The organism is Wolbachia endosymbiont (group B) of Gerris lacustris (genome assembly GCF_964028355.1).
Lineage (GTDB): Bacteria > Pseudomonadota > Alphaproteobacteria > Rickettsiales > Anaplasmataceae > Wolbachia.
This window is the reverse complement of sequence record NZ_OZ034761.1, coordinates 115,343-173,013: the sequence shown is the minus strand read 5'-3', so window position 1 is coordinate 173,013 and position 57,671 is coordinate 115,343. Positions and strand designations below refer to the sequence as shown.

35 protein-coding genes and 9 pseudogenes (2 of these 44 running past the window's edge) are annotated in these 57,671 nt (G+C 35.1%); 23 read left to right on the top strand and 21 right to left on the bottom strand.

Annotated elements, in window-relative coordinates; genetic code table 11:
* The 3 genes from ABWU62_RS00805 to ABWU62_RS00795 all read left to right on the top strand — a co-directional run.
* Window positions 1-305, top strand: partial view of a helix-turn-helix domain-containing protein gene (locus tag ABWU62_RS00805; protein WP_353287181.1) — the 3' portion only. The gene continues 28 nt to the left of window position 1, outside the view; 305 of the gene's 333 nt are visible here — the last part of the coding sequence; the start codon falls outside the window, past its left edge; it ends in the stop codon at window positions 303-305.
* Between the two features lie 34 nt (window positions 306-339).
* Complete coding sequence (locus tag ABWU62_RS00800) at window positions 340-750, top strand: helix-turn-helix domain-containing protein (RefSeq protein ID WP_353287180.1); 411 nt, start codon at window positions 340-342, stop codon at window positions 748-750.
* A 322-nt stretch (window positions 751-1,072) separates the two neighbouring features.
* Entirely contained in the window at window positions 1,073-10,657 is a 9,585-nt protein-coding gene (locus tag ABWU62_RS00795; protein ID WP_353287179.1) for an ankyrin repeat domain-containing protein, read from the top strand.
* 12 nt (window positions 10,658-10,669) lie between these two features.
* On the opposite strand, the gene ABWU62_RS00790 is transcribed toward ABWU62_RS00795, so the two are convergent.
* The 5 genes from ABWU62_RS00790 to ABWU62_RS00770 form a co-directional block, all read right to left on the bottom strand.
* The gene (locus ABWU62_RS00790) at window positions 10,670-19,564 is read right to left on the bottom strand and encodes a neuraminidase-like domain-containing protein (protein WP_353287178.1); all 8,895 of its coding nucleotides are present in this window, start codon (window positions 19,562-19,564) and stop codon (window positions 10,670-10,672) included.
* A 1-nt stretch (window position 19,565) separates the two neighbouring features.
* Entirely contained in the window at window positions 19,566-19,925 is a 360-nt protein-coding gene (locus ABWU62_RS00785; protein ID WP_353287177.1) for a hypothetical protein, read from the bottom strand.
* Window positions 19,926-19,973: 48 nt separating this feature from the next.
* Complete coding sequence (locus ABWU62_RS00780) at window positions 19,974-27,134, bottom strand: SpvB/TcaC N-terminal domain-containing protein (RefSeq protein WP_353287176.1); 7,161 nt, start codon at window positions 27,132-27,134, stop codon at window positions 19,974-19,976.
* Window positions 27,135-27,234: 100 nt separating this feature from the next.
* Window positions 27,235-28,152 (bottom strand): patatin-like phospholipase family protein, encoded by a 918-nt coding sequence (locus tag ABWU62_RS00775; RefSeq protein WP_353287175.1) that lies wholly within the window; start codon window positions 28,150-28,152, stop codon window positions 27,235-27,237.
* A gap of 4 nt (window positions 28,153-28,156) precedes the next feature.
* Window positions 28,157-28,375 carry a hypothetical protein gene (locus tag ABWU62_RS00770; protein WP_353287174.1) on the bottom strand — a complete coding sequence of 73 codons (219 nt, stop codon included), beginning with the start codon at window positions 28,373-28,375 and terminating at the stop codon, window positions 28,157-28,159.
* Between the two features lie 120 nt (window positions 28,376-28,495).
* Between ABWU62_RS00770 and ABWU62_RS00765 the strand changes: the two genes are divergently transcribed.
* A complete protein-coding gene (locus ABWU62_RS00765; RefSeq protein ID WP_353287173.1) occupies window positions 28,496-29,023 on the top strand; it encodes an ankyrin repeat domain-containing protein in 528 nt (175 codons plus the stop codon).
* Here the strand turns inward: ABWU62_RS00765 and ABWU62_RS00760 are convergent.
* The 6 genes from ABWU62_RS00760 to ABWU62_RS00735 all read right to left on the bottom strand — a co-directional run bounded on the left by ABWU62_RS00760 (window position 28,989) and on the right by ABWU62_RS00735 (window position 32,265).
* Window positions 28,989-29,231: a hypothetical protein gene (locus tag ABWU62_RS00760; RefSeq protein ID WP_353287172.1), complete on the bottom strand. Its 243-nt coding sequence runs from the start codon at window positions 29,229-29,231 to the stop codon at window positions 28,989-28,991. The two genes, ABWU62_RS00765 and ABWU62_RS00760, sit on opposite strands and share 35 nt — an antisense overlap.
* A complete protein-coding gene (locus tag ABWU62_RS00755) occupies window positions 29,201-29,977 on the bottom strand; it encodes a contractile injection system protein, VgrG/Pvc8 family (RefSeq protein ID WP_353287171.1) in 777 nt (258 codons plus the stop codon). The genes ABWU62_RS00760 and ABWU62_RS00755 overlap by 31 nt, the downstream gene beginning before the upstream one ends.
* Window position 29,978: 1 nt before the next feature.
* A complete protein-coding gene (locus ABWU62_RS00750; protein ID WP_353287170.1) occupies window positions 29,979-30,152 on the bottom strand; it encodes a tail protein X in 174 nt (57 codons plus the stop codon).
* Between the two features lie 10 nt (window positions 30,153-30,162).
* On the bottom strand, window positions 30,163-30,597 hold the full coding sequence (locus ABWU62_RS00745; protein ID WP_353287169.1) for a phage tail protein: 435 nt from the start codon (window positions 30,595-30,597) through the stop codon (window positions 30,163-30,165).
* Between the two features lie 3 nt (window positions 30,598-30,600).
* Window positions 30,601-31,245 (bottom strand): hypothetical protein, encoded by a 645-nt coding sequence (locus ABWU62_RS00740; RefSeq protein WP_353287168.1) that lies wholly within the window; start codon window positions 31,243-31,245, stop codon window positions 30,601-30,603.
* A gap of 14 nt (window positions 31,246-31,259) precedes the next feature.
* A protein-coding gene (locus tag ABWU62_RS00735; RefSeq protein WP_353287167.1) for an IS630 family transposase occupies window positions 31,260-32,265 on the bottom strand; the annotation gives its coding sequence in 2 pieces (ribosomal slippage) (window positions 31,260-31,802 and window positions 31,804-32,265; 1,005 coding nt in all).
* A gap of 81 nt (window positions 32,266-32,346) precedes the next feature.
* Between ABWU62_RS00735 and ABWU62_RS00730 the strand changes: the two are divergent.
* A pseudogene (locus ABWU62_RS00730) lies at window positions 32,347-33,326 on the top strand (IS256 family transposase); the annotation flags it as partial.
* Between the two features lie 23 nt (window positions 33,327-33,349).
* Here ABWU62_RS00730 and ABWU62_RS00725 read toward each other — a convergent pair.
* Window positions 33,350-33,601 (bottom strand): recombinase family protein, encoded by a 252-nt coding sequence (locus ABWU62_RS00725; RefSeq protein ID WP_353287166.1) that lies wholly within the window; start codon window positions 33,599-33,601, stop codon window positions 33,350-33,352.
* A gap of 312 nt (window positions 33,602-33,913) precedes the next feature.
* Between ABWU62_RS00725 and ABWU62_RS00720 the strand changes: the two genes are divergently transcribed.
* On the top strand, window positions 33,914-35,110 hold the full coding sequence (locus tag ABWU62_RS00720; protein ID WP_353287165.1) for a hypothetical protein: 1,197 nt from the start codon (window positions 33,914-33,916) through the stop codon (window positions 35,108-35,110).
* Window positions 35,076-36,185 carry a hypothetical protein gene (locus tag ABWU62_RS00715; protein ID WP_353287164.1) on the top strand — a complete coding sequence of 370 codons (1,110 nt, stop codon included), beginning with the start codon at window positions 35,076-35,078 and terminating at the stop codon, window positions 36,183-36,185. The genes ABWU62_RS00720 and ABWU62_RS00715 overlap by 35 nt, the downstream gene beginning before the upstream one ends.
* 12 nt (window positions 36,186-36,197) lie before the next feature.
* Here the strand turns inward: ABWU62_RS00715 and ABWU62_RS00710 are convergent, their stop codons facing one another.
* Genes ABWU62_RS00710 through ABWU62_RS00690 form a run of 5 tightly spaced genes read right to left on the bottom strand, consistent with a single transcriptional unit; the run spans window position 36,198 to window position 41,318 of the window.
* Complete coding sequence (locus ABWU62_RS00710; protein ID WP_353287163.1) at window positions 36,198-38,219, bottom strand: AAA family ATPase; 2,022 nt, start codon at window positions 38,217-38,219, stop codon at window positions 36,198-36,200.
* A gap of 23 nt (window positions 38,220-38,242) precedes the next feature.
* The gene (locus ABWU62_RS00705) at window positions 38,243-39,469 is read right to left on the bottom strand and encodes an AAA family ATPase (RefSeq protein ID WP_353287162.1); all 1,227 of its coding nucleotides are present in this window, start codon (window positions 39,467-39,469) and stop codon (window positions 38,243-38,245) included.
* Window positions 39,466-39,954, bottom strand: coding sequence for a hypothetical protein (locus tag ABWU62_RS00700; RefSeq protein ID WP_236514587.1), 489 nt, complete (start codon window positions 39,952-39,954; stop codon window positions 39,466-39,468). Before ABWU62_RS00700 ends, ABWU62_RS00705 begins: the two co-directional genes overlap by 4 nt.
* A gap of 23 nt (window positions 39,955-39,977) precedes the next feature.
* Window positions 39,978-40,775 carry an ATP-binding protein gene (locus ABWU62_RS00695; protein WP_353287161.1) on the bottom strand — a complete coding sequence of 266 codons (798 nt, stop codon included), beginning with the start codon at window positions 40,773-40,775 and terminating at the stop codon, window positions 39,978-39,980.
* 51 nt (window positions 40,776-40,826) lie between these two features.
* Window positions 40,827-41,318, bottom strand: a complete 492-nt coding sequence (locus tag ABWU62_RS00690) for a sigma-70 family RNA polymerase sigma factor (RefSeq protein ID WP_353287160.1) — start codon at window positions 41,316-41,318, stop codon at window positions 40,827-40,829.
* An 877-nt stretch (window positions 41,319-42,195) separates the two neighbouring features.
* Here ABWU62_RS00690 and ABWU62_RS00685 point away from each other — a divergent pair.
* From ABWU62_RS00685 to ABWU62_RS00655, 8 genes and pseudogenes are all read left to right on the top strand, one after another.
* Complete coding sequence (locus ABWU62_RS00685; RefSeq protein ID WP_353287159.1) at window positions 42,196-42,666, top strand: Holliday junction resolvase; 471 nt, start codon at window positions 42,196-42,198, stop codon at window positions 42,664-42,666.
* A gap of 133 nt (window positions 42,667-42,799) precedes the next feature.
* On the top strand, window positions 42,800-43,270 hold the full coding sequence (locus tag ABWU62_RS00680; RefSeq protein ID WP_353287158.1) for a hypothetical protein: 471 nt from the start codon (window positions 42,800-42,802) through the stop codon (window positions 43,268-43,270).
* 19 nt (window positions 43,271-43,289) lie between these two features.
* The gene (locus ABWU62_RS00675) at window positions 43,290-44,798 is read left to right on the top strand and encodes an ankyrin repeat domain-containing protein (RefSeq protein WP_353287157.1); all 1,509 of its coding nucleotides are present in this window, start codon (window positions 43,290-43,292) and stop codon (window positions 44,796-44,798) included.
* 155 nt (window positions 44,799-44,953) lie between these two features.
* Window positions 44,954-45,960, top strand: a protein-coding gene (locus tag ABWU62_RS00670; RefSeq protein ID WP_353287151.1) for an IS630 family transposase whose coding sequence is annotated in 2 segments (ribosomal slippage) — window positions 44,954-45,415 and window positions 45,418-45,960 — 1,005 coding nt in all. Because the reading frame shifts where the segments join, the coding sequence is not laid out codon by codon here.
* A gap of 9 nt (window positions 45,961-45,969) precedes the next feature.
* Window positions 45,970-46,152: pseudogene (locus ABWU62_RS08340) on the top strand (phage portal protein); the annotation flags it as partial.
* Window positions 46,152-46,385: pseudogene (locus tag ABWU62_RS00665) on the top strand (hypothetical protein); the annotation flags it as partial. The pseudogenes ABWU62_RS08340 and ABWU62_RS00665, both read left to right, overlap by 1 nt.
* Complete coding sequence (locus ABWU62_RS00660; protein ID WP_164224825.1) at window positions 46,378-46,749, top strand: head decoration protein; 372 nt, start codon at window positions 46,378-46,380, stop codon at window positions 46,747-46,749. The pseudogene ABWU62_RS00665 and the gene ABWU62_RS00660, both read left to right, overlap by 8 nt.
* Window positions 46,750-46,792: 43 nt before the next feature.
* Window positions 46,793-47,796 (top strand): annotated as a pseudogene (locus tag ABWU62_RS00655) (major capsid protein).
* A 67-nt stretch (window positions 47,797-47,863) separates the two neighbouring features.
* Here the strand turns inward: ABWU62_RS00655 and ABWU62_RS00650 are convergent.
* The 3 pseudogenes from ABWU62_RS00650 to ABWU62_RS00640 form a co-directional block, all read right to left on the bottom strand.
* Window positions 47,864-48,070, bottom strand: a pseudogene (locus tag ABWU62_RS00650) (transposase); the annotation flags it as partial.
* Between the two features lie 34 nt (window positions 48,071-48,104).
* A pseudogene (locus tag ABWU62_RS00645) lies at window positions 48,105-49,336 on the bottom strand (IS256 family transposase).
* A gap of 70 nt (window positions 49,337-49,406) precedes the next feature.
* Window positions 49,407-50,214, bottom strand: a pseudogene (locus ABWU62_RS00640) (IS630 family transposase); the annotation flags it as partial.
* Between the two features lie 76 nt (window positions 50,215-50,290).
* Here ABWU62_RS00640 and ABWU62_RS00635 point away from each other — a divergent pair.
* From ABWU62_RS00635 to ABWU62_RS00620, 4 genes and pseudogenes are all read left to right on the top strand, one after another.
* Entirely contained in the window at window positions 50,291-50,863 is a 573-nt protein-coding gene (locus ABWU62_RS00635; RefSeq protein WP_353287156.1) for a hypothetical protein, read from the top strand.
* A 20-nt stretch (window positions 50,864-50,883) separates the two neighbouring features.
* Complete coding sequence (locus tag ABWU62_RS00630) at window positions 50,884-51,570, top strand: hypothetical protein (RefSeq protein ID WP_007549309.1); 687 nt, start codon at window positions 50,884-50,886, stop codon at window positions 51,568-51,570.
* 6 nt (window positions 51,571-51,576) lie between these two features.
* Window positions 51,577-53,514: a DUF4815 domain-containing protein gene (locus tag ABWU62_RS00625; RefSeq protein WP_353287155.1), complete on the top strand. Its 1,938-nt coding sequence runs from the start codon at window positions 51,577-51,579 to the stop codon at window positions 53,512-53,514.
* Window positions 53,486-54,472: pseudogene (locus ABWU62_RS00620) on the top strand (hypothetical protein); the annotation flags it as partial. The gene ABWU62_RS00625 and the pseudogene ABWU62_RS00620, both read left to right, overlap by 29 nt.
* Window positions 54,473-54,479: 7 nt before the next feature.
* Here ABWU62_RS00620 and ABWU62_RS00615 read toward each other — a convergent pair.
* Window positions 54,480-55,272, bottom strand: a protein-coding gene (locus ABWU62_RS00615) for an IS5 family transposase (protein ID WP_353287093.1) whose coding sequence is annotated in 2 segments (ribosomal slippage) — window positions 54,480-55,007 and window positions 55,009-55,272 — 792 coding nt in all. Because the reading frame shifts where the segments join, the coding sequence is not laid out codon by codon here.
* A 60-nt stretch (window positions 55,273-55,332) separates the two neighbouring features.
* On the opposite strand from ABWU62_RS00615, the pseudogene ABWU62_RS00610 reads away from it, so the two are divergent.
* The 4 genes and pseudogenes from ABWU62_RS00610 to ABWU62_RS00595 form a co-directional block, all read left to right on the top strand.
* Window positions 55,333-55,578, top strand: a pseudogene (locus tag ABWU62_RS00610) (hypothetical protein); the annotation flags it as partial.
* 4 nt (window positions 55,579-55,582) lie between these two features.
* Window positions 55,583-55,777 (top strand): hypothetical protein, encoded by a 195-nt coding sequence (locus ABWU62_RS00605; RefSeq protein WP_264376309.1) that lies wholly within the window; start codon window positions 55,583-55,585, stop codon window positions 55,775-55,777.
* Window positions 55,774-57,273 carry a hypothetical protein gene (locus ABWU62_RS00600; protein WP_353287154.1) on the top strand — a complete coding sequence of 500 codons (1,500 nt, stop codon included), beginning with the start codon at window positions 55,774-55,776 and terminating at the stop codon, window positions 57,271-57,273. Before ABWU62_RS00605 ends, ABWU62_RS00600 begins: the two co-directional genes overlap by 4 nt.
* Window positions 57,274-57,295: 22 nt before the next feature.
* A protein-coding gene (locus tag ABWU62_RS00595; RefSeq protein ID WP_353288126.1) for a hypothetical protein crosses the window boundary here: on the top strand, window positions 57,296-57,671 show its 5' portion. 185 nt of this gene lie beyond the right edge of the window; 376 of the gene's 561 nt are visible here — the first part of the coding sequence; it begins with the start codon at window positions 57,296-57,298; the stop codon falls past the right edge of the window.

Here is a 57,671-nt window from a genome sequence, read left to right as displayed (position 1 = left end):
TTAGGTTATACTGTGGTTTAACGCAAACTGAGTTAGGAAAAAGAATAGGTGTTTCATATAGGCAGATACAAAGGTACGAAAATGGTTCAAATTGCATTTTAGCCAGTAGACTGTATGACTTAGCAAAAGCCCTATCGATCGATGTTGCTGATTTTTTTACTGATATGCACGCCGACTCACATGAAAGTTACGATGAAGAAATACTAAAATTAGTCAAAGGATATAACGAAATTAAGAGCAAAAGGTTGCGTAGTGTAGTTTATACGTTAGTAAAATCTTTTTCTCAAGGTTACAATGAGAGTTAGTATTGCTTTGATATATAAATTAAGATATTAACAAATGATTGTGCAAGCTGAACAACACCCTATTGATAAAGAAATAGGTGAAAGAATAAGGAAAAGAAGGCTAATGTGTGGTTTTAGCCAAAGGGACTTAGGAAAAAAGCTTGGAATTTCATTTCAGCATATACAAGGATATGAAACTGGAGAAGTTAGACTTATAGTTGATAGGTTATATAAATTGGCAGAAGCACTATCAGTTGATATGTCATATTTTTTTACCAAAGCCTCTGAAGATTTGCATGATAAGGCCTTTCATAGTGATGTAGGTAGCGAAGAAATATCGAGGCTAGTGAGGGAATACAGGAAAATTAAGGATGAAACTTTGCGTGACATTGTCCATTTAGTGATTAAAGCTCTTGCTAATACAGGCTTCAAAGGGGATGTTAAATGCACATCAATCTCAGAGTAGAGAAGTTAAGGTATTGTTTCAGCATTCTTTCCTAAAGCCACCTAATCAGTTATTTGTACTTTTACTATAGAAAGACAGCAATTCCATTTTTTTAATTCTTTAACATGGATAGCGCTGTTTCGCGCAGGAAATTACTTTATTCCAGTAGACTGTATTCTATTTTGTAATTATTGAGTTTACTCTACTTTCCGGTCTTTTCTGTTTTCCTTTAATCCAAAACTTGCATTTTTAAAATAAATATTGCACTGTAAAATGTTTATACATAACCTATTAATGCAAAGAGCTTTTTGGTGAGGATTTTGTCAATTTTAGAGAGGGTTAGATGCTATCAGAGCAGTTTGAAAATATAAAACAAGCTATAAGAAATAATAATAACAGAAAAGTTGTAGAACTTATAAACGCTAATGTGACTATTGCTGGGCATTCTGACGTAGATGGGTGGAATTTGCTACACTATGCTGCTCAGTATGGAAACTTAAACGCTACAGAATTTTTAGCAAACTTAACAGATATAAACCTTATCGATGGTAAAACCAATGCTCAGCAGAAGCCTATACATATTGCTGCAGATAATGGACATACAAAAATCGTAGAGTTTTTTATTAATGAGAAAAAAATGGATGTTAATGATCCAGGAAAAGATTACGTGACGCCACTTCACTATGCCGCTAAAAAAGGTGAACTTGAGATGGTAAAGTTTTTAGTAGGAAAAAACGCAACGATTGGTGCTCTAGCTAATGGTGCTTGGACACCATTGCATTACGCCTCTGAAGAAGGTAAGTACTCAGTTGTGGTATTTCTCGTAGAAAATGGAGCAGATATTAGCAAAAAAAATCCTGATGGTAAAACATCATTACAGCTTGCTGAGGGAGAAGGGTATCAAACTATTACGGACTTTTTAAAAAGTAAAGAATCAGAAAAGGAAAAGTTACGACAAAATAAAGCATTGCTTGATGCTGCAAAGGAAGGAAGTAGTAAAAAAGTTCAGGAATGTCTTGAAAAAGGAGAAATTGATTATAAAAATCAGAATGGTTGGACAGCCTTACATTACGCTTCTAATAGAACAGTAGATGATTTGGAATTTGTAAGGTTTTTAGTAGATAAAAATGCAGACATTAATTCTAGAAATTCTGATAATAATAAGCCTTTACACATTGCTGCAAGGAATGGACATGAAAATATCGTAAAGTTCTTTCTGGATGAAAAAAGATTAAGTGTTAATGACCCAGGAAAGGATAATTGGACACCCCTACATTATGCTGCTGAAAGTAATCGCGTTGATGTCGTTAGGTACTTGGTAGAGAAAAAGGAAGCAAATATCAATGCTAAAAATTATGGCAATGAAACTCCATTTGATCTCATTAAAGACAAGGACTATAAAAAAGTGAAAGAAATACTGCTAGGTAAGGCATTAATTGATGCCGTAAAGCAGAATGATATTACAGAAGTTGAAAATCTTATTCAGAGGAAAGCTAAAGTTAGCTATCTGTATGAAAGTAATAAGTGGACTCCATTACACTATGCTGCAAGTTTAGGTTATAAAGCTTCAGCAGAAGAGCTCATAAAAAAAGATTCAAATGTTATTAATACTAAAGACCATGAGAGAAATACGCCTTTACATATTGCTGCTGATCAAGGTCATAAAAATATTGTAGAGCTTCTTCTTGAAAAGGGAGCAAATATTGACGCTATAAATTCCGGTAACAAAACACCGTTACAATTAGCTAAAGAAAAAGACCATCAGGCAACAACACAGTTATTATTGAGTAAAGCATTGCTTAATTCAATAGAAGAAGGAAATATTAACAAGATCAAAAAATGCCTTGAGGAAGGAGCTGAAATTAATCGTGAAGATAATAACGGATGGACCCCGTTACATTATACTGCTAATAAAAAAACAGAAGCTCAAGAGCTGGTAAAGCTACTAGTGAAAAGAGGAGCAAACATTAATGCTACAACTAATGATGGAGATAAACCCTTACATATTGCGTCCAGCCATGCACATACAAAAGTTGTAAGATTCTTCATTGATGAGAAGGGATTAGATATTAATGATCAAGGAAAGGATAATTGGACACCGCTACATCATGCTGTTAACAAAGGTAGCAGCGATTTAGTAAAGTTTTTGATAAAAAAAGAAGCAGATATTTATGCTGAAAATTCTGATAGTGTAACTCCACTTGAGCTTGCTCAACAGCTTTCCCAAGGTGAAAGTAATTGGCAAGAAGTTAAAGCAATGTTGCAGGGCAAGGCGTTGATTGATGCTATAAGGAAAAATGATGTATCAAAGGTCAGAAAATATATTCAAAATCTTAATTATTCATACGAGAAAAATGGATGGCAGCCGTTACATTACGCTGCTAGCTTAGGGTATAAAACGCTAGCAACAGAACTTATCAATAAAGATCCAAATGTTGTTAACGCTAAAGATTCTGACGGAAATACACCTTTACATCTTGCTGCTACTTATGGCAAAGGTGACGTGGTAGAGCTTTTTCTGAGTAAGCAAGCAAATATTGATGAAGTAGGAAAAAATAACTGGATACCGCTTCACTATGCCGTTTATGAAAATCGATTACCGGTAGTAAAATTTCTTATAGAAAAAGGAGCAAATATTGATGCTACGGGTTTAAGTGGAGAAACACCGTTGCAACTTGCTGTTGAAAAAGGAGATAGTCACAAGGAGGTGGCAAAGTTATTGCGGAGTAGAGAGTTATTCAATGCTGTAAAAGGAGATAACCTGGGTGATGATATTAATAGGATTAAAGGTCTTTTTGCAAATGAGATTGATATTGACTATTCAGATCTAAATAATTGGACACCACTCCATTATGCTGCTCGCAACGGTTATACAAAAGTAGCAGAATTTCTGGTAGAAAAAAAAGCAAATATAAACGCAAGAACAGATAGTAGAGAAAAACCTTTGCACATTGCTGCAAAAAATGGGCATAAAGATATTGTAGAATTTTTTATCGATCAACAAGAATTAAGCGTTAATGAACAAGGGGAAAATAAGTGGACGCCCCTGCATTATGCTGCTGCAAGCAATAGCCTTAATGTTGTACAGTACTTGATTGAAGAAAAAGAAGCTACTATTGATAGCAAAGATAGAAATAATTGGACGGCTTTACATCATGCTTCTAAAGAAGGTCATATTGAGATTGTAAAGTTTCTTATAAAGAAAGGAGCGAATATTAATGCTCATAATTCTCAAGGAAAGTTACCAGTAGATCTGGCAAGCGAGCCTGAAGTAATTCAATTCTTACTAAATGAAGGGTTGTCTGGTGCTGTAAAACAAAATAAAGTATCGGAGGTGAGAAATTATCTCAACAAAGAAGTTAAAGGAATAAGGGTTAATATTGACTATAGGGATCAAAATGGCAGAATTTTCCTTCATCATGCTGCACGTCATGGTTACTCTGATGTGGTTGAGCTTTTAGTGCAAAGTTGGCCAGCTGTTAATGCAACTGATTTAAACAATTGGACTCCACTGCATTATGCATCTGAAGGCGGGCATCTAAAAATCGTAAGGTTTTTAACGAGAGAGCGGGCAGACATTAACATTAGAAATTCTGACGAGGACAAACCATTACACGTTGCAGCCAAAAGTGGGCATCAGCCAATAGTAAGGTTTTTCATTGATGAGCAGGGAATGGATATTAATGATTTAGGTAGAGATAATTGGACACCACTTCATTATGCTAGTGCAAACAACTATTCACAAACTGTAAATTTTCTTGTCAAAGAAGGTGCAGATATTACTATCCAGAATGCCCAAGGTAAAGCACCTTTAGAGCTTATAACTGGTAATCAGGAAATTGCCAGGTCATTACAAAATGAGGCATTATTTGATGCTGTAGAGCAAGGGGAATATACTCAAGTTCAAAGATATCTTGACAATGGAGCTGATCCTAACTCTCTGAGCGGTAATGATTGGACGTTGTTGCATCGTGCAGCTGAAAAAGGTCATTTGCTAATAGCTTCGCTTCTAGTAGAAAGAGGGGCAAGCATTGATGCTGAAAATTCTGATGGGGACAAACCTTTGCATATTGCTTCACAATATGGCCACATAAACATTGTGAAGCTTCTACTCAACGGTAAAGTTAATGATAAAGGTAAAGATAATAAAACACCACTACACTATGCTGCTGAGAGCAATCACTTTGAAGTTGTTCGATATTTAGTAGGAGAAAAAGGTGCAGATATTAATCTTAAAGATGCTGATGGGGATAAACCTCTGCATCTTGCTGCAAAGAATGGACATACGGATATAGTAAAGTTTTTTCTTGATAAAAAGCTCAGTGTTAACGATTTAGGTAAAGATAGCTGGACACCACTCCATTATGCTGCTGAGCAGGGCAGGTCGGAAGTTGTGGAGCTTTTGATAACAAGAGGTGCAAATATCAATGCAGAAAACTCTGGTGGCAAAACACCTCTACAACTTACCCAGGATGAAGGAGTCAAGGAATTATTGTTAAATAAAGCACTTTTTGATGCTGTGAAAGAAGGAAATTTAGTGAGAGTACAAGACTCTTTCAGAGATGGAGCTAATGTAAACTCTACTAACAGATGGGGATGGGGGCTTTTACACGCTGCTTCTGTGAGAAATAATTTGCCATTAATCAGGTCTTTAGTGGAAGAAAAGGGAGCGAATATTAATGCTAAAAGTAGAGATGGAGATAAACCTTTGCATGTTGCTGCCGAGAAAGGCTCTTTAGATGTTGTAAGATATTTTCTCAGTAGAAAAAACGGTGCGAATGAGGCAGGTGCCAGCATTAATGATAGGGGCAAAAATAATTGGACTCCACTCCATTATGCTGCCAAGTACAACTACCCTGAAGTTGCAGAGTTTCTCATAGAGAATGGTGCAGATATTAATGCAATTGACTATGATAATCTAACACCTCTGCAACTAGCTAATGAAGGGCCAATTAAAAGGTTATTACAAAATAAAACATTATTACATGCTGTAAAGCAGGGAAATTTAAATGATGTAGAAAGATACCTTGATAATGGAGCTAACGTTAATTATTCAGATAAGAATGGATGGACAGTATTACATGAAGCTGCAAGTAGAGGACATCTAAGAATTGCTCAGGCTCTAATATCAAGAGGGGCGAACATTAATACTAGAGATCAAAATGGCAACAAGCCTTTGCATATTGCTGCTGATTACGGTCGTAGAAACGTGGTAGAATTCTTTCTGAAAGAGGAAAGAGCTGGCCTTAGTGTTAATGATGCAAATAGAAATGGATGGACACCGCTTCACTATGCTGCAAGCAGAGGTGGTTTGGCAATTGTAGAACTTCTGATAACAAAGAGGGCAAATATTAATGCTCAAGATTCTAACGGAAATAAGCCTTTACATATTGCTGCAGATAACGGGCATAGAAGTATTATAGAATTTTTCCTTAGGTGGCACGGGGATGAGCTAAGCATTAACGATAAAGGTAATAATGATTGGACTATGCTACACTACGCTGCTGACAAAGGGTATCCAGAAGTTGTAAAATTTTTAATAGAAAAAGGAGCAGATATTGATGCTAAAAGTACTGATAACAAAACACCTTTGCAACTAGCAAGCGGTAAAAACCATCAGGAAGCAGCAAGATTATTGCATAATAAAGCATTATTTAATGCTGTGAAACAAGGAGAGTTAAGTAAAGTTGAACAGTATCTTGCTGAAGGAGCAGACCCTAACTACAAAGACGAAAATGACTGGACATTGCTGCATGATGCCGCTAGCAAAGGTTACATTGAAATCGTTAGGCTTCTAAAGGCGCAAGGAGCAAATGTTGATGCTAAGTCTTATAATGCAAAGCCTTTGCATTATGCTGCCAGGAATGGATACGAAGACATAGTAGCGTTTTTGATAGTAGGAAAAGAGAAAAGTGAGGGTGTTGACAGTCGTGGTAGGAATAATTGGACACCATTACATTATGCTGCTAGACATGGACGCTTGGCAGTAGTAGAATTTCTGGTAGGAGAAGACGCGGATATCAACCTTAAGGATACTAACAGAAATAAGCCATTGCATGTTGCTGCTCAATATGGTCATACAAATGTGATGGAGTTTTTCCTAAGGAAAAACAGAGAAGGGTTGAGTATCGATGACAAAGGTGCAAGTGGAAAAACAGCTTTACATCAAGCAGCTGAGAAAAGCCATTCAGCATCTGTAGAATTTTTGATAGAGAAAGGCGCAGATATCAATATTCAAGATTCTGAAGAAAATACGCCATTGCAACTTGCAACTGACCCTGAGATTATTAAATTGTTACAAGATAAGGTGTTATTTAATGCCGTTAAGCAGGGAGATCGTGATAAAATTAGTGAATATCTTACTAATGGAGCTGATGTTGATGTGACTAACAGGTGGGGATGGGGAATGTTGCATATTGCAGCAGAAAATGGCGACTTATCAATGATAAGGTTTTTACAAAGTAAAGGAGCGAACCTAAACATGAAAAGCATTAGTGGTGAAAGCCCGTTACATGTTGCTACCAAAAATGGATACAAAAATGTTGCTGAGTTCTTGCTTGAACATGGAGTAAGTGCTAGTGAACCAGGCAAAAATAATAAAACGCCATTACATTATGCTGCAGAGGAAGGTTATTTTGAGCTTGTAAAGTTACTAATAGAAAAGAGAGCAGACACCAACGCAAGGGATTCAAACGGTAAAACACCATTACAACTTGCTAAAGAAAAAGAGAATGGAGAAATTACTGAATTGCTGTTAAATGAGGCTATGTTTTATTCTGTAGGAAGGAATGACATACAAAGAGTTAAAGATTACCTTAAAGAAGGAGCTGATGTTAATTATTCTGGTCACAATAACTGGACACCACTGCATTATGCCGCTTATAGAAACCACATAAAACTCATAAAACTTTTAGTAGAAGAAGGGGCAAATGTTAATGCTGGGTCTCATTACATAAAACCTTTACATATTGCTGCTCAATATGGCCATAAAGGCGTAGTGGAATTTTTGCTTAACAGCGGATCAAATATTAATGCTTCTGGTTGGAATAGCTGGACACCACTCCATTATGCTGCTGATTCTGGTCACTCAGAGGTTGTGAAGTTGCTTATAGAAAGAGAGGCAGATATTAATGTTCAAGATTTTCATGGCAAGATACCGTTACAACTTGCTACAGAAAAGCGCCACCTAGAAGTCATAAAAGCTCTTTCAAACGCAGGATTATTTGATGCGATAAGTCAGAAAGATTTTAGAAAGGTTGAACACTATTTTAATATAGGTGCAGATGTTAACTCTAGAGATGATAACGACTTAACACCATTGCACAAAGCTGCTCAAGGTGGTGATTTAGAGATTGTCAGGTTTCTTCTTAGAAAAAAGGCTTATACTAATGCTAGAAATAATAAAGATTACCTTACTCCGCTCCATGAAGCTGCTAAGAGTGGTAACTTAGAAGTTGTGAAACTACTTATTAACTTTAGATCAAACATTCATGATCAAACGATAAGTGGAACAAAATCTTTGCATATTGCTGCTGAGTATGGACATAAAGATATCGTAGAGTTTTTCCTCAATAGGGGATTAAGTGTCAATGATTTAGATAAGAATCAGTGGACGCCATTACACTATGCTGCCAAGAGTGATAACTTAGAAGTTATAAAGTTCCTCATCAGTAGAGGAGCAGATATCAATGCCAAAGGTTCTAACAATTTAAAGCCTTTGCATATTGCTGCTGAGTACGGTCATAAAGATGTTGTGGAGTTCTTTACTGTAGAAAAACAATTAAGCATTGGTGACCAAGATAAAAGTAATAAAACATTAATGCACTATGCTGCTGAAAGTGGTAATTTGAGCGTTATTGAGTTTCTTGCAGGCAAAGGAGCAAATATTATTGCTTTTGATATTAACGGTGTGAGTCCTTTACATATTGCTGCTGAACATGGACACAAAAATGCTGTTGGGTTTTTCCTTAGCAGAGGATTGAATGTTAACTATCAAGATAAAGAGAGCCAAATACCACTACATTATGCTGCTAAAGGCGGTAATTTGGAAGTGATTAAACTTCTTGTAAGTAGAGGAGCAAATGTCAATGCTCAGGATTCTAGTAATGCAAAACCTTTGCATTATGCTGCTCAGTATGGTCATAAGGATATAGTAGAATTTTTTGTTGTGCAAAAGCAGCTAAGTGTTGATGACAAAGGCAAAGACAATTGGACACCTTTATATTATGCTGCTAAAGGCAGGAATAATAAACACATTGATGATAGTAAACTTTTAGAGGTTATTAGGTTTCTTGTTCGTCAAGATAGAAACATCATCAATAATAAAGATGCTTACGGTGCTGGGCCTTTACATATTGCAGCCAAGTATGGACATGAGCGTATCGTAGAGTTTTTTATGCAAAAAGAATTAAATGTTAATAATGCTGATTATCAGCAATTAACACCTTTGCATTATGCTGCCCAGCATGGGCGCTTGAAGGCTACTAAATCTTTGGTTGAAGAAGGTGCAGATACTAAAGCTGTAAGTAATGATGGAAAAAGACCGATACACTCCGCAGCTAATAACGTACATAAAAATATTGTACTGTTCTTCGTACAACAAGGGCTCAGTATTAATGATCCGGATACTAGTTTAATGTGGACGCCATTACATTATGCTGCCCATTCTGGTAATTTGGATTTTGTCCGATCGCTTTTAGCTGAGGGAGCAAATTTTAATGCTATAGATGCTAACAGCGCAAAACCTTTGCACATTGCTGCTGAACGTGGGCATCAAAAAGTTATAGAACTTTTAATAAACCAGGGAATGAATGTTAATGATTTAGGTCAGGACAATTGGACACCATTACACTATGCTGCAAGGCATGGTCATTTGGGAGCTGTAAGGTTTTTAGTAGAAGAGAAAGGAGCAAATATTAATGCTGTTGATCTGAGTAGTAAAATGCCTCTACATGTTGCTGCTGAGAATGGACATAAAGACATTGTAAAATTTTTCCTTGATAAAGGAATAAGTGTTAATGCTGTAGGTGCAGATAATTGGACGCCTCTCCACTTTGCTGCTAGTAATGGTCATTTAGAAACCGTCAAGTTTCTTGTAGAGGAAAAAGAAGCAGATATTAATCTTCTCAGTATTGATCATGAAAATCCACTTGATGTAGCTATTTCTACAAACCGTATAAGTGTAGCAGAATACTTAAGCCAAGCTCTGGAAGAAAAAGAGCATGTTGCTAATATCAGGCATAGTCGCCATCTTTTTGCTACTGCAGATCAGTTTCAAAGCAGTGGTGCAGGCAGGCACTCTTCGCTGATAGGTAGCTGGGTTTCTTGGGTAAAAGGTTGGATACCTAATACTGAACAGCCATTTTTACCAGGTAAGGTGGCCAGCTGTAAATCAGCTACACCTATTATTCAAGAAAGGCTTGGGAATATTAGTAATGCAGACATGATGCTTTATTATGTATTATATAGCTGGTTCAATGGAAATAAATGCAACATGAAATGTAGAGCTTATGAAAGCAGTACTTTATCAAAAGAGGAGACAATAGGCTGTACTTTACGTATAGTGGAAAAGCTAGAACAAGTAATGAAGCAAGCAGCTTGTAGCAGTGGTATAGCATGGAAATCAGTAAGGATTGATTTTTTAGAAGTACAAAAAACTATCACAGCAAAAATTACAAGTGGCAATTATGATACAATTGCTAGTCTTTTAGACTCATATGTAGAAAAGGCATTTTCACAAAATTTAAGTCAAAAGCAAATCGATGGATTTAAAAAAGCCTATAATAGTAAGAAAGACCGAATATTAAATAGTGCTGATTCGCAAACCCAAGCTAGCATCCAAGTACCTACCTCTATACAAAGTGTTCTTATAGAAAAAGGTATCACAAATGAAAAAAGCAAAGAGACCTGCTACTCATTATTAAAATAGCAGGTATAGAAGTTACCAGTTAATCGTTGCTTTATAAGGAACCATAATTATGATTTCCTCAAGTTTACTTATATCTGCATTGTTGACTTGAATATTCCAGTCAGTGCCAATTGTTAGTGAAGGATTAACAATCTTTTTAGAATTACGTTCCCAGTTGTAGTTATCCAATTTTATAGTTATTTTATCTGCATCTGGCGTTGTAGGTATGATACAGATATTGTTACCATCATTTAAATCAACTTCTGGATCCTTTACATGAATAGGAAAGATTTCAGGAAATAGCTTGAACTTTAACTCAGAGAATTGCCCCTTTGCCTGTTTAAACTTGCCCCATTCTTCCGGGTAGACCGCACTTAGATTGACAACTAATGTACCTTGATAGTACTTTATTTGATCAAGATTTTTTACTTGACGACTTAAAACCTCACCTCCATTTAGAGCTGTATAGTCTAAATGAATTATCACATCAGAAATAGTACTAATATCAAACCTATTGGTTGCTTGAGGAAGGCTTAATTCCCAGGTAGAAACTGCACCTGTGCCTTCAAATGGTAAGTAACGTTCATCACCAAAACTAAGTTCAAATAACCCACTATCTTGATCAGCTTTTGAGATAGCAATTTCTTGATTTGGCTTCCAGTTAACTCTTAAAAGATCAGTTTCAGGCTGTTCTTCTTCACTTGGGTTCACTAAGTATTTAATTGCGTTTATTGCACCATCGCTTTTTAACACTACTTGGTTACTTGTTTGTTGCAAACTTGCATGAACATTTTCATAAGGACCAACTACTGCTGGAACAGTAATCTTTATATCTTTAATCTTACGAGCATAGTGACCAGGGAAATCAAGGTCAAATAATTTTTCCGTGAAGGAGAATTTACAGCTTCCCTTAGTTTTAAGCTCATGAAGTGCTATAGGATCAAGAGATTTAAGTGAGATTACTTTAGTGATTTCTAACCTTCTTTCATTGGTATCATGGTACTCTTTGTCAAGTTGCTCAAGTTCAAACTTTAACTTTTGTCCTGAAAGTAGGCCTTCTTTTAAGCTATTCCAGTGCCCTGGTTGAATGAACGCTTTGCCGTTATCAATCTCATACTGATAAGTCCATTCAGCTTGCCTTGCAACTTCTAGTGCAAGTCTATAAGTTTTAATATATAAGCTTTTAAGTTCTCCCTTCATCCAGCTATATAACTCTTGGTTAGTAAATTTACTTCTAAAGAACTCTTCTTTTTCTCTGATTTGCTTGATTGATTCCTTGTGGGCTCTAAGGTCTTGTGTAGCATTAGCTTGATTTATTCTATTAGCTTCTATTTGATGGCTAATTTGCTCAACATCATGAGTTGCCATGATTTTTTGCAGATCCCAATCTTGTGCCCGTCTTTCGTAGCTTGCTGATGTGCTTACATTCTGTGATATATTAGATAGTGTGTTTGATGTTAATATCATTGATTCAGCAGTAGCTTTTGCAACCCCTTCAGGTTTACTACCACCACATGCTAATCCAAAAATATTTGGAATAAGACTTAAAGCTCCAGCAATTAGCGTGGCATAATTTGAAAGAGTTAAAAAAGTTGTAGAAGCAACAGCTGCAACTATTGCTGCAATTTCAGCAGCTGATAATCCGTCATTAATTAATTTCTCATAGTGAGATTTTCGATCCTTTGCACTGCTTAAGCTTACATTAAGGGCTTTAGCTTCTTCTTTTAATGCTTCTATGGCTTTTTCCTTAATAGCTGTCATTAAGTTAGCCATTGCAGCTTCTTGTTTGTTGTAAAGTAAACTAAGTGCTTCAGCATCTTTCTTTTCTAAAGCACTTAGCAGTTCTGAGCCAATTTGAGTAACGGTATCAGCAATTGATTTAGCATAAGTGATCATGTACTTGAAACGGTAATGAGGCACTTGGGCTATTTTTGGTAACCTTATAATACTTCCACCGACTGCAGTACTTATTAGTTGTCTTGGATCAATTGGTGGTTGGAATAGAGGAAGCTCTAAACGTTTACCTTTGATATCCAAGCAATGTCTTATTTTATAAAGACGATCCTCAATCCTATCCCACAAGGCAATAAAATCTTTATTTTCTGGAGTACAGAAATAGCTGCAATACATAGTTGTATCAAGCGCTCTTGTAGTTCTGCTAGAAGCCACTATATTTTGTTGATTAGTGTTTGCTGGAATAGCTGCTTCTATTTTACACATATTGTTTTTATTACCTAATAATTGATCTATATCTTTAGGGCACTCAATAGCGTGCTTTCCTTTCTTTTTAGGTTTTTCTCCAAGAAGATCCCAAGCTCTAATATAAAGCATTGTTGCCTGATTAATTCCTTCCCATGAATTTTGAGAAAAGAGCATATCACCCCAGTCAATCAAGTTATCTACATACGATATTATCACATACTTCTCATAAGAGATCTTTTTCTTGTCAGCCTCTTTGTACGGATCAAGTAAATCAATTAACTTTCCACTATCACACTTCTCATTATCATATGGATTTCCGCATTTAGCTTTAAAAGGAACAAATTGCCATGCATCGCAACTTTTTTTGAGAGGGTTAAAGATATATTGGTACCACTTACGTGCTTCAGCAAACTTCTGCTCTTGATTGAATAGATATGCAACCAGTGTTGGAATATGGAAGAATATTTCCCATAAATATACTCCGTAAAATTTATCAAAACTTTCGTTAAAATATTTTGCTGTTTCTAACAATTGCTTAATATTTTCCTTATCATGTGCTAGATCTGATGGAGTTTTTCCTGCCTTATTCTTAAGTATAATAGCACCACTATCTATAAGATTTTTCACTTCATTCAATCTACCAAGCTTTACTTTTTGGTGAAGGGGAGTATTGCCATGTTTATCAGCCGTATTAACTTTCTGCCCAAATGTTAAAATTACCTCTGAACCTCCTACATAAGCTTCTTTATATGATTTATCAATAAAATTAACAACTATAGGCTCTTCTAACGAGATATTAGTATTATCTTTTTGATTAAACAGACCTGTTACTAATTCTATATCTTGTGTTTTTTGTACATCTAACTTTCCGAAATACTCATCTTTCTTTTTCGTTAAGATATCTTGATTGTATTCGTTCTTTATTTTTTTTTCCAAATCTGTTTTTTCTTTCTTAAATTCTGCTATTTTTTCTATTTTTGTGTGTATTTTTTCATTTAATCCACCTATTTCTTCATTTAATCCACCTATTTCTTCATTTAATCCACCTATTTTGTTTTCAAGTTGAGCTATAGTACCGTTTTTTTCTAGTTCATCCTTTTCTCCTTCTAAAGTCACTATGTTTTTTTCTTTTGCCAATTTACCTATCTCATCTGTTAGATTCGTTGCTTCTATCTCTAAACTTGTTAATTGTGTCAGTACTCCTAATTTACTCTCCACAATTTCTTTTGACTTTCTTAATCTCAGTTCTAAGCTATTTATTGCTTCCTGTAACTTTCCTTTCTCTACTGATACTTTTGGTAAATTATCTTGTATTGACTTCTCTTGCTGTAAGTCATCCAACCGTTTCTTTAAATTCTCTACTTTTCTCTGTAAATCATCCCCCTTCCTTTTTCTCTCCATTATAGAGTCTATTATACTTTGCAGATCATTTTTCTGCTTTTCTTTTATTTTTCTTTCACCTTCCTGTTCATTTCTATTGTTTTCTAGCTTTTCCTTCTCCTTACAAAAATCGTTTATTTTTCGATCTTTCATTTCTATTTTCGTTTCTATTTCCTCTTTTTCAGCTTTGATCTTTTCATCGTATTGTTCTTTTCTTATTTTGTATGAGTTTTCTATACTACTTTTTGCCTCATTCAAATTCTTTGATTTGTGAATAAGGTATTCCGAATCTGTAAAGGAATAGGTACTTTCTCCTTTTAACCGAAGGTATTTTGTCAAAACAAACTCACTATTTTCGAACTCCTGCTCCATAGATCTGATCAACACTTCTTGTTCCTCATTAAGCCTGACTTTAAGTTTTCCGTAAAATTCACCTCTTATCAATTTTTTATATCTTTCAATCTCGTTTTTGTAAAATAAATTTGCACTATCTCCAGCCGCTCTGTTTTTTATGTGATTTTTGTGTTCATCTATCTTGGATAGATATTCTATCATTTTACGCTCGTACTCATATTCTCTCTTAATTTCACCAGATAGTTGTTGCTGAGCTGACCAGCTGCCATCCACTTTCTTAAATATATAATTCACAATTAAAGTAGAGTCATCTATTGATCTGTTCTCAACTTGTTTTTCCTTTTTAATTCTTTGTAACCAAAAAATAAATACTTTACCAAATGCGTAGATTATCCTTGCTATACTAACTGGCATTTTTGTATCAATTTTTTCCCAAGGCAGCCAATTTTGTGCCTGATCACTTTTAAAATCAGCAACGCGATAATAGTAAATATAAGGTTCTGCCTGAGTCCGACCTATTACATACAACTTTTCCTTTTCTTTTGCAAAATACATATCAACTATTTCTAGGTTTACAAGCTGTGCAAAATCTTCAAAGTACTTAATATATGCGTTAGCTGCCTCTTCATCTGTGAGATTACCTTGCATCAAAGTATTTTGTAATTCCTTATACTCTGCAGTTGCAGATTTACGTAGCGTAGGGTTTAGATAATTTTCAGGGTATAAAGCAACCTTTTTAGTTGCTTCCCATTCTCTATAATTATCCAACAAATCCCACATTTCTTCAGTTAATTTAGAGTTGACTGTTACTCCTTCTTCTAGCCCTAACATACAACGGTGAATATATAGCTGAAGACTATTTAGCCCTGCCTTAAGCAGAGAGATTTTTGAGCAATCGCTCATTTCAACATCAATCAAAAGAAATGCATACAAACCTCGCATATTCTTGTTTTTGATTTCAGGATATGTATGTAACATGTAGCCTGCTAGAATATTACGCTTTTGATCTTCTAGGTGCTCTTTTACTCCTTCTACATAGCTTAGCGATTCCTGTAGTCTTTTTGCAGCGCTATTGTACTGATCCCATCCAGTAGATGCTGGTAAATTATGCAAGTCTTTTAGTTCCAACAAAATCTCACCAGCTATTCCTGTTTGCTCTGACATGTCCGTAAAAGACTTAATTTTTAGCAAAGAATCTATAGGATGATTCTCTTTACTGAAACACTTTTTAAAAGCATTAATTTCTTTGATTTGATTTAGTAACTTTTTATCCAAATTAGTAAGCTGTGCTATTTTTTCTGTAACTTTGCTTTCATCATAACTGTCACGTAGCCATTCTACATATTGTGAAAGAGTAAGTTCGTTACCTGAAAACTCATCCTGAAGTGTTTTGTAATTTTCAAGAGTCTTAATCTGATCTTCTGTCCACGTTGCTTTTAGCTTATAGGCATCTGCATGATTTGTAATATGATCTATATCTTCTGCATCCATCTTGAGCGTTGTAAATACAGCTGTATTATTTAAAAGCTCTTCGATTGCTGCGTCATACGTTACAGATAAACCTATCGAGTATACCCGTTCGTATGTATCACCTTTTGCATTCTTGAAAACTAGAGTTGCTTTATTATTTCGAACACTTATGGAAGTACACTCATCAGGTTTGTAAACATCGACAGCTTTCCAAGCTTTAGCCGTGTTGTCATAAATATCTATTTTTCCACAATATCTTGTGCTACTTGTGATTTCTGCAAGCAATCCATCAGGTATTTCATTATCTACAGCTACATGCACTACCCAATTTTTACTTATAGAATCATAAATATATACTTGACCGGTAGCTCTATTATCCTTCTTCCTTGTAAAAAATATAGCCTTTGCATCAACTACAGCTACTGATACATTTTCACGAACTTCACTAACTGTATGCGCTGTCCAACTATTAGCAATACTGTCATAAATATCTACTTGTGAAGAGAACTGTTCATTACCCTTATCGCCACCAAAGAAAATAGCCTGTTTATTAACTACAGCAACTGATGTCATATCACGTGCTTCACTTACTGTATCGCGCACTTCTACCCACTTTTCAGTTTTAGCATCATAAATGTCTATTTTATTGGACCTTGTTTGACCTACTTTACCACCAAAGAAAATAGCTTTGCCATCAACCACAGCTACTGATGCATTTTCACGAGCTTCACTAACTGTATGCATTGTCCATTTTTCAGCTTTACTATCATAGATATCAACCTTTGAAGAACACTGGTTATCACCTTTACTACCACCAAAGAAAATAACTTTCGTATCAATTATAGCTACTGATGCGTTTGATCGTGCTTCACTAGCTGTATCTGTGCGATTTACCCATTCTCCATTATTATATATATCTATCGCACTTGATCTTGTTTTATTAATTTTACCACCAAAGAAAATGGCTTTTTCACCAACTACAGCAACCGAAGCATTTGAGCGAGCTCCACTCGCTGTATGTTTTTCCCACACGCCATCATCATAGACGTCTATTTGTGATGAACATCTTCTATTATCTTTATTTCCACCAAGGAAAATAGCTTTGCCGCCAATAACAACCACTGCAGCACTATCACGTGCCTCACTAGCTGCTTCAGTTGACCAGCCTCCAGTATCTTCATCATAAATGTCTATTTTTCGTGAGTATTCATTTTCACTTTTCTTGCCACCAAAGAAAATAGTCTTTTTACCAATTGTTGCCACTGCTACGTTCTCTCGTGGTTCACTAATTGAATGCTCTACAGAACTTTTATTACGTACTTTACTTTCTCCAAGAAAAATAGCCTTATTGCCAATTATACCTACATCATGAACAATATTTTTATTTGGAGACTCAAGTCTTAATAACTGCAAATTTGTTGGCTGCTTTTCTGTAAATTGATGAGCTGCGGCTAATACGTCAGAGCTTATGTTAAAATGTTTACGTATTTCATTATGAAGATTCTCTCGTTCTTCTATTACCTCACTTATTCTTGTTTTGCATTTTTCAGAAAGTGTAGAATCATTGATTAATGCATCCAACCTTTCCTTGCTTGTTAGTTTTTTGTTTCCCGTTTTTTCTATTATTTCTTTTATTTTATATTCTTCAGAAAGTGTAGAGTCATTAATTAGCGAATCTAATTTTTCTTTGCTTTTTAATTCTTCCAATATACCTTTTATTTTCGTTTTGCAATCCACAGAAAGTGTAGAATTATTCATCAACGCATCTAATTTCTCTCTGTTTTTTAATTTTTTGATTTCTGATTCTTCCAGTATTTTTTCTATTTGTATTTTCCACTCGCCAGTAAGCTCAGCGTGACTCACTAACGAGTCTAGCCTTTTTCTGATTTCTAATTCTTGATTCTTTTCTATTTCTTCCTCTATCTCATTTATCTCCTTTACATGCTGGTGAGAAAGTGCAGAAGAGTTGATCAATGTGTTTAATTGCTCAATGGTAATAGAATTGTTATTTAGCCAATTATTTAATTCAAAAATACGCTCTATATTATCTAGATTTAGATCAGTGATGTTTAGCTGCAGTAAAATTTGTACTATTTCTGCTGTTGATATATTCATCAACCTTGCTAGCAGGATTTGCTTATGTACTTCTGAGATTAATGATTTTCCAATTTTGTCAGAAACTTCATCGTTATAGTTGACCAAAGAAATGAGCTCGTTATCACTAATATTCCAAATTTTCTTTAGTATAGTACTATTATCTGTGTTTGTAACTAAATCCTTAAGCTTAAATTCACTTGGTAACACTGCAATTAGCGCGTTTAACTTACCAAATAACAATTTTAGTTGCCCAGCAAGCTGAGTAAAGTTGTGTAGAAACTTTTGCTCTTTAACACTAATTTTTTCTTGTTTCTTGGCTTTCTTGCTATGAGTAGTAGATTTATAGTTATCAAGCAGCCATTCCACTTCCTGACGTTTGACTCCAGTTCTTGCAATGAATTCATCAAAATTTTCTTCTTTAAATGGTTCAGAAGGTTCCTCTATACCATAAATTTTCTTTAAGTCTGATTCTTTTACTCCTTGTAAAAAGAATAGAGATTCTGCTGCATTACTAGCATCTTCTTTATTTTTACTGGCTTCTATTGATATAGAGGCATCTTGGTACAGTTTACATACCTCACTCAAAGGCTTCTTAAATTTTTCCTGTAAGTTTTTTATTCTGCTTATCTCCTTTAAAGAATTTGCATCGATTTCTTTTATTTTTCTATTATCAACAGCAATCAGTACGCCACTCAGCTCGTCAAATGACCAGCCAAGTTTATTTGCAAGGCGAATAAAGCGATGTAGAAAGCCTAATGCCTGATCAATGTTATCTATATTACCAGAATTGATACTTAGCTTATTGGCAGGATCAATTCTGTTATAGCAGTCAATTAGCCGCTCTAATTTATCAGAGTCTATATTAGTTTGAGCAATGAACTTCTCAACGTTTTTAAGTTCACTTTCACTTGTACCATAAACTTCGCTTAAGTTAGAATTTGTAGAAGTGATAAGATCATATTCTTCTGGAGAAAGGCCTAAAGATTCTGCAACGTTATCAGCTTCTGGTTTTAGCACCTTATATAGATCAGCTAAAGTAATGCCTTGTTTTTCGAGATAAGCGCGTATGCTAACTAAAGCAAAATTAGCAGGCAGATTAAATGGATATTTAGCTGTTGCTAACTTCTGTAGAGCATTGCCACCTAGTTTCCTATCTAGATTCTTCCCCATTATCTCATTAGCAATCTCTAGGTATAACTTTGTTTTGTTAGTGCTATTACAATCTAGTGGAAGCTCAAATAAGTCAGGACGACGTTCTTTAAGCTTATGCCCTGGAATATACTTTTCAATAGTCTCAACTAGCTTAACAAAGTAAGCTGCTGGACTTAAGACTGACTGGCAGTGATCACATTCGTTGTAACCATCTTTAGTTTTTAATATATCTTCAACTATGTTGCTATCTGCATTAGTATTTGTGGTTGTCATATTATTCCCCTTGTAAACTGTGTATAATTCCGTCGCACTCCGCTGCAGTATCATGATCAATATTGCAAACTCGTAGTGCTCGGTAATGTGGTTCGGTCATTTCTCTGGCATTTTCTATATACCGAGAGACGAATTCCCTTCTTGCTAAGGCCTTCTGATAAATATCTTTAGCCTCTTGCTCTGTGATTGTGTCTTTTACCCTCTCAACAAAGACATCCTCACATAAATCTGTAATTTTAAATGTTGAGTCATATAAATACTCATCATTTTCATTTTTAAAGCTGAGTAATTTCTCAGCTTCTTCAATGTTTATTCCCATCTTCTCTAGGCGAAGTTGGAAATCGTTAATTCTGTCATCCATAATTTTCTCCTTTAATTAAAAAAATCCTTTGTTTATGCCTAATTAAATTTATCCTGTTCTCCTCTTTTTTGCTTGTTGGTTTATCGTTTCTATTCCTTCTTGGTTATTGTCATTAGAAGGTTGTAGTCTTTCTTTGTCTATACTGGAACTAGTAGACAGGTTATTATCATTTGTAGGTAGACGCAAAGCAAATTTTTCTTTGTAATTTATTGAATTTTCGATCCATTGTGAAATAAGTGTTTCTAAATTAGAACTCTTAGAAGTTGTAGGACCTGTAGTACCTATAGAACTTATAGAAGTGTCAAAATTTTTTGCTGCGTCCTCGAGATCTTTTTTCACGCTTAAGCCCGCCTTTCCTTCATACTTATACTTTTTTAGCACAGGAGATAAATCTTTCTTGAGAAATCCAGTCACTTCCTCATATGTTAAATCTTTGCTCCAATTTCTCTCCTGGAGAAATTTTAACTGCGCTTTATCAGACACTTTATCTAAACTAGTGTTTGCTGACGCATGTATTAAGTTAGTTTTTGCAGCCATCTTAGTGAGCTTTTTTGCCAACTTCCCATTCTTCCCTTCGAAATCTATCATAATATTGTCAGTTAAGAGGTATGGCTGAGTGTGAGCTGCATGGATTGTCTTACTCAATTCACCTTTTCCAATTTGAACAGTAGCCTTTTCTTGAAAGCTAATATTCTGTGGAATTAATTCCTCTTCAAGTAAGTATCTTACGAATACAGTAGTCTTGATAAGATTTGCAATACGATCGTTCATATGATCTTGAAGATCCTTTTTTACTGGAGTTTTTGCAGAACCTTTTTTTATAGGGATATTTTTTCGATTTTCCCCATCAACGTCAACGCCATTGATAGGATTTCCTTTGACAAACAGATAAAGGTTAAAGCCATCAACAGTCCCAGCAGGATCAGGATTTATCCACCTTAGGAGCCAAGGAGCGTAGTAACGTGCACCGTAGTAGTAAAGACCCGTGCTCTCATCTCTTTCCTTTCCTGAATATCTATATTCTTTTTCAGTTACTTCACGAGCTGTTTTTCCTGCAATAAGGGCTGTACCACCAAATGGCAGATATTCCTCATATGTCATGATTTCAGCATTATCATTTAACTCTAAGGCTGCCGAATCTAAATGATTACTCAGCTGATAACGATCTTGGTTTTCTCTAGTTTCATCTGAAGTTCCTTTTGTCCAATAATGATGTAGAGCTACTCTACTTTTATCGTCCATTATATGAACAGTGTATTTCTCTTTATTTAAATTATTATTTTGATAGGTTCTGGTAACCTCAATATCACCAAAGTAGATTTTTTCTACTCGAGTAGAGTTTGTTTCATTATTCTGATAGGTTTCAGTAATTTTACGTATCCGCTCTCCGCTACTATCATAAACATAATATTCACTATCATTTTTACCATTAGGCCTTGTTACAATATCAACATACGCTATGTTATCACGGTAATTCCAGTGTAAATTCTGTGTACCACTGAGCTTCAATAAATTACCTCTTTCATCATAACTTCCATCTATACCATTTTCACTCACAGGCCTTCTATCTACTACCTGTAAACTGCGATTAGATCTATTCGATATGTAAAATTCTTTAGTAGAGCCATGAACTCCTGTATGCCTAATTTTTGTGATATTGCTTCCATAATCAAAGTCATAATATTCCGTGTAATTGCTAATCGCATTTTGGTTATTTAGATGCGGAATCGGTGTAATAATTTCTTCCTTTCCATTCAGCGCTGGATGTTCCTTTCCAGTTGCTTGAGTCAGCCGATAAAGCGAATCGTAATGATAATCAGACTTAGTATCTATACTTTTGTTATTTGGAAAAATAGTCTTATAAGACTCATCTTCCATTGTGGTAATGTTACCTACAGGATCATACGTGTAGTTAATACTTTGTAATTTCTTTTGTTCCTTTTGACTTGTCAGCTTAGTGAGCTGAAAAGTTTTAGGGTCATAGCTATAGCTGGTAACAACACCATTGCCATAAGCAATTGACGTACGCTGACCCTTAGGGTTATAGCTAATATCAGAAACGTAGGTTTTAATTGCTTCTTCTTGCTTCTTAAGTTTAATTTGTTTTACTCTCCCCGCTATATCATAAATTGGACTATGAGTATTATTTTGTGGATCTGTTTTTTCAATGATTTCTCCGATTGCATTATACTTTACACTTGAGTTAAATATTTCTCGTTCAAGATCTGCATAAGTTGTAGTAATACTTTCAACGTTTTGCCAATTTGCCTCTTGTTTATAATTCTTCCTCAGAATGTAGCTACTTTTTAATGTCTGACCTTTAAAATCATTTTCTTTAGCTTCAGTTAATCCTGCTTGATCGTAATGGGCAATAAGCGTTCCATAACGATTGGTAGCCTTATCTTGAATGTCTTCAGAGTAAAAGAATTTTTCGACGACATTATTATTTAAATTTAGGTCCTGATCAGTAATTTTTACTCTTACTGGTCGTTGCAATTTATCATATTCTGTGTAAGTAAGTGATCCTTTGCCATCCCAATTGTATACGCTACTCCCTGCAACATTTGCTAAATTCCAGGTTTCTCCGGCATCAACACTGGCACTTTTTAAAAGTCCAGCCATCGAATAAACATGGCGAAAATTTTTTACCTTTTCGTTTTCTTCTTTACCTTGGTTTTGCTCATAAAATCTTGCATCAACACTTTCCAGCTCATTTCCTTGAATATCAAGTTCAACGTGGGATTTTAATTCTATACTGCTTTGTCCGTCCTTATTTAAGGTTTCTATCTGCAGAAACTTTCTTCCTAAACTGTCTAAATGCTCTATGGTTGGTGTATTGTAGTGTTTTTCTGCTTTTTCTAATGCATCTTTTTCACTTTCCAACGTTTCGTTTTCTGCATTAGCAAAAAACTCTTTATAGTATGTCGAATCTTTCACTGTATCATTAAGATCAAAATTCTTGATAGTCCACGAATCAAATTCTACTTTGCTGAAAAAACCTTTTGCCGTATCAATACGAATATTCCTCAGCAGAGGATCATAATAAAGAGTGTCAGATACTCCTTGATTACGCACACTCTCTTCGAGGTCATAAAAAGGTGAATTACTATAAAAAGGTTCATACTTTTTCACCTCCGTACCTTTATTGTTATATACAACTCTCCCTGATGCTAGCCACTTTTCACTCTCAGAATCAGTCAGCATTTTAGTTTCAAGATTTCTACCAAATCCATCAATATGAGTTACAACTCTCCTGATTCTTGTAGAACTTCCTTCTGAAACATGAGTTTCTCTCAGCAAGTTAATCACATGCACAGGTTGGCCATTTCTTCTCCATGCTTCCAGATCATAATAAAAGAAACTGGTTGCATTCTGTAAATAGTACTCTGGACCGTTTGCTCCTTCTGCTGTCCCTAAAACATCTTCAAAATTTGGATTCTTTCTAACTTGATATTCGAGTAGTGGCTTATCACCTTTTTCTTCTCCGTTTTCGCTGCCGTAAATTGAAGTAGCGATTACCACTCCAAGTGGATTTAAAATAACTTCTGATACATTATTATTGTGATCAATAAGTTTTACTGGTGTTAAACGTTGATAATCATATTCTGCTGTCGTTTCATAACTTGAGCTTGCAGTTGCCTTTACAATCGTTTTTATTGGCAGTAAATTATACTGATCATAAACAACTGCAGTCTCAGCGCCAAAAACATCAATTACTTTTTCAGGTAAATAATATTTATCACTACCACAATAATGTTGCGTAGGACTTGGTGCCCACCAGAAGTTGTTTGACGTTTTCTTATAGCCAAGATCTTTGAGCATTTGCTCAGAGGTTATTTTACCAGAAAATACTTCTTTTATTTGACTATCAGAAAATACCATAGCTTCAGTATGGTGGAGAAGCGCTTGCTTAGTTACCGATCCTAGCGGCAAAACTCCACTTTGCTCTTCATTCCAATAGTAATTGTGATTTTCACTTAAGAGTCTCGCCTCTAGGCTTGTATAATTTAAAGCTTCTTCAAACCTAATAGTGTTTTGTAGAGATCTCTCTACGTGATTTCTTAAGTCATTAATATTGATATAACCGTCAAGTAAGCCCCCAATCTCAAAAGCTTGTGATTTGTATAAAGTTCCAAGTAAGTAAAATCTTTCAGTATTATTTATGTAAAAGCTCTGTTCTAAAGTAGCGTGTAACTTTTGCTGTTCTAAATAATTATTTGGCTGATTTCGACGCGGATAAGTAATACTTGCTGATTTAGTGACATTACCATATTCATCTACTTCTAAAACAAAATCGTGCTGAATACGTGGATCACAGCAATTTCTTTCATAGTGATAACTAATTGTTTCTTGTAAGTTAACAAAAAATGTTCCGTATTTAAAAACTTTGTGAGAACTATCATTACTAGACTTCAATAATTTTACTGCAGCGCTGGATTCAGTGACTGAGTATGGATGTAAGTAGAGCTCTCCTTTATCTAAACCATAGACTTCTTGTCTTAGCACTTGCCCCTGAATAGCTCGGTATGCCTGTCTTTTGTCCTCTATTGAGATGATATTTTCATCAAATACCTGAGGAGTGATTCTTAAGGCTTTCTCATCCCCTTGGTAAAATTCTTTTCTATAACTTTCAACTAAATCTTTCGCCTTTTTGTAAGCTCCAGTGTGATACCAAGTCTTAGTGTAAATTGGCGCTACATAATGCTCTTTTTCGGCTTGATTGATCGTGGAAAAATCTTCTGTATCCCAAGTTTCTACAAAACCAAAACCTCGAAATTCTTTTTCAGTGTAATCATAAAAACCATGATGATAGCAATATTTGTTGGTCAGTCTACTTCCTACTATGTTATCTATGGTTTCTATTTTTTCAATCACTTGTACTGGAAACGGTAAATTCGTTACCCACGGGCGATTTTCTTTTCTATCCTCTAAGTAAAACTTAGTAGAAGCTGCATAATGAAGACGGGTAATGTTACCCATGTTATTATCTATTTGCTTCAGCAAGTGCGGTTTTACTCCATTGTAAAAATCATAGTATAAATGCTGTAACTTTAAACTTTGATCCAGATAGCTAATAAGCAAACAGTTAGTTCCATTTCCTAGAATGTCAGCAAACTCAATACGACCAATTTGATTGTAATTCAACGGTAATTTCAAAGTTACTGGTTTACTGAAAGAGTTGCCGCTATTGTTATAGTAGATATCTAAGCTATTATGGTTAGCATAAACTAGATCTGTAGTACCAGAACCGTCAATATCAGCAAAGTAAAGTCTTTTTGCATTAAATCCATCCCTAAAGTATGGAGCATTTTTAAATACAACTTTTTCACCAAATTTACCGTAGCCAAGATTTGGCCAACACTCTACTTTACCATTTTCTATCTTTACTAAGTGGCTCTTACCATCACCAAACATATCAGCAAAGCGTACTAAAGTACTCTCTGAACTGGCACGTTGATTTGGCAAATCTTTTGGCGCTCTACTGTAAATAGCCTTTTTATACCCTTTTTTACCAGCAGATGGATATACTCTGACATTTTCTCCCTCAAACACTACGATATCAGTTCTTCCATCTCCGGTGACATCAATCATTTCCTTAAGTTCACTACTTAAGTTAACTACTTGCGATTCAAGAGGCTTAAATTCACTCCACTTACTATTGCCATCAAAGTCATGGTAACCTTGAAAGCTGCTCTCATTCACGTAAAGTTGTAACTCACCGTTACCTTCCATGCTCATCAGTGAATAAGTAGTTTTTCGCAGTAATGATGGAAATTTTTCTAGCAGTTTTGCCTGAGAAAATTCTCCATTTCCATTTGGCCTAAAATAAAGGATTGTATTGCCATCGTTATACAATATTCCTTCAATACCTTCTTGATATAAATCAACCGATTGAAACCTTTGATCATTTAAGTACCCAGGAAAGTTTTTGTTTATTCCTTCTATTTTTACCGATCTAAAAGAGTTTTTATTATTTAAATTATGAAGATCTAAAAAAACTCCTTTTTCTTTTATGACAAGAGTTTTTTCACTATCTTTAATTTTCCAATTTGAGTTTTCTTCAGAAATTTCTGAATCCTGCTCTGAAAATACAAAATCTTGTTCTTTTAAAATCTGCAAAAGCTGTTTAGATGGTTTATTTTCATCTTTTACTGCAACTGCTGAAGTTGTCGAAATATAAGTTGGATTATCGCTAGTATGAGAAAAAACTAAAGTTGGTGTAGCCTTAGTAAATCTTTTTTCTCCTCTCTCATAATAGCCAACTTGTTTTACCGCTCTTAAGTAGGTAATTGTTGGTTTTTTATCGTAATCAAAATATGTGCCATTTACTAATATTGGCTCTCCATCAAAATGGTGGTAAATTCTTATAGCTCGACATAACAGCTCAGTTCTAACTGCAAACCCTGTAATGTGTGAGGTAAATGGATCCGGGCGGATGATAGCTTTTCTCTCTTTGTTGTACTTTTTATCTATCGGACTGGTAAAATCATTTTCGCCATAATCAAACAGAACTTCAAAATGGTTATAATTTAGTTCTTGGTTATATCCATAAGTAATGCGATCTATTACTTTACCACCACCTTGTCTTTCTAAGTTTGCTGTACTTGAGCGATAATAATAAAATATTTTATTTCCATATACATCACTTAATTCCTCAAGTAACCATTCTGCTATGCGGCTATTACTCTTTGGATCATAGATTTGTGCTTGTTTATTTTTACCATAAATGGCAACACTGCCATCTTTACTAGTGACTTGCCAATAAACCGTATTATCATCTCTACTTATCAAACGCTCTATTTTAGCAAACAATCCTTCAACACGTGGCTGATAATAAGTAATATCATATTTGCTATTACTTGTTTGATTAATCGCAACTAAGTCATCTGCTCCTATAAGTACAAAAACATCTTCATCATCATAAGTTGGAATTTTTTTTGATGTTTTTCTGATAATACTTGCTATTGAAACATTAAACCCTATACCAAATACTCTATTGCCACCACCAGAGCTATAATCAACACTTAAAGAAGGCGAAAAATTACGGCACGTTGGAAGTGGAATTGGTATTGAGAAGGACCCAGTACCGGTGAACGAATTAGCTTGAAAAGCTTCACTGATTCCTTTTATCGCTCCTCCACCTTTTGGTAATTCAAGCTTTTTAGCTTCAATAGTGGACTTCTGTGTAGTATCTTTGTTAGGTTCCATTTGATTTGATTGCGTGAAAACGCGCTTTTATGTTATATATATACAAGATTGGTAAAAAAAACGTCCAAATTATTTTTATCAAAAAAGTCTTGCCTTAAACTTATATTATTTTGATAGCACAAAAATCATCAATTACCCTTTGATGACTTTCTATTATTGCCTTTGCCTCTTGCTGCAAACATTTAATATTTTTGAATGTTATATCATCCATCTCAGCTGATGCTACTTTGAGTTGTGATTGTATTCGTATATATTTATCACCCATTACTTGCTCTAGTTGATAATCAACGCAATCTAGTCCAGATGTAAACATCACATTCAGTAGTGGCTTGACCCACCCTATTTTTCCAAATCTCCTTGAGTTAGCATACTTTATACTTCTATCTGTTCCACCAGTGCCTATTGATAGCAGTATAATCTCATCATTTCGAAATAACCTCTTAGCACTTGCATATGCACAAGCCGCTGGATTATTGGCAAACACTCCGCCATCTATCAACACTCTCTCTGTTTGGCTAATTTTCAGACGTTTTGGTGTGAAGTACGTTGGAGCAGCTGTTGTAGCTCTGAGTGCATCTTTCAACTTAATGTTTTTTTCTTTCCAACTTTTGAAGAAAAATTCACAACTATTGTGAATGTCATAACTGGTGAGCAGTAGATTACTTGCAACATCGGCCATAGTACTTTCACCAAAGTATTTGTTGAGAATAAATTCCATATTTCTATACGAGTACTGAGAACCACTCAGCCAAGAAGCAATTGATTTTCTCCAAAATGATGATTGAAAGATATAAGCTCCATACTCTTGGTAAAGTCCAACTAAATCATTGGCAGAGTATTGAGGTTTATTGCTTTTACAAAGTCCAGCAACAATAATCCCACCAGTTGAGGTTCCTGCCATTAAGTCAAAAATTTGAGAAATTGGCTTTTTTGTCCTAGATTCAATTTCTGCTAGAATAATGGCAGGAATTATTCCTCTAATTCCACCTCCATCAACGGATAAAATATACTTTGCCACTTTTTTACTTGTGTTTCTGCTCAAGTTCATTAACTTCTTCAGCGAGGTTTTTAACTCTTTCTTCAAGGCGATAGATAATTTCTGTCGTCCTTTGATTTTGCTCTATAAACCTATCATGAATGTGCACTCTTAAGTCGAGTTTGGCCAGCCACCAGATGAATGCTATTGTTTGTATTACCATAGTAGCAATTACTGCTATAGGGATCTTTTCTGTGTTTGCCATCTTTTTTAAAGGAAAAGTTGTATATATATACAAGATTCATCAAAAATACGTCCAAAAAATCTTAAGTAATTTTTTTAAGTAAAGTTGCATTAAGCAGGTAATACATATAATATAATAGACATGAAATCTAGTCTTGTTCGAAAATTATTAATAAATTCAATAATACCAATAATATGTGCCATCTTTTTGTTTCAACATTTTAGACCGTCAAAAAACATACCAATAAAAAGTAAAACAACTAGTGAGGATAGAATAGCATTGCGCATTGCAGCTGAAAGTTGCAATTTGGATAATGTAAAATCCTTAGTAAAAAACGCAGTAAATATCAATGATACCTATTATTTTGGCGCAACATCATTACACTATGCGACAAGCGGAGGTTGTTTAGAAGTTGTAAAATTTCTAATTGAAGAGGGCATTGATGTAAATACTACTGATGCTTTTAGCTGGACAGCTTTGCACTATGCTGCACGAAAAGGACATCTGGAAATTGCTAAATTTCTACTGGAAAATGGAGCAAATCCTCTTGCTAAAAACAAAGATAAAAAAACTCCTTTAGATCTTGCTGTAGAGGAATTAAACAATAATAAAGAAGATATTTATGAGGAAATTATCAATTTACTTTCTCACTATCAATTATTCCCATAGCAGCTGTGATGATAGTACGATAACCCAGGTTATCAATCACATGCTCAGCCTTATTTATTATCCATTCACCATAAACTCCCTTGTGAAACCCCAAAAGGTTGATCTTTGCTTCGGCAAATAATTCAGGACTCCCTGGCATTGTGATATTGAGTGTTGCTGCACCACTCATCAGCTGATTTAATTTTGCAGATGCTGCACTTTGCGCCAAATCACTGCTTGCATAAATATCTCGTAGAATATAGCTTGGTTCCTGATCACCTGCTTTTCCATCATAGTCTCCGCTTTTTCGTAATCATACCAGTAGGCAATAACAGAGCTATATTGATTACGCTCATTAAATCTTACTTTCCAACTTGCAATATCTGCAGGTGTTAAAGTAATAGTGCTTAAAGTTTTTCCTGTAACTGATTTTGCTTTTCCTTTTGAAACAAAAAGTAAATATCCTCCAGCAGGTTTTGCTATTGCTCCATAAATTTGAGCAAGCCTGGTTAAAAAGTGCATATCACTTTCTGCAGTCTGATCAATATGTGATATCATGATATTTGTAAACTCCGCAGCAACTTTAGCTTGATAGCCATGTTTGTTTGCGATTTTTTTCACTAAATCATTTAAGGTAATTTGATGCCACTCATTAAACACTTGTTCCTTTAAAGACTGTTTTAAATCTGCTGCATGACTTTTAATTTTTAATGCCTGTGGTGGACTTTGTACTGTAATTTCATTTACTATGTAATCTCCCATTGGCACAATGCCAGTTTCTTTATACCCAAGCAAAATATTCAGCTTTGCTCCGGTTTTAGGAATCTCAAATAATGAATCACGGTCATCAAGGTGAATTACAGCAGTATCACTTATTATTCCAGCTTCATCAGTAATATGGATTGATACCAAGCGACTTTTTATCAACTCAGTGATGGAAATGCCCTCTACTGAAATACTAAAGTCTGGTGTCATTTTAATCCCATAGTTTTACTACTTGCTTTTGTGCCTCTTTTTGAATAACAGGAAGTTTAATGATTAATCCTGCAGGAAGAAGTTCGTACTCTGCAAGCCCAGTGTTAGCTTTTAACACAACCTCAATTGCTCCAGAGCTGAATCCATAATGTTTCCAGCAAATCAAATCTAACATATCATCTTCTTTAGTCTTGTAGTACATCATTGTCAGTTACAGTAAAGTCAGTAGTACTATTTCGTGATGATAAATTGCTATCTAGTAATACGTTATCATAATGTTTTAAACTTAAATGAAACTCAATCTTCCTTGGTTCGCCATTTGGAAAAAAGAATTTCTGCGTTTCTTCTATTTTCATGATAACAAAATGGCCTAAAATGTTACCTTGGCCATCAATAAGTAAAAGAGGTTTTGATGAATTTCGCATATTATTTATTTGCCCCAGTCCTCCAAGAAAATGCGAATAGATTACTCCCGCAAGCTCAATAACATCCTCTCCAGGACCAATACTTTGAAGCAAAGGCTTTTCTCCAATACGCTCAAGTGCAGGCCAGCGATATTCATTCCTGCGTGTGAAACTTCGCTCAGTTAATGAAAATCTATATGGACCAAGAGACAGCATAATTTAATTTATATCATAAAGTGCGCCACTAAATTGCTCTCTAATTCGCTCCATTACTTCATCAGCAATACTACGTACGTCTTGTCCAGAGCTTGGGTGAATATTAACATTAAAGTGATTATTGTGTGTTTTATTCTCTATAGTCTTATTGTGCGCTGCAATTGGGTGCTTAAGGGCGTCGCTTATAGTATTACTTACAGATCTAACTTCTAGTTTAGCCTCATTTTTTTTGCTCCATAGATTATTGATTGTTTTAAAAGGCTGAGTAATATTATTCCAAAATTTTCCTACCCAATCAGAAAAAGATTTCCATACAATTTTTACTGATTCCCAGATAGTAACAAAAAAGTTCTTCACCACTTGCCATTTGGTAATTATCAAAGTTGCAGCAACAGCAAGACCACCAATAATCAGCCCCATAGGGTTGCTCATTACGGCAATTGTCAATGCTTTAAATCCAGCAATTATTGCTGGAAAAACTGCAGAAAGACCTATTTTTACCAAAGTAATAACAGATCCAAACACTTTCCAAGTAGATAAAAGAGCCAATAAGGAACCTTTTACAAAAGTCCAAGCATAGCCAAGAGATATGGCTGCTATTTTAATGCTAATCAACGCAGTAATCATGCTCATGATCACTGTAGTCATACCAACTCTCATTATTAATGAACCAAATAAGAAGCATTGCAGAGTTGTTTAACCGTGGAAGGGGAAAGAGAGGTAATAAATTTACAAAAAGCGCTCTCAAGCAGAACAATTGTATCGTAGATTTTATTGCGCAAAATGTTCTGTTTTATATATAACCAAAACCTCTCAACAGGATTGAGGTCAGGTGAGTATGGTGGTAGGTATATAATTTCGATATTTTTAGGTATCTTTAAACTTTTTGACTTATGCCAACTAGCGCAATCCATCACGAGAAAAGCCTTTCGTATTCCTAAATATTGCGACATCTGTTCAAGGAATATATTTATACAAGCAGTGTTGACGTTTGGTGCAAATAAGCTAAAATTCTCTCCATTTCTGGGATTAACTGCACTATAGAGATAAAAATTTTCCCTACCTAATTTTACCTTAACCTGTGTCCTACTGCCTTTTTTAAACCACCCATGTCCAACTTTTGAATGTGTACCAAACCGTGATTCATCGAAGAAAAATAGCTCTTTTTCAGAATGCATGACAATAGTTTCATTGAGGTTTTTTTTTAAACTCCTCTTGCTTATTTTTATCCTGTCCACTATGAACTGGTCTTGGTGTGATATATGAGAATTTCATTCTTTGCATATTACGATGTATTGTGGATTTGCTGATATTCAAACCAAATCTTTCTTGGATTCTTATTCTCATTTCTCTAATAGTAATATTGGGGTTTTCCTCTATCCACACCTCAATTTGTTCAAGTTGACTTTGGTTCAATATAGTTTTTCTACGGCGTTGAGGTGGAGAAAATAATTTTTCTTCTCTTCCAAATTTTATGTGCTTTATCCATGTAGTAATTGCCTTTCTCGAAATGCAACATATTTTTGCTACAGCTGTTATACTGTGCTTTTTTGCTGCAATTACAGCATTTAGTTTTTTTGCAACATACGCATTATTTCTTACTTTCTTCAGCATCTCTTTTGCTGATTCCACCACTTTTTCATCCAATAATTTTGATCTTAATGCCATCTAAACCTCGCTATTTTACTTACTCCAGTATGGCTTTTTTTCCATTATTGTCTATTCGTTGCTTGTATAGCGGGAATTGGTATAACACCAAGAGATAGGGAGGGAAGCTTTGAACCACAAATAGTCAAAAAAAGGCAAACAAGCCTACATCCAGAACTTGAAGCAAAGGTCTTAAGCACATATGCCAGTGGCATGGGATACAGAGATATAGCTTCACATGTTGAGGAAATATATGACCACAAAATATCAGCAGCAGAGATATCTAGTATTACCGATAAACTGCTACCAGTAATCAATGAATGGCGCAGCCGCCCACTGCAATCAGTGTATCCAATAGTATTTATGGATGGCATGTTTTTTAAGGTCAAGGAGGACGGACATTGCATAAGTAAATGTATGTATAATATATTGGGCATAAATCAAAATGGCAGAAAAGAAGTATTAGGTTTTTATTTGGCTGAAAGTGAAGGAGCTAACTTCTGGTTGGGAGTACTAAATGACCTCAAAGAAAGAGGAGTAGAAGATATTCTAATTGCCTGTATTGATGGGCTAAAAAGCTTTCCTACCGCTATAAATAGTGTATTTCCTAAAGCAGAAGTACAGCTATGCATAGTGCATCAGATAAGGAATTCACTGAAGTATGTATCTAGCAAAGATGTAAAAGTTTTCATAAATGATTTGAAAAAAATATATCGTGCTTCAAGTAAAGAGATTGCTGAGAATTATTTGCTTGAGCTGGAAGAAAAATGGAGTGAAAAATATCCCTTGGTTACAAAATCATGGCAAAACAATTGGGAAAATTTGTCTGGTTATTTTAAGTATTCTGGACCAGTTAGGAAGCTGATTTACACCACCAATCCAATTGAGGGATTGCATAGACAAATTAGGAAATTTACTAAAACTAAGGGCTCATTTACTAATACAAATGCCTTGTACAAAAGGTATATTGTGCTATAAAAAAGGTAGAGCAAAAGTGGACTACAGCTTTGCCTAATTGGGCATTAACTATGTCTCAGCTTGACATTTTCTTTCCCAACAGACTGAAAATTGAGTTGAACTAAAAATGCGGCTTGACACAGTTTATTTAACACTCCCCAGGTGAATGAATGTATATCTTATCAATCTTACCTTCTGCTACTCTATCACGTAAACTCTCTAAGCCAGGACGTTCTAAATTTGATCCACTATAACCATTATCGACAAACCTGTGCTCATCTAATAACTCATGTCCATTACTACTAATGCGACGCTCCAACTCTACAATCTGACTCCCTATTGTATTCTCCTGTGCCTGTTGTCTTGATGAAACTCTTGCATACAAGCTTACCGTTACCATTTTCTTCTACCTCCTTTATTTTATATTTCAACAATTGTTCATAAGCATTTGCCAAATATGTACCAGCCAATCTGTGAGGCTCATAACGGCAATTAATAGTTAATTCCCCTTTTTGCATGTTTTTCTTCCTGTGAATTTTTTTATAGGTTAGGAGACTTCTATTAAACTAAACCAATGCACACCTTATTTAAGAAAGCTATCTAGTTCACACAAATTCTCCTTAATTAAATATACAAGATTTGAAAAAATTATGTCCAAAAAATCTTTGCTTGAATTGTCATATTATGTATAATATAGTTTATTTTATGTAATATGAATGTTCATCCGAGCCATGAATTTTGGGAAAGCGATTTAGAAGTTCCTGTTAACCTTTTATTAGATCGTTTTCAGGATTCTAGTATACGTCAGTCTTGGTTAGATTCCCTTTCTGGTAAACAACTGAGCATTATTTTTCAGCATCGCTTTAAAAGTCATTTAAATGGGCAGCTTTTTCAAGATGGAGACTACGATGATAGATCTACTCAACAAAAACGTAAGATACTTGCTAGTTACTCTTACTCTCTTTTTAACTATTATCTCATTAGCCACTTTGATCGTACAAAACTTGAGGCTACAGTTAGTGAAGTAGCAAGATTTGCCCTTACTCAAGAGTTAATGAGATCGTACCTGATAAAAAATAATACTAAGTATGATAAAAGATCCTTGTTATTTTTACTATTTCACATAAATTGTGAACTTCTAAAATCTGTCTATCACTTTGATAAAGTACAAAAGAGAGGTTTCGTATCATTTGCTCTACAGAAATCACCAAGACAAATAAATACTTCATTCAAGGAATTTATGTCACGAGAAGTCGTAGAGCAGATACTAAAGTTCGAAAACCAATTGCAGGGTTTTTTCCATCATCAAGATCGGATATATATGTTTGTACGCCGAGGAAGTGACATAGATTTACTACTTAATTCAAACAAGGTTGTTCATGGCCATAAACCTGAGTGGATGATTTTAGACTTTTCTCTTGATGGCACTCAGGTTAATCTCTGTGCTAAAAATACTAATAAAGCTGTGGAAATAGCAAATAGCATTGTAAGTGGGTATTTTGACTGCGAATGTACTTTTGTAAATATACAAGGTAAGAACTTTCCATTACAAGTGCACAAATTTCTTCAAGCATGTATAGATGGTTCTGACTCTGACATTTGTATATTTGAGTTAAATTTTAAGTCAGATTATTTTAAAAATAGTAATACATATCTTACTTTAAGTGTAAAATCGTATGATCCTATTGCACCAGAGTTACATATTTTAAAGCCAGCTATTGGCAACATACTACAATCTATTCAATCAGCTAAAGTAATGTTCCAAAACAAAAAGGTAACATTTTCTTTCAAATCAAGTGGGGAAATTTATTATTCAGAGCATCCGCTCAATAAAAAAGAAAGAGAAGAGCTAAAGAAACATATGGAACAGTCCTATGGCCTTAAGATCCTTTCACGAGCAAATTGCTGATCTTTTAAGTTCAAATAGTTCCTGGATTAATCCAAGCCAAAATCATATTAAAGCAGCAAGATACTTATTCGATCTTGGATTGATAAAAATGCAAGAAAGGTATTATATTGTTTGCTCTCGTGAAGAAGATCATCTTGATTGGCCAAATGTAATTGATTCAAGTTGTAGCAATGAGATTTTTATCGATTCAGACTTTGATGAAGCATGTGATGACGCTATTTGTGAAAACTGTTCTCGTCATATTCTGCCTAATACTTATCAAAAACAGAGATTTCATCTCTTATCCATATACTTAAATACAGAAAAGGTCATAGACTGGTTTGAAACAAAGTTGAATGATTCAAAACTTATGTGGGAAAAAGTGGAAAAAGGAGTTTATTATATTTGTAATCAAGGTCGTATTGTAAATCTAATAATCCTTGATTTTTGTACTGATGCGATATTTTTAACTATAGATAAACTTAGAGTTCACCCTACAGTTCTCATCACTCTAAAAAAAGATATACCAAATCTATTACTGAATCTATATGTAGTGCCAATGGTGAAACTGTTTTGTCAGCTTAAAACTTTAACTGAGATATTTCAAGAAGCAGCTAAAAGAGGAGTAGCAGAGGTAGTAGAAAATACTTCTTTGCAAGTTTTACCAGCTTCATATATTTCGCTTAAACGTGTTGAACCAATTGTGCCAACAAAGCTTTTGGAGTTACAGGTGGTTAAAGGTATGGTATATGTTAATAGTATTGAAGTAATAAATAAAAAAGCTGCATCATGCCTTAATATTTTTCGAATATTGTTCAAGCAATTTTTACATGACTGTGAGAAAGAATTACCACCTGAAAAACATACACTTCTCAATATTAATCAGTTAGAAAAACTCTTGGGACTTAGTTTAGAAGCAGATTTAGAACAACAAATCAGAAAGCCATTAAATAAGATGCAAAGAACAATCAAATCTACACTTGCTGAGAAATTAGGATTAAGTATTGAACGTGATGATGTAATACAAACACTTGGTTGGCAAAGGTTATCACATGGTTATCGTATTAACCCTTTTACTTTGACTATAAAAAAATAGAGTTTTTTGTTATCAAAAATAGTTTTTTTCAGCTCCATGAATAAATTTTCCCACCCCACGTGCAGATGGTCCTGTTTTTACATCAAGCCATTTATCTTCTTTTGAACCATTAGCCATTCCTTTAACTATTTGCTTTGCTTGTAAAAGCTCTTGCACTATACGCTCTAGTCTATCCCTTCCCATACTATGAAAAACTTCAGGCAATCTATGTCGTTGTTTATGTATTCCTGCACTTCCTGTATGAGTAAATGGATGTCCTGAAATAGCAGCTCGCGCAATTGAATCAATAAGATATATTTTAAGATCTTTATCGCTAATATTTTGAGCTTTTAATTGTTCAGTAATGTCTTCCAATAGCCCTGTTTCTTCATTTCTTAGGTAAGTGCGTATGGTACGATCAGCCAGGCCATTTGCCTTAACAACAGCTCCATAAAATAGTGCATTTTGTCTTGGGATTTTTCCAATTGACCTAAAAATCATTGGTTTAGTCATATCTTCAACAGGCCAAAAAGCAAAAGAACACCTGACTCCATTTACGAGAGCAGAAGTACCTCGAATAGCATCTCGTGCTTGCTCTACTGTTGATATAGGCTTTTCTCCCTTCAGCTTTCTCATATGATGTGCAGTAATTATTGAAGCTCCAGTGCTACATGCTAAATCAGATAACAAACACATGAGATAATCCCCTACTGCTGGATCAGCATTTAAATCTGCATGAATGAAAGAAGCAAGGGGATCAAATATAATGAGCTTTAAATCCTTTATTCTGCTCAGCTGCTTCATTACCGACTCAAATTCTGGAGAGATTTCTACAACTTTACCGCGAACATTCTTAAGTATGGTAAAAGATCCTCCTATATTTGGCAGTGGTACAATAAATAGCCTATCTTTATATTTTAATCTCTCGCATTTTGGATCAAGTCGTTCTAAGCGACGATGTATTTCATTTGTATCATCCTCTGCGGAAAATACCACCACAGACCCATGTTCAGTAACAGGTGGGCCAAATCCACACACCTGGTCTATGCTACTTGCAACCTTGAGGGCTAGGTCAAGAAGAAGCATACCTTTGCCTGTATCTCCCATTGCAGCCAAAATGGAGGTTACACCCAAAGGAAATAATCCTTCAACCAAGAATCTTTGCTTTGGTACTGGACCTACAAAACGCTCTACACTCCAGCTGAAAATATCAAGTGGTGGTTTAATAATTATTTTTCTTGAGTTTTTTTCAATAAATTCCGAAACATTTATTCCCTCTAACAGACAATCAGCAGCATCCCAACTCCTTGGTTTATTCGGTGGAATCTTAAGCGTAGCAAGTGATGCAACACCAAGTTCTAAAAGCTTCTTTTCAGCGTTTTTGGCATATTTATTACCTGCTTCATCGTTGTCTGGCCAAATGATAACATGTTTACCTCTAAGCGGAGTCCAATCTGTTCTATCAAGGGTAGCATTTGCTCCAAACATTGCTGTTGTTGCAGTTATTCCTTTCTCTATAAGTGCTTCTGCGCATTTTTCTCCTTCAACCAGAATAACCTTATCGGACTTTAAAATACCTAGAATATTATAGAGAGGTCTTATCTCTGGCTCTTTGAATCTTTGTTTTTTAACATCAAATGGTTTAAACTGTTTTTTCTCTAAAGGAGGATCATAACGATAGACTATTACAATCAATTGGTTATTTTCATCGTAGTAATTCCAACTACAAGTCAGATATTGTTCTAGATTTCTGATATTGTTTTGTTTCTTAAGACCAAGCCATTCACTTATTGAAGCCATTACTTCAGGAAATTCTATTTTGGCATTTTTCCCATGTATCGTTGCCCAAAGGTCAATAATGTCACCGCCTTCTCCTGTTGCAAAATCTTTCCATAATCCAGCTCTTTCGCCTGTTAATTCTATTACAGTACTTTTGCCTTTGTTACCCTGTACATCACCTACATAAAACTTATCACCACGAAATGTCCCTCTTGGTAGTAGATGAAAAAGACAAGATCTGATATTTTGCAAAAGCTGAGTCTTTAGCTCTACCATAGTATCCGTTTTTTGCGGACAAGTTAAGCCGTAGCTATAATTTTAGAATTCTGCCAACGCCCATTTACCCTGCTAATGAATTTTGCTGGTATTGATTTACCGTTTCTTAGTTCATATACTACTTGCAAGACATTTGCACGTTTACTTGGTTGAAACATTACAATACCAGATGTATAAAAGCTTCTTAAAGCATTAGCACCAATTAAAGCTTGAAAAGGGCTTTTTGCGAGTGTAGCTGTCGATACTTTTCTGGTGTGACGTGTAATAATGATTCCAGCCATAGGATTAATTATAGAACGTAGTTTTTCTACTCTGCTTTGCAGGCCAGGAAATATATTTTCATAGTCAAGAGAATCCAAAACGATAAGATCTATCGTTTTAAATTTTTCCCCTATGATCTCTTTTATTCTCTCTATGCCTTCATCATTTAAAGTTAATCTCATCTTTGTAGTAACAATCAAGTTTTCTTCTGCTAGATTTGGTAGCCTTTGATTAGTTATGATTTGTTGTATGCGTTCCCTGATGTAATTGTACTCCATCTCATTTTGCAGATAGATTATTTTTAGCGGCCTTGCTGACTTCATCTTAAGAAACGATACTCCTGCTGCAAGATGTGCAAGCAAAGAGAGAAGAAAATAACTTTTGCCAACCTTTGGAGTACCACCAATGACTAAAAGACCACCTGGAGTGAGAATTCGTGGAGCTATTATGTCTTCTGGTATTGGTGATTGATCACTTAAGTACTGCTTTACAGAAAATATTTTTTCTTCTCTTTTCCCCCCTTTTTTTTCTCCACTCTTTGATTTTTTATTGAGCCACTTTCTAGCAGAATATATATCACCCTTAATTAAAATCCAAAGATCAATAATATCACCACCAGTTCCTTCAGTAAAATTACGCCAATCACCAGCTTCCTTACCTACTATTTTAACTGTAATTGTATTTCCATTTAAGTTTCCAATATAAGTTTTTTCTCGGTAAAATTCACCATTTGGAAGTAGATAAGAAACACACTCCTTGATATTATCAATTAATAATGCTTTTATCTTTTCTTGCTTTTTAGACATAAAACTCCCATACATATTTTTTATACGTTTAAAGTTGAGATTAGCTAGCTCACAAACAGTTTCAAAAGATTTTGAATTCAGCCAATTAATTGCTTCTTCTCTTAGCTTTGGGTTTTTTCCTACTGCGTCCTGAATACCTCTAGTAACGACAGCAGACCAAAGCTTTTCCTCGTCGTACTTCAAAATGGTACTCTGTCAATTTCATAATTTTTGCGGTATTCTGGAGTAACTACCGAAGCAATTTTGTTCTTCTCTCCATATTCATCAGTTATAACACCTACCTTTACTGTAAACTCTAAGCCATTTAATTCTGCAATTGAATTTAGCTTACGAGCAAGGATTGCACTTTCTGAGTTATCATGTGGATGAATGTCACGTGCTGATTCCAAGATACTGCGAAGCATAGAGCGACCCATTTCTCCCCAAGTATCTTCTGCTTTATTACTTTTAATACCAATTATTTGGTAAATCTTGTGCTTTTCATATAGACCTTCAATAACGGTAAATTCTGTATTTAAATAAATGCTACCGGTAGTGGGGCTTTTAGTAAACCAATGCTCATAACCTCCAGGCTTGATTGTCATTTTTACCTTTACTATTGTACCTTTTGGTATCAGTCTACTTTGCGGTTTTACAGTGTTAAAATCAGTTAATAGGTTTTGTAACATATATCACTCTCCATGTTTAAATTTTAAAACTTGCTTTTAATCTTTGTAAGCAGCTTGCCTAAATGCGGTTCTTCAACCATACTCAGGCGTCCACTGCGGTCTTTAGCTGGGTATCCCCAAGGGTTTAAAGTGTGGCAAACAAAAGAGCGCTTCTCCGTTCCATCATCTTTCTTGATTCCAACCATACTGATTACTTCGTCAACTATTCCAGGAATTTCACTAGCAGTTTTAGTTCCTTCGCATTGAGGTAACCAAATTGGACGATTGAAGTCATCGAGATATTGACCTAAAGTGCCAACTATGATGATGTCTTTGTCTCTGATGTGTTGAAATTGATTGAGCCAAGCCATCATTTCTTGAGCAAGTAATCCATACGCAGCTCTCATATCCTGCTTTCCCGATCTCTCAGAAAAAGCTTCAGGTTGCATTTTTGCCCATAAAAGACATAAACGTGAAGCAACGGTTATACTATCTACAAAGATGCATCGGTATTTAGAAAACTCAGAAAAAAGATCTTTGTACTTACGAGATACATGTTCATGGTGTCTTTGGCTGTATGCTTGATCAGATTTTAATGCAGGATTAGAACCGCCTATAAGACAAGCAATATCTCTAGCTTCACTCCAAGTGCGAAGGCTAATTGAATCTCCTTGCCAGTCTTGAACGGCAAGAAGCCCTGCTTCAAAATCAAGGCAAAGTGTTGGTTCATCTATAGTCTTTAGTAGACTTGTTTTACCAATACCATAAGGACCAAAGATGACCATCTTTACACTTGATATTGTTTGCAATCTTTCATTATTATTCAAAATTTTAAGAACCATTATTTATCCATGCTACGATGTATATATATACAAGAAAGGCAAAAATTTTGTTCAATTTTTCTTTTTGCCTGCGTAGTAAATAGGAAAAAGTTTGGCACGTATCTTCTTGATAATATTATTTAAAGTGGTTCTTGAAACGTTGTTCATTTTGGCAACTTCATGTAAGTTAAAAAATTTAAGTTGCTCACATATATTTTGCCATTCCTTTGGTAAAAACGAGATCATATAGTCTACATCAATGCGTTTTGTTATTTCACTCTCAAGTAGCTCTGTTACATCGATACTAATATAGTTATTGATATCGCGTTTTGCACATCGCTGTTTCTTTAACAGGTTAATAGCTTTATTTTCAGTTAATCTTGCTACAAAGGTGTTAAAGCTACTTTTATCTTCATCATACTGATCAAGGCATGGCCAAATTTCACAGAAGAGTTCTTGCTCAAGGTCTTCGTTATTCTCATCAATAAAGCACTTAGCAAGTTTTAGTCTATAGGCTTGGTATTTTACGTTTTTAACAATTATAGCTATATTTTTTAATTTCATGGTTTTCCCTAAAACAAATTAATGCTTTAAGGATGGAAGTTATTAATGCCCTTATGTAGGACAGGAGCAAAAATAAATAATACTGATGCAATTTTTAATCTATTGATATTCTATTGTTTTTTTTTGAGAATAATACTGATGCAATTTAAAATAATACAGTTCAGGTTTTTGGAACCTATTTTGAATGGATTTCAATATTTTTAAGAATGGGTAGCTCAGGCTTCCTAAAGTTATATTAAAAACATATAAGAATTTCATATTTTGAAATTCAATATCACCTAAAGAGCTAAAAATGTGGATTTCGCTATTAAAAGAATAGCTTCAATTTTTAAGAGGAAAAATATACTCTCTATGACCTTAAGTTCCGTTCCTAATTACTGGCTTCCTAAATCAGGAATTAGGAATCAGGAATCTAGAACTAGCCTGTATGGAGGGTTTCCACCATGCGTTCCTAAAACCGTTCCTAGGAACGGCATATCTGAAGTCCGCCAATATGGAGGATTCTAGCTTCCTGAAACCCTTATATATAATATATATATATAATACATATATAAAAATATACACATATATAAAAACATATAAAATATAAAAGTAGAATAATAAAAAACCTCTAGAAGTAGAAAAATCATGTTTAGGATAAGTAAGGTTTTCAAATTCAAGAATTATAAAAAATTTTTCAAAAATTGAAGATTTTTTGGACGAAAATTTTCCAAATCTTGTATATATATGTACTCGGCAATTGAAAGATTTGGCAAACAAACTGCTGTAAAAGAGTTTTCATGTTAGTTTTTAGTTGTTAAATTTCGAAAATTAAAGATTTTTTGGACGTAATTTTTTCAAATCTTGTATATATATGTACCTGGCGATTGAAAGGGGAATGCTTACACTAGATCTTGGTAAACAAACTGGTTGGACTATTTTACATGATGGAATAGTACAAAGTGGAAGTAAGAGTTTTCATGTTAGCAGGTTTAGTGGTGATGGAGTGCAGTTTTTAAACTTTCGTAATTGGCTTAATGCACTTAAGTATAAATTTCCAGGTATTGAAGTTGTGTACTTTGAAGAAGTGAGAAGACATCTAGGAACTGATGCTGCACATATCTATGGAGGGTTTTTAGCACACCTTTCTGCTTGGTGTGAGGAAAGCAATATTTCCTATCAAGGTGTTTCGGTTAAGACTATTAAACGTTTTATAACTGGCAAGGGTAATGCAAGTAAAGCTGATGTCATTGAGGCAGTACAGGAAAAGGGTTTTTGTCCAATGGATGATAATGAAGCGGACTCTTTAGCTTTAATGTTCTATGTTATGAATTTTAGCAAAGATTTTAATATATTAAAAATACCATAGAAGGTGGGTCCTTCCGGCCATACTGGCGGGTTTGGTGGTCCTGACCTCGGGCCTTCTTTAGCGTTAGACATATTTCAAATGTTAACTACTTACGAAATTATAGCTGAGCAGTGCTAAAAAAGGAGAAAAAAAGGTGAGAATTACGCAAGCAGAGTGGGCAAGGGAAAAAGGGTTTTCGAGGCAATATGTCTGTTCTTTGGTAAAGAAAGGAATTGTTGAACTCAAAGATGGGCTCATTGACCGAGAACGAGCAAATGAAGCGGTAGCAGCAATAAGAGATCCAAGTCAACCACTCAGAAGAAAAGAGCGCGGAGAAAAACTTTCCACGATGTTGCTAAAAACGCGAATAAAAAATGAAATGGAGCGTGGTAAACTTTTGGAAGCTAAAGTGAAAGCTGAAATAGGCAAATTTGTGTCAATTGAAGAGGTAAAAACTGAAGCATTTAACGTAGCAAGAGTTATCCGTAATAATTTGCTTAATATTCCAAATAGAGTTTCAGCACTACTTGCATCACTGAGTGACACTGAAAAGATTCATATGGCACTAACTGAAGAGATTACAAACTCATTACAAGAATTATCTAATACTAAATTTCAAATATAAAAAAGATTTTGAATATAAAATGGCTGATAACTTAAGTTTGGAGTTAATAAAGTGCCTCATCAATCAACCTGGATTAGATGTTAATGTTAGAGGATTAAATGGAAAAACCCCACTACATTGCGCTATAGAATTTGACGAATTAAGCATGGTAGATCTGCTACTCACGAAGAAGAACATTAATCCTTTCGTAGAAGATAATGATGGTAAAACATCTCTTGACTATGCTAAAGAAGGGAAAAAAGCAGAAATATTACAAGCGCTAATTAATAACAAATACGGGTCAGAACAAGATAGCTTACTTCATTTGGCTGCAATGATAGGTGAAGTTAATGCAGTGAGATATTTGATCAGAAAAGGTATTGACGTTAATGCACGAAATGCTTTGCATCATACTCCATTACATCTAGCAGCAGGCATAGGACATGAAAATATTGTCAAAATTTTAGTGGAAGAAGGAAATGCTGAAATCGAGGTTTTTGATGCACGAAATCAGACACCGATGCACTATGCAGTTAATAACAAAAAGTTGGAGATAGTAAAGTTATTACTGGAGCTAGGAGCAGATGTAAATAGCGCACGTGTAGGACAAAACTCGATGAAATTGTCACCTGTTCATATAGCTGTAAGTAATACTAATTATGATGAAAGAGACTTATGTCTTGATATCCTCAAATGCTTAATAAAGGAGCCTAATGCTCAAGTCAATTTGCAAGACTACGAAAATAAAACACCACTACATTACGCTGAAAGACTTAAAACAATAGAGGTTTTACTAACACGAGAAGATATAGACCCTCTGGTAAAAGACGATAGCGGCAAGACACCATTTGATTACGCTAAGCCTGAGATAAAGAAGGCTTTGATGAGTAATAAATATGGTTCTGAAAAGAATAGTCTACTCCATTTAGCTATACAAACGGGAGACATTGAACTTGTAGATACAATTTTAAAAGAAGAAATCGATATTAATATTTTAAATAATAAAGGTCACTCTCCAATCTACCTTGCTGCAGAAAAAGGGCATTTACATGTAGTAAAGTTATTGCTGAAAAAAGGAGCAAACTATACACCTGTTTTGCACTTAGCAATCAAGTCAAATAATTTAGAATTACTTAAAGTTTTATTTAATGAAAAAAATGGAGCGTTACTCTGCAGAGATACCGTTGTTAATTTTCCAACCCTTCATAATAAATATATAGCACAGAGAGAAATAGCAGATAAAAGGATGAAAAAACATAATAATATTATCTGCATCTATACTACAGTCAGCGCAATAGCAGTAGCAGTATATATAGGGTTGATAACAACAACAATAAGCAGTGCAATCATTTTTGCAACAATAACAGGGGTATTTGCGCTTGTTATAGCAATAATGATAAGTGAGATGAGCAAAAGGTATATAGAAAAGGAATTTCAGAAAAAGATGCTTATGGAATTAGAAGGGCAAAGAGGCACAGAAAGTGTTAGATCAGAAATTGATAGTGTTGAAGTAGAAAGTTTACACAACAGTTGTTTGAGTGGAGCATAATGATCTACAGTGCCAGTTTTTGTTCAGGATTAAAGCCAGATCCCCAGCTTAAAGTATCAGAGTGGGCAAATGATACCAATTCCCGCTATACAAGCAACGAATAGACAATAATGGAAAAAAAGCCATACTGGAGTAAGTAAAACAGCGAGGTTTAGATGGCATTAAGATCAAAATTATTGGATGAAAAAGTGGTGGAATCAGCAAAAGAGATGCTGAAGAAAGTAAGAAATAATGCGTATGTTGCAAAAAAACTAAATGCTGTAATTGCAGCAAAAAAGCACAGTATAACAGCTGTAGCAAAAATATGTTGCATTTCGAGAAAGGCAATTACTACATGGATAAAGCACATAAAATTTGGAAGAGAAGAAAAATTATTTTCTCCACCTCAATGCCGTAGAAAAACTATATTGAACCAAAGTCAACTTGAACAAATTGAGGTGTGGATAGAGGAAAACCCCAATATTACTATTAGAGAAATGAGAATAAGAATCCAAGAAAGATTTGGTTTGAATATCAGCAAATCCACAATACATCGTAATATGCAAAGAATGAAATTCTCATATATCACACCAAGACCAGTTCATAGTGGACAGGATAAAAATAAGCAAGAGGAGTTTAAAAAAAAAACCTCAATGAAACTATTGTCATGCATTCTGAAAAAGAGCTATTTTTCTTCGATGAATCACGGTTTGGTACACATTCAAAAGTTGGACATGGGTGGTTTAAAAAAGGCAGTAGGACACAGGTTAAGGTAAAATTAGGTAGGGAAAATTTTTATCTCTATAGTGCAGTTAATCCCAGAAATGGAGAGAATTTTAGCTTATTTGCACCAAACGTCAACACTGCTTGTATAAATATATTCCTTGAACAGATGTCGCAATATTTAGGAATACGAAAGGCTTTTCTCGTGATGGATTGCGCTAGTTGGCATAAGTCAAAAAGTTTAAAGATACCTAAAAATATCGAAATTATATACCTACCACCATACTCACCTGACCTCAATCCTGTTGAGAGGTTTTGGTTATATATAAAACAGAACATTTTGCGCAATAAAATCTACGATACAATTGTTCTGCTTGAGAGCGCTTTGTGTAAATTTATTACCTCTCTTTCCCCTTCCACGGTTAAACAACTCTGCAATGCTTCTTATTTGGTTCATTAATAATGAGAGTTGGTATTAGCACTACTTTCTGGAGAACTAGACATAGGTGAAGAATGGACAAAGGGAAAAGAAGGAGCAAAAAAAGAAGTAAAATGGATACCACAGGGATTTGATTGGGTCGATCCGCTAAAAGATCAGCAAGCACAGCAAATGGCAGTAAGAAATGGATTTAAGAGTCGATCAGAAGTAGTATATGTTTATGTAATATATCAAAGATGCCAGAGAAAATAGGAGAATTTATTGAGCAGGGTGTAAGTGTTGAGCAAGCAAGGGAGGTTTTAATGGAATTACTTGCAGAAAGAACAAAGAAGACAGAGATAATAAGTACAATACCACAGAATTCAGGAGAAGAGTTGATGATGCAGGTAGCGAAAAGTCGTAGGCATTTAAAATATATAACAAAAGGAGAAAAGCAAAATGAGTAGTATAACAGAACAAAATAACCTTGGTGATCTTCTAAAATATGAAGCATCAAATTTATATTCACGAGATCAAATAACTGTTGCCAAAGGACAGAATCTCAAGCTTGGTGCAGTAGTTGCTAAAAAGACTGAAGATGGTTTTATTAGGGTCTTAAATCTAACAGCAACCGATGGCACACAAACGGCAATAGGAGTAATTTCAAGTGATGTAAACGCAAAGGAAAATGCTAAAGGAGTAATTATTGCTCGCGGTGCAATGCTAGCAGATCATGCAGTTGTATGGCCAGCAAATATCACTGAAGAGCAGAAAAATGCAGCAATAAAGCAACTTGAAACACGAGGGATCATTATCCGTAAAGCAGTCTAAAGCTATATTAAACAATAAAAAACACAAAGGGGGAAAAGAAAAAATGCAAAATCCATTTACAAATACAGCATTTAGTATGACGGCACTAACTAATGCGATGAATATATTGCCGATAAATTATGGACGGGTTGAAAATTTAAATTTATTTCCAAGTAGGTCAGTAAGATTTAGACATATTACCATAGAAGAGCAAAATGGAGTATTAAGTTTACTACCAACGCAAGTACCCGGAGCACCAGCAACAGTAGGAAAAAGAGGAAAAAGAAAGGTAAGAACATTTACGATTCCACATATTCCACATGATGATGTAGTGTTACCAGAAGAAGTACAGGGAATAAGAGCATTTGGATCAGAAAGTGAACTTAAAGCGCTGGCAGATGTAATAACTGACCATTTGCAGCTAATGAGAAATAAACATGCAATAACGTTGGAGCATTTGCGTATGGGAGCGCTGAAAGGAATAATTTTAGATGCTGATGGGTCAGAATTATTAAATTTGTACAACGAATTTGAAATAACACCAAAAGTAGTAAATTTTGCACTGGGAACAGCAACAACAGATGTCAAGCGTAAGTGTCTGGAAGTATTGAGGCACATAGAAGATAATCTAAGTGGTGAATATATGACAGGAATTCATGCTTTAGTAAGCCCTGAGTTTTTGATGCACTTACTTCTCATACTAAAGTGAAAGAAGCATATGAGAGATGGCAAGAAGGAGCAGCGCTAAGAAATGATATGAGGTCAGGATTTACGTTCTGTGGAATAACGCTTGAGGAATATAGAGGACAAGCAACTGATCCTGAAGGAACCGTGAGAAGATTTATAGAAAGGGATACGGGGCACTGTTTTCCAGTAGGAACAGCAAGCACATTTACAACATATTTTGCACCAGCAGACTTTAATGAGACAGTAAATACTCTTGGACAGCCACTATATGCAAAACAAGAGCCAAGAAGATTTGATAGAGGGACTGATTTGCATACGCAGTCAAACCCTCTGCCAATGTGCCACCGTCCAGCAATACTAGTCAAGATCGTTGCAACATAGGTAGAGCAAATATAAAGCGGTGTGAGGCAGAAGAATGCTTTACCTCTTCTTATACCAACTCTCATTATTAATGAACCAAATAAGAAGCATTGCAGAGTTGTTTAACCGTGGAAGGGGAAAGAGAGGTAATAAATTTACACAAAGCGCTCTCAAGCAGAACAATTGTATCGTAGATTTTATTGCGCAAAATGTTCTGTTTTATATATAACCAAAACCTCTCAACAGGATTGAGGTCAGGTGAGTATGGTGGTAGGTATATAATTTCGATATTTTTGGGAGTGTTAAATAAACTGTGTCAAGCCGCATTTTTAGTTCAACTCAATTTTCAGTCTGTTGGGAAAGAAAATGTCAAGCTGAGACATAGTTAATGCCCAATTAGGCAAAGCTGTAGTCCACTTTTGCTCTACCTTTTTTATAGCACAATATACCTTTTGTACAAGGCATTTGTATTAGTAAATGAGCCCTTAGTTTTAGTAAATTTCCTAATTTGTCTATGCAATCCCTCAATTGGATTGGTGGTGTAAATCAGCTTCCTAACTGGTCCAGAATACTTAAAATAACCAGACAAATTTTCCCAATTGTTTTGCCATGATTTTGTAACCAAGGGATATTTTTCACTCCATTTTTCTTCCAGCTCAAGCAAATAATTCTCAGCAATCTCTTTACTTGAAGCACGATATATTTTTTTCAAATCATTTATGAAAACTTTTACATCTTTGCTAGATACATACTTCAGTGAATTCCTTATCTGATGCACTATGCATAGCTGTACTTCTGCTTTAGGAAATACACTATTTATAGCGGTAGGAAAGCTTTTTAGCCCATCAATACAGGCAATTAGAATATCTTCTACTCCTCTTTCTTTGAGGTCATTTAGTACTCCCAACCAGAAGTTAGCTCCTTCACTTTCAGCCAAATAAAAACCTAATACTTCTTTTCTGCCATTTTGATTTATGCCCAATATATTATACATACATTTACTTATGCAATGTCCGTCCTCCTTGACCTTAAAAAACATGCCATCCATAAATACTATTGGATACACTGATTGCAGTGGGCGGCTGCGCCATTCATTGATTACTGGTAGCAGTTTATCGGTAATACTAGATATCTCTGCTGCTGATATTTTGTGGTCATATATTTCCTCAACATGTGAAGCTATATCTCTGTATCCCATGCCACTGGCATATGTGCTTAAGACCTTTGCTTCAAGTTCTGGATGTAGGCTTGTTTGCCTTTTTTTGACTATTTGTGGTTCAAAGCTTCCCTCCCTATCTCTTGGTGTTAGCAGCTCAAATGAGCCTGCACTCGTGCGTAAAGTTTTTGCGTTTCTCCCATTTCTTCGGTTATTTTCTTCACTTTCAGCTGACATGTAGCTTTCTATTTCACCTTCCAGACTTGCCTCTAGCAACCTTTTTATAAACGGTGTTAATGCTCCATCTCTTCCTGTCAATGGTCTTCCTTCTCGTATAGATGACAGGATATTTGTTTCTAATTCTTTATAATCTACCAAACCAGTAGTTCTATTTGCTTGACTCATATCAAACCTCCATTTTTTATATCAATTTATTACTTTTTTTTTCGGTTTGACACACTTTTTTGAACGTTCCCATATTTTTAGGTATCTTTAAACTTTTTGACTTATGCCAACTAGCGCAATCCATCACGAGAAAAGCCTTTCGTATTCCTAAATATTGCGACATCTGTTCAAGGAATATATTTATACAAGCAGTGTTGACGTTTGGTGCAAATAAGCTAAAATTCTCTCCATTTCTGGGATTAACTGCACTATAGAGATAAAAATTTTCCCTACCTAATTTTACCTTAACCTGTGTCCTACTGCCTTTTTTAAACCACCCATGTCCAACTTTTGAATGTGTACCAAACCGTGATTCATCGAAGAAAAATAGCTCTTTTTCAGAATGCATGACAATAGTTTCATTGAGGTTTTTTTTTAAACTCCTCTTGCTTATTTTTATCCTGTCCACTATGAACTGGTCTTGGTGTGATATATGAGAATTTCATTCTTTGCATATTACGATGTATTGTGGATTTGCTGATATTCAAACCAAATCTTTCTTGGATTCTTATTCTCATTTCTCTAATAGTAATATTGGGATTTTCCTCTATCCACACCTCAATTTGTTCAAGTTGACTTTGGTTCAATATAGTTTTTCTACGGCGTTGAGGTGGAGAAAATAATTTTTCTTCTCTTCCAAATTTTATGTGCTTTATCCATGTAGTAATTGCCTTTCTCGAAATGCAACATATTTTTGCTACAGCTGTTATACTGTGCTTTTTTGCTGCAATTACAGCATTTAGTTTTTTTGCAACATACGCATTATTTCTTACTTTCTTCAGCATCTCTTTTGCTGATTCCACCACTTTTTCATCCAATAATTTTGATCTTAATGCCATCTAAACCTCGCTATTTTACTTACTCCAGTATGGCTTTTTTTCCATTATTGTCTATTCGTTGCTTGTATAGCGGGAATTGGTATTAGATGTTGCAATATTAGGAGAAACAGAGCCTCATACGAAGAATTACAACGGTATATATGAAAGAAGTCATCAGTGGTATAACTTAAAAGCACTATATCCTCTACCACAGAGTTTATTGCCAGAAATTAAGTTTGCTAAAGCGTTGATAGTATTATCAGATAGTTGGAATTTGGGAGATATCAATGCTTGTTTTGCACCAACTGCTTATAAAGAAATAGAGCATACATTTTACTTAAGTGAAGATAAATTCTCTGAGCAGATTTGGAATTTTCGACGTACACCAATTTTAGAGCGGTTTAGTATAACTTATTACTACGAAGCAAAGAGTTTTACTGATCAAAGAATAATAGAGTCTAATTTAAGGGAATATCATATTGATTGTCAAAATGACTCAGATTTAAAACAGAAAGATCCTATTCATGAGCTAGAAAATTACGTAGCAGTATTTTACCCAGGTATGGTCACTTGGCATGAACATCGCCACTTAAATCGCCCTTGGAAAAATTTTGAGCCCATTATTACAAAAAAATTGGACGTTTTTTCTACGAATCTTGTATATATATAATATCAATCACGCAATCAGACATGTCAATACTGACACAATCAGGCAGAGCAGCTATTGCTGCGAGCATAAAAGAGCAACCAATACATCTTGCTTGGGGATCTGGAGATTCTACCTGGGAAAGTAGCTACAAAGTTGAAAAAACTTTTACAGCAGGCGGCAAGATAAGTTTAGATCACCACACTATTAAAGATGTAAAAGTTTATACAGGGCAAACAATTTATCAGTCAAGCATAGATTATATAGTTGATGGTAGCTCAGGCGCTATTGAGCGTGTAGAAAATGGTGCAATTATAGCAGATAGCGTAATCACTATAGAGTATACTCAAGACACACCACCGGAACTAATTACTTCTGCAACATTAATTAAGGAAGTTGGACGTCGTGTTGTTGATGAGGTGCTCTTTTGCAGTGGTGATGAGAATGGAGAACTTGTGACTCCATCTGGAAGGTTTAAACCATCGAATGTACCAATCAATAATCTGTATCTTAAATTTACTTTCGATTTCACGGACGCAGCAAATCAAGTTATACGGGAATTAGGGGTTATGGTTGGTACTAAAATAAAAGAAGGATTACCTGAAGGACAGAGATATTTCGAGCCAAAAGACGTGGAAAATCCTGGAATTTTGTTAGTTTTAGAACACACCGTACCACTTATCAGAACATCTGCAACTCGGGAAACTTTTTCATTTGTTGTAACTTTTTGAAACAAAATGACCTTAAATAGTTATTATAACCGCTTTAATCCTGACAAAGAATATGAGAAAAGCTTATTTCTTGCAGGAAGAGGTTTACAGTCTGCAGAATTAAATGAAACTCAGGAGTATGCTCTTTCTAAGCTTAAAGGTATAGGTGATGCAATATTTCGTGATGGTGATGTTATAACAGGAAGCAATTGTATTATAGATAGAGAAACTGGTAAAGTTACGCTTGAATCAGGAAAAATCTATCTTCGTGGAGCAGTTAGAAAAGTCGAAAAAGAAGAATTTATTATTCCACTGAGTACCACAGTGCGTATAGGTGTTTATTATCTAGAATCTACAATTACAGAACTTGAGGACGAAAATCTTCGTGATCCTGCAGTTGGTACAAGAAACTATCAGGAAGTAGGAGCTGCAAGGCTTAAAGTTTCCACCATTTGGGGTTATCAAGCAGAAGGTCTTTCTCCACGTTTTTCTGAAGGAGAATTTTATCCAATTTATAACATTGAAAATGGAGTATTAATAGAACATTCACCGCCACCACAAGCAAACATAGTAACTACAGCTCTTGCTCGTTATGATAAAGAAGCAAATGGATCTTACGTAGTAAACGGTCTAGAAGTAATTTGTTTGCAGAGAGAAGAAGGGGACGAAAAGGGGAAAAAAATATTTGTGATTAATGAGGGCAAAGCTCATGTTGATGGCTATGAGATTGAACTTCCTCACAGTATTCGTGTTTCTTTTGATGACGATCCAGATATAAAATCAGTTGAATCAGAACCACATACTTTTCAGCCAAATAGCCAAAGAGTAATGGAACTGAAGGTGAATGATTTTCCAATAAGTGAAATTAAAAAAGTAGATATAACTGTTCAAAAAACCATTACCATTACTCACGGTTCATACTCAGGAGCTGTTGATCCAATACCTGACTCTGCAGTACTTGAAATTATTCAAATTAAACAAGGTAATGTTATTTATGAAAATAGTGTAGATTATAAACTAAACGCAGGAAACGTTGATTGGTCATTACCAGGTAAAGAACCAGCTCCTGGAAGTAGTTATCAAATAACTTACCGCTGTCGTACTCATGTAAGTCCTGAAGATATAAGTGAAGAGGGATGCAAAGTAAAGGGAGCAGTTGATAACAGCTTGGTTTTGATTGATTACACCTGGAAAATGCCACGCTTTGATTTAATTACTATCGATAGCAAAGGGGTGGTAAGAAGAATAAAAGGAATTTCCCACTCTTGGAGACCATCGATGCCTCAAGCACCTTCTGGACAACTTTTGCTCTGCTACATTCATCAGACATGGAAAAACGGAGAAAAAGAAGGGGTAAAAATAGTGAATAATGCTATTCATGCTGTACCGATGAATGAGCTTGAAGCAATGAAAAAAGGAATAAATGATCTTTATGCGCTGGTTGCAGAGGAGCGTTTACGCAATGATGCAAATTCAAGAGAACCTACCACCAAAAAAGGAGTATTTGTTGATTCGTTCTTTGATGATGATATTCGTGATCAAGGAATTTCGCAGTCTGCAGCAATAGTAAATAGAGAGCTAGTTCTGCCAATAGATGTAGAAGTTGCAGATATTGAAAAAGGTGGGGAAAGATATCTTTTGCCGTATGAACTTGAACCGGTACTGGAGCAGCTTTTACAGACTAAAGGAGAAAAGATCAATCCATACCAAGCTTTTGATCCAGTACCGGCACAAATTACTCTAAATAAAAATATAGATCACTGGACGGAGGTAAAAACAAATTGGAAAAGTCCAGTAACCAGAGTATTTAATGTTAAAGAAACGACAGAGCTGCTGTCAAGTACTTCATACGAAACTGAATTTATGAGAGAAGCAGTACAGAATTTTGAAATTGAAGGTTTTGAGCCAGATGAAAAGCTTAAGGAAATAAAATTTGATGGCATTTCTATTATACCTATGGCATAGAGAAAAAAAAGTGGAAAAAAGAGCTAACAACCAGGGAAAATTAAAGGGAAAGGTGAAAGTACCAGCAAACATTCCAGCAGGTACTAAATTAGTACAGTTTTATGGGAATAAAGGAAGCTATGGAGAGGCAACTTATACTGGTAAAAAAACTATTACTATAGAAGAAAGAAGAAGAGTGATCGCAGCAAGAAGAGTTGATCCTTTAGCGCAAACATTTACTTTAAATGAGAGCAGACACATAGGAGGTCTAGAGTTATGGTTTGTAAATAACGGCAAAAAACGTGTTGCTGTGCAGATTAGAGAAACAGCAGTGGGAATGCCCTCGCAGACTGTCATTGCTGAAAGTTATATTGAGCCAAAAGATATAAAGATAGATGGCACAGCAACACGTATTACTTGGTCACCAGTGTTTTGCCATGCAGGAGAGGAGTATGCAATAGTACTGCTTACTGATGATCCTGGTACTGCAGTAAAGATAGCAGAACTTGGCAAATATGATGCAGTAAATAGCCGTTGGGTAACAAGTCAGCCATATCAAGTAGGAGTATTACTTTCATCTAGCAATGCAAGCACCTGGACTCCACATCAAAATTTAGATTTAACGTTTCGACTACTAGCTGCAAAATTTAGTGAAGTTTCTCATGTTGTTGATCTGGGCAAAGTTACTGTAAATAATGTATCAGATTTAATTGTCTTGACGAACGTCGAAAAAGTAGCATTTGATACCAATGTGGAATTTATCTTAACAGATGAAGAAGGAAAAGAAAATTTTTTGTCTGATAATTTGCCGCTCGCACTGCGTGAAAGAATAAATGGGGAATTAACGGTAAAAGCAAGCCTAAAAGGAGGGCGAGAAAAAAGTCCAGTTCTTTATCCTGGGTTACAGCTAGTTATGGGTAATATAGGGGAAAAAGGAGATTATGTTACAAGAAGTATTACAGCAGGAGCTAACACTAAGAGCCTGTTCATAATCTTTTGAGGAGCAAGGCAGTAAAAGCTAGAACGACCATTTGTAGTCTAGTATTGAGTTTACGCTCGCAATTTTTCCATAACCGTCTACACTTTTCCAGCCAAGCAAAAGAACGCTCTACAACCCACCTTTTTGGCAATACAACAAAGGTATGTAATTCACTTCGTTTTATTACTTCAACGGTTGCACCAATAGTCGTTTTTATTTGAGTTGCAAAATTTTCTCCTGTATAACCTGCATCAACTAGTATATTTTGAACTTCGGAAAGATTTTTTCTTGCGTTACAAATCATCTCTACAGCAGCAGTACGATCTCCGATATTAGCTGTAGTAATATAAATTGCATGTGGCAAACCTTGCGTATCTACTGCAATATGACGCTTTATTCCTGAAATTTTCTTGCCGGCATCATAACCTTTTTCTTCAGCAATATCGGTGTTTTTTACACTTTGAGCATCAATGATGCAGAAGCTTGTTTTTGTATTCCGACCACTGTTGAAACGAACCTCTCCAACTAATTTTTTTTAAGACAATTTCTAGAACACTTTCTCTATCTTCATTCGGTTTTTTACTCCATCTCTTGAAGTAATCGTAACAATTGCGCCATTTTGGAAACTCTTTTGGTAGCATTCGCCACTGACAGCCACTTTTTAGCACATAAAGTACACCGCAAAATAACTCATATAAATCCAGTTTTCTTGGTTTTGTTTTTTTTCTACAGGATTCTAGATCTGGTAATATAATCTCAAATCTTTCCCGACTTATATCACTTGGGTATACACTCCTCATATATCCTAACTTATATACATTATCTCTTAGTTTATTCCTTTCTTGAGATCATGTACAGGTTCTAAGATAACAATTACCTATGATGCGCTGATACCTGGCACTGCAGATGTTAAAGCATATGTACAAAAAAACGTGGATTGGCAATTAGTAAATTTAACATCAGGAAAACCAATTGGAGAAAGCTGGGTGGAGAGAACTCATGTACTATCAAATTTTAGTGCTAATGAGACGAGGGTAAAATTGGTTTTAAGTGGAACGGTTGTTTATCGTCCTAAAGTCAAAAATTTGCGAGTGATTATTACTTGAATCAATGCCAAATGACCAAAGCAAACGAGGATATACACTACCACATCCAGAAAATATTGCAGTGGAAGATGTAGTACGTATTCGAAAAGCTATAGAGAAAATAGATGAGGATATGAGTAAGGGAGAAAATAAACATAATCAACTGAAAAGTAATTTTGAACGATTTAGATTTGAAACTTTTTTGAATTTTTGGGAATGAAAGAAGCAATATACCAAAGGATAAAGGATTTAGCAGTAAGTAGCACAGCTGATCAACTGGCATATCTTGCAAAATCGCTGGAATTGATAGCAGATAAAAAAGCTATTTCCAACGTTGTGCAGATGACTGAAGTAAAAGGAATAATTGATGCACTACAAAAAAGACTTAAGGATTTAGTAGCAAACAGTACACCAGATCAATTAGCATATCTTGCTAAAGCATTGGAATCAATAGTCGACAAAAGTGCGGTTTCTGAAATTGTGCAAATGACTGATGGTAAGTTAAAAGAACTTCTTGATAGTGCAAAAAAACACTTAAGTGACATAAACAGCAACAAAACAAACTCAATATCGTCCATAACTGCAGTAAAAACAGAGTCTGTTAATGAAATCAACAAGCTTAGGGATAATTCCTTAAACACTTTAAAAGCATCATCAGATTCACACATATCGCTACTTGATACGAGAAAGAATGCCAATATTGCAGCAATAAACAGTATTAGCAACAGTCATAAAGATGGTCTTAAAGGTTTAGTGAATAACTTCCGTACTGTGAATGATGTACCATCTGGCTCATCAATTATAGGAGAAATAGAAACTCGAATTAAAAACATCTCTAATGAGGTAAAAACTAGAGATGATCAATTAAGAACATCTATTACAAATGATGTAAAGACTCGAGATAATCAATTAAAAGTGTCGCTTACACAAGAAATAAGAAAGCGCAATATGGTTGAACCATGGTCATTACCTTTCTTATTTGGTGTACTTGGAAGAAAAAATAATTACTTTGGCCACGGAACTTTTACAACAGAGCTTGGAAGGTGGAGTAGTGATATAACAAAAACCGACTATATGTTGCAATTACTAGCAGGTAGCCATACATACGATACAGATTACGTTAGTTTTTATCGGCCAAGACAACTCTATTTTATAGAGGGAAATAAAGGAACATTTATTTACGGAGAGTTATGCACAAAAAGTTTTTCGGGTAGTTATGATGAGATATACTATTACCCATATGCTGCACTTGGAGTAGTATTTGTAAAAAATACAACCAATGTGAACATAAATAAGACAATGGAATTTGTTGGATCATCTTATTCTAGTACGGAGTATGGGGGAGCAGGATTATTTGTGGGAACTCCTGATAACACTAATTCTAATAAATCAAGTATTTCAAAAGTAGTATGGAAAAATGTTTACCAATACACGAGTTCTGATAGCAAGTTAGCCGGATCTGGCAATGTAGAAATTCCAGCAGGAAAAACAGTTGCAATATTACTTTACACATCATCTTATCTGTATTCCAGAACACAAGTTAGTCAAGGTATGCTTGCATCAAATTATGTACACAACTATGGTCAATTTATTCAGTGGGGGATTTATAACATACGTAGCAATGTTCTAACTACAGGACTTGAAGTAGATGTGGAAAGGACTCTCAGGGCTTGGCAATGCCCAGGATTAGATGCCACCCACAAAATCTGGAATTGATACTAGAAAACGGAGAAAACCAATGCCAATTTATATTAGATTTGAACATAACAAACAAGTAGAAACAACGACGCTTAAAAGCAAACCAGCTGGAAATGATTGGTATGAAGCGCCAGAAAATTTTGAATGGCAAAAAAGTTATTGTTTAACAGAAGGAGGAGAAATTGCTCAGCGTACTAAAGAAGATATACAAAAGGAGTTACTGGATAATGCGAAGCTTTGTACATTTGATAGTATGCGTTTCTATTATGATAATCATACTCACCAATATGCAGGTCATTCTCACCAAAAAGCTAAATCTTATGAGATTCAAGCGAAAGCCGCAAAAAGCATTCTAGCAGCACCAGAATCTATGAATGAAAAGGATAAAGAAATTATAGAACCTTTAGCAAAAGTCC

Excerpts from the sequence above, each read along its gene's own strand:
- ABWU62_RS00695 (WP_353287161.1), bottom strand. The coding sequence starts at position 40,775 with ATGGTTCTTAAAATTTTGAATAATAATGAAAGATTGCAAACAATATCA.
- ABWU62_RS00725 (WP_353287166.1), bottom strand. The coding sequence starts at position 33,601 with ATGGTAACGGTAAGCTTGTATGCAAGAGTTTCATCAAGACAACAGGCA.
- ABWU62_RS00755 (WP_353287171.1), bottom strand. The coding sequence starts at position 29,977 with ATGACACCAGACTTTAGTATTTCAGTAGAGGGCATTTCCATCACTGAG.
- ABWU62_RS00785 (WP_353287177.1), bottom strand. The coding sequence starts at position 19,925 with ATGGATGACAGAATTAACGATTTCCAACTTCGCCTAGAGAAGATGGGA.
- ABWU62_RS00625 (WP_353287155.1), top strand. The coding sequence starts at position 51,577 with ATGACCTTAAATAGTTATTATAACCGCTTTAATCCTGACAAAGAATAT.
- ABWU62_RS00700 (WP_236514587.1), bottom strand. The coding sequence starts at position 39,954 with ATGTTACAAAACCTATTAACTGATTTTAACACTGTAAAACCGCAAAGT.
- ABWU62_RS00770 (WP_353287174.1), bottom strand. The coding sequence starts at position 28,375 with ATGGCAAACACAGAAAAGATCCCTATAGCAGTAATTGCTACTATGGTA.
- ABWU62_RS00675 (WP_353287157.1), top strand. The coding sequence starts at position 43,290 with ATGGCTGATAACTTAAGTTTGGAGTTAATAAAGTGCCTCATCAATCAA.
- ABWU62_RS00800 (WP_353287180.1), top strand. The coding sequence starts at position 340 with ATGATTGTGCAAGCTGAACAACACCCTATTGATAAAGAAATAGGTGAA.
- ABWU62_RS00745 (WP_353287169.1), bottom strand. The coding sequence starts at position 30,597 with ATGCTGTCTCTTGGTCCATATAGATTTTCATTAACTGAGCGAAGTTTC.
- ABWU62_RS00630 (WP_007549309.1), top strand. The coding sequence starts at position 50,884 with ATGTCAATACTGACACAATCAGGCAGAGCAGCTATTGCTGCGAGCATA.
- ABWU62_RS00600 (WP_353287154.1), top strand. The coding sequence starts at position 55,774 with ATGAAAGAAGCAATATACCAAAGGATAAAGGATTTAGCAGTAAGTAGC.
- ABWU62_RS00685 (WP_353287159.1), top strand. The coding sequence starts at position 42,196 with ATGCTTACACTAGATCTTGGTAAACAAACTGGTTGGACTATTTTACAT.
- ABWU62_RS00720 (WP_353287165.1), top strand. The coding sequence starts at position 33,914 with ATGAATGTTCATCCGAGCCATGAATTTTGGGAAAGCGATTTAGAAGTT.
- ABWU62_RS00605 (WP_264376309.1), top strand. The coding sequence starts at position 55,583 with ATGCCAAATGACCAAAGCAAACGAGGATATACACTACCACATCCAGAA.
- ABWU62_RS00795 (WP_353287179.1), top strand. The coding sequence starts at position 1,073 with ATGCTATCAGAGCAGTTTGAAAATATAAAACAAGCTATAAGAAATAAT.
- ABWU62_RS00790 (WP_353287178.1), bottom strand. The coding sequence starts at position 19,564 with ATGACAACCACAAATACTAATGCAGATAGCAACATAGTTGAAGATATA.
- ABWU62_RS00690 (WP_353287160.1), bottom strand. The coding sequence starts at position 41,318 with ATGAAATTAAAAAATATAGCTATAATTGTTAAAAACGTAAAATACCAA.
- ABWU62_RS00740 (WP_353287168.1), bottom strand. The coding sequence starts at position 31,245 with ATGACTACAGTGATCATGAGCATGATTACTGCGTTGATTAGCATTAAA.
- ABWU62_RS00715 (WP_353287164.1), top strand. The coding sequence starts at position 35,076 with ATGGCCTTAAGATCCTTTCACGAGCAAATTGCTGATCTTTTAAGTTCA.
- ABWU62_RS00750 (WP_353287170.1), bottom strand. The coding sequence starts at position 30,152 with ATGTTAGATTTGATTTGCTGGAAACATTATGGATTCAGCTCTGGAGCA.
- ABWU62_RS00765 (WP_353287173.1), top strand. The coding sequence starts at position 28,496 with ATGAAATCTAGTCTTGTTCGAAAATTATTAATAAATTCAATAATACCA.
- ABWU62_RS00780 (WP_353287176.1), bottom strand. The coding sequence starts at position 27,134 with ATGGAACCTAACAAAGATACTACACAGAAGTCCACTATTGAAGCTAAA.
- ABWU62_RS00710 (WP_353287163.1), bottom strand. The coding sequence starts at position 38,219 with ATGGTAGAGCTAAAGACTCAGCTTTTGCAAAATATCAGATCTTGTCTT.
- ABWU62_RS00660 (WP_164224825.1), top strand. The coding sequence starts at position 46,378 with ATGAGTAGTATAACAGAACAAAATAACCTTGGTGATCTTCTAAAATAT.